At 68.0% G+C, this 53,546-nt stretch carries 61 protein-coding genes, 2 tRNA genes and 1 pseudogene (1 of these 64 only partly in view); 26 read left to right on the forward strand and 38 right to left on the reverse strand.

Going from position 1 to position 53,546, the window contains the following annotated elements; all coding sequences use genetic code 11:
* From J2X21_RS26045 to J2X21_RS26120, 16 genes are all read right to left on the reverse strand, one after another.
* Positions 1-202 carry the 5' portion of a patatin-like phospholipase family protein gene (locus tag J2X21_RS26045; RefSeq protein WP_310333061.1) on the reverse strand. The gene continues 2,024 nt to the left of window position 1, outside the view, so 202 of the gene's 2,226 nt are visible here — the first part of the coding sequence; it begins with the start codon at positions 200-202; its stop codon lies beyond the left edge, outside the window.
* 124 nt (positions 203-326) lie between these two features.
* Positions 327-402 (reverse strand) — tRNA-Lys (locus J2X21_RS26050).
* Between the two features lie 76 nt (positions 403-478).
* A tRNA-Lys gene (locus J2X21_RS26055) sits at positions 479-554 on the reverse strand.
* A gap of 76 nt (positions 555-630) precedes the next feature.
* Positions 631-1,401, reverse strand: a complete 771-nt coding sequence (locus tag J2X21_RS26060; protein ID WP_310333062.1) for a tRNA threonylcarbamoyladenosine dehydratase — start codon at positions 1,399-1,401, stop codon at positions 631-633.
* Entirely contained in the window at positions 1,401-2,180 is a 780-nt protein-coding gene (gene ybgF / locus J2X21_RS26065; protein WP_310333063.1) for a tol-pal system protein YbgF, read from the reverse strand. The genes J2X21_RS26060 and ybgF overlap by 1 nt, the downstream gene beginning before the upstream one ends.
* On the reverse strand, positions 2,180-2,713 hold the full coding sequence (locus J2X21_RS26070; protein ID WP_310333064.1) for an OmpA family protein: 534 nt from the start codon (positions 2,711-2,713) through the stop codon (positions 2,180-2,182). The genes ybgF and J2X21_RS26070 overlap by 1 nt, the downstream gene beginning before the upstream one ends.
* Positions 2,714-2,812: 99 nt before the next feature.
* A complete protein-coding gene (tolB, locus tag J2X21_RS26075; protein ID WP_310333065.1) occupies positions 2,813-4,099 on the reverse strand; it encodes a Tol-Pal system beta propeller repeat protein TolB in 1,287 nt (428 codons plus the stop codon).
* A gap of 66 nt (positions 4,100-4,165) precedes the next feature.
* On the reverse strand, positions 4,166-5,659 hold the full coding sequence (gene rng, locus J2X21_RS26080; RefSeq protein ID WP_310333066.1) for a ribonuclease G: 1,494 nt from the start codon (positions 5,657-5,659) through the stop codon (positions 4,166-4,168).
* A 48-nt stretch (positions 5,660-5,707) separates the two neighbouring features.
* Positions 5,708-6,310 (reverse strand): Maf family protein, encoded by a 603-nt coding sequence (locus J2X21_RS26085; RefSeq protein WP_310333067.1) that lies wholly within the window; start codon positions 6,308-6,310, stop codon positions 5,708-5,710.
* Positions 6,303-6,770 carry a 23S rRNA (pseudouridine(1915)-N(3))-methyltransferase RlmH gene (gene rlmH / locus J2X21_RS26090; RefSeq protein ID WP_119043176.1) on the reverse strand — a complete coding sequence of 156 codons (468 nt, stop codon included), beginning with the start codon at positions 6,768-6,770 and terminating at the stop codon, positions 6,303-6,305. Before rlmH ends, J2X21_RS26085 begins: the two co-directional genes overlap by 8 nt.
* Positions 6,770-7,486 carry a ribosome silencing factor gene (gene rsfS / locus J2X21_RS26095; protein WP_310333068.1) on the reverse strand — a complete coding sequence of 239 codons (717 nt, stop codon included), beginning with the start codon at positions 7,484-7,486 and terminating at the stop codon, positions 6,770-6,772. Before rsfS ends, rlmH begins: the two co-directional genes overlap by 1 nt.
* Entirely contained in the window at positions 7,487-8,074 is a 588-nt protein-coding gene (gene nadD, locus J2X21_RS26100) for a nicotinate-nucleotide adenylyltransferase (RefSeq protein WP_310333069.1), read from the reverse strand.
* Positions 8,071-9,006 carry an oxygen-dependent coproporphyrinogen oxidase gene (hemF, locus tag J2X21_RS26105; protein WP_310333070.1) on the reverse strand — a complete coding sequence of 312 codons (936 nt, stop codon included), beginning with the start codon at positions 9,004-9,006 and terminating at the stop codon, positions 8,071-8,073. The genes nadD and hemF overlap by 4 nt, the downstream gene beginning before the upstream one ends.
* Entirely contained in the window at positions 9,003-9,623 is a 621-nt protein-coding gene (locus tag J2X21_RS26110) for a 1-acyl-sn-glycerol-3-phosphate acyltransferase (protein WP_310333071.1), read from the reverse strand. The genes hemF and J2X21_RS26110 overlap by 4 nt, the downstream gene beginning before the upstream one ends.
* Entirely contained in the window at positions 9,620-10,906 is a 1,287-nt protein-coding gene (purD, locus tag J2X21_RS26115; RefSeq protein WP_310333072.1) for a phosphoribosylamine--glycine ligase, read from the reverse strand. The genes J2X21_RS26110 and purD overlap by 4 nt, the downstream gene beginning before the upstream one ends.
* Entirely contained in the window at positions 10,906-11,628 is a 723-nt protein-coding gene (locus J2X21_RS26120; protein ID WP_310333073.1) for a YebC/PmpR family DNA-binding transcriptional regulator, read from the reverse strand. The genes purD and J2X21_RS26120 overlap by 1 nt, the downstream gene beginning before the upstream one ends.
* Positions 11,629-11,705: 77 nt before the next feature.
* On the opposite strand from J2X21_RS26120, the gene J2X21_RS26125 reads away from it, so the two are divergent.
* From J2X21_RS26125 to J2X21_RS26150, 6 genes are all read left to right on the forward strand, one after another.
* Complete coding sequence (locus J2X21_RS26125) at positions 11,706-13,256, forward strand: helicase HerA-like domain-containing protein (protein ID WP_310333074.1); 1,551 nt, start codon at positions 11,706-11,708, stop codon at positions 13,254-13,256.
* Positions 13,257-13,353: 97 nt separating this feature from the next.
* The gene (locus J2X21_RS26130; RefSeq protein WP_310333075.1) at positions 13,354-14,421 is read left to right on the forward strand and encodes a sensor histidine kinase; all 1,068 of its coding nucleotides are present in this window, start codon (positions 13,354-13,356) and stop codon (positions 14,419-14,421) included.
* On the forward strand, positions 14,418-15,194 hold the full coding sequence (locus J2X21_RS26135; protein ID WP_310333076.1) for a LytR/AlgR family response regulator transcription factor: 777 nt from the start codon (positions 14,418-14,420) through the stop codon (positions 15,192-15,194). Before J2X21_RS26130 ends, J2X21_RS26135 begins: the two co-directional genes overlap by 4 nt.
* Positions 15,195-15,242: 48 nt before the next feature.
* Complete coding sequence (locus J2X21_RS26140; RefSeq protein WP_310333077.1) at positions 15,243-15,500, forward strand: hypothetical protein; 258 nt, start codon at positions 15,243-15,245, stop codon at positions 15,498-15,500.
* A gap of 11 nt (positions 15,501-15,511) precedes the next feature.
* Positions 15,512-16,318 carry a hypothetical protein gene (locus J2X21_RS26145; protein WP_310333078.1) on the forward strand — a complete coding sequence of 269 codons (807 nt, stop codon included), beginning with the start codon at positions 15,512-15,514 and terminating at the stop codon, positions 16,316-16,318.
* A gap of 54 nt (positions 16,319-16,372) precedes the next feature.
* The gene (locus J2X21_RS26150) at positions 16,373-18,145 is read left to right on the forward strand and encodes a glutamine--tRNA ligase/YqeY domain fusion protein (protein ID WP_310333079.1); all 1,773 of its coding nucleotides are present in this window, start codon (positions 16,373-16,375) and stop codon (positions 18,143-18,145) included.
* A 161-nt stretch (positions 18,146-18,306) separates the two neighbouring features.
* Here the strand turns inward: J2X21_RS26150 and J2X21_RS26155 are convergent, their stop codons facing one another.
* From J2X21_RS26155 to dbpA, 3 genes are all read right to left on the reverse strand, one after another.
* Entirely contained in the window at positions 18,307-18,516 is a 210-nt protein-coding gene (locus tag J2X21_RS26155) for a hypothetical protein (RefSeq protein ID WP_310333080.1), read from the reverse strand.
* 116 nt (positions 18,517-18,632) lie between these two features.
* Positions 18,633-19,514 carry a hypothetical protein gene (locus J2X21_RS26160; protein WP_310333081.1) on the reverse strand — a complete coding sequence of 294 codons (882 nt, stop codon included), beginning with the start codon at positions 19,512-19,514 and terminating at the stop codon, positions 18,633-18,635.
* A gap of 61 nt (positions 19,515-19,575) precedes the next feature.
* Complete coding sequence (gene dbpA, locus J2X21_RS26165; RefSeq protein WP_310333082.1) at positions 19,576-20,976, reverse strand: ATP-dependent RNA helicase DbpA; 1,401 nt, start codon at positions 20,974-20,976, stop codon at positions 19,576-19,578.
* 129 nt (positions 20,977-21,105) lie between these two features.
* Between dbpA and J2X21_RS26170 the strand changes: the two genes are divergently transcribed.
* Entirely contained in the window at positions 21,106-21,606 is a 501-nt protein-coding gene (locus J2X21_RS26170; RefSeq protein WP_310333083.1) for a hypothetical protein, read from the forward strand.
* Between the two features lie 9 nt (positions 21,607-21,615).
* On the opposite strand, the gene J2X21_RS26175 is transcribed toward J2X21_RS26170, so the two are convergent.
* Genes J2X21_RS26175 through J2X21_RS26185 form a run of 3 tightly spaced genes read right to left on the reverse strand, consistent with a single transcriptional unit; the run spans position 21,616 to position 24,603 of the window.
* Positions 21,616-21,960, reverse strand: a complete 345-nt coding sequence (locus J2X21_RS26175; RefSeq protein WP_310333084.1) for a translation initiation factor Sui1 — start codon at positions 21,958-21,960, stop codon at positions 21,616-21,618.
* Positions 21,957-24,164, reverse strand: coding sequence for a S9 family peptidase (locus J2X21_RS26180; RefSeq protein ID WP_310333085.1), 2,208 nt, complete (start codon positions 24,162-24,164; stop codon positions 21,957-21,959). The genes J2X21_RS26175 and J2X21_RS26180 overlap by 4 nt, the downstream gene beginning before the upstream one ends.
* A gap of 31 nt (positions 24,165-24,195) precedes the next feature.
* Positions 24,196-24,603 carry a rhodanese-like domain-containing protein gene (locus tag J2X21_RS26185; RefSeq protein ID WP_310333086.1) on the reverse strand — a complete coding sequence of 136 codons (408 nt, stop codon included), beginning with the start codon at positions 24,601-24,603 and terminating at the stop codon, positions 24,196-24,198.
* Positions 24,604-24,667: 64 nt separating this feature from the next.
* Between J2X21_RS26185 and ftrA the strand changes: the two genes are divergently transcribed.
* Both ftrA and J2X21_RS26195 read left to right on the forward strand, forming a co-directional pair.
* Complete coding sequence (ftrA, locus tag J2X21_RS26190; RefSeq protein WP_310333087.1) at positions 24,668-25,672, forward strand: transcriptional regulator FtrA; 1,005 nt, start codon at positions 24,668-24,670, stop codon at positions 25,670-25,672.
* Between the two features lie 65 nt (positions 25,673-25,737).
* Positions 25,738-26,397, forward strand: a complete 660-nt coding sequence (locus J2X21_RS26195) for a peroxiredoxin (RefSeq protein ID WP_310333088.1) — start codon at positions 25,738-25,740, stop codon at positions 26,395-26,397.
* Between the two features lies 1 nt (position 26,398).
* Here J2X21_RS26195 and J2X21_RS26200 read toward each other — a convergent pair whose 3' ends face one another.
* The gene (locus J2X21_RS26200) at positions 26,399-27,349 is read right to left on the reverse strand and encodes a LysR family transcriptional regulator (protein WP_310333089.1); all 951 of its coding nucleotides are present in this window, start codon (positions 27,347-27,349) and stop codon (positions 26,399-26,401) included.
* A gap of 121 nt (positions 27,350-27,470) precedes the next feature.
* Here J2X21_RS26200 and J2X21_RS26205 point away from each other — a divergent pair, with 121 nt between their 5' ends.
* The 3 genes from J2X21_RS26205 to J2X21_RS26215 all read left to right on the forward strand — a co-directional run bounded on the left by J2X21_RS26205 (position 27,471) and on the right by J2X21_RS26215 (position 30,211).
* Entirely contained in the window at positions 27,471-28,709 is a 1,239-nt protein-coding gene (locus J2X21_RS26205) for an MFS transporter (protein ID WP_310333090.1), read from the forward strand.
* A gap of 99 nt (positions 28,710-28,808) precedes the next feature.
* Positions 28,809-29,507: a DUF899 family protein gene (locus J2X21_RS26210; RefSeq protein WP_310333091.1), complete on the forward strand. Its 699-nt coding sequence runs from the start codon at positions 28,809-28,811 to the stop codon at positions 29,505-29,507.
* A gap of 23 nt (positions 29,508-29,530) precedes the next feature.
* Positions 29,531-30,211, forward strand: a complete 681-nt coding sequence (locus J2X21_RS26215) for a Crp/Fnr family transcriptional regulator (protein ID WP_310333092.1) — start codon at positions 29,531-29,533, stop codon at positions 30,209-30,211.
* Here J2X21_RS26215 and J2X21_RS26220 read toward each other — a convergent pair.
* Positions 30,205-31,149, reverse strand: coding sequence for a tRNA dihydrouridine synthase (locus tag J2X21_RS26220; protein WP_310333093.1), 945 nt, complete (start codon positions 31,147-31,149; stop codon positions 30,205-30,207). The two genes, J2X21_RS26215 and J2X21_RS26220, sit on opposite strands and share 7 nt — an antisense overlap.
* On the reverse strand, positions 31,146-31,661 hold the full coding sequence (locus tag J2X21_RS26225) for a M48 metallopeptidase family protein (protein ID WP_310333094.1): 516 nt from the start codon (positions 31,659-31,661) through the stop codon (positions 31,146-31,148). Before J2X21_RS26225 ends, J2X21_RS26220 begins: the two co-directional genes overlap by 4 nt.
* Here J2X21_RS26225 and J2X21_RS26230 point away from each other — a divergent pair.
* Positions 31,655-31,933: a 2Fe-2S iron-sulfur cluster-binding protein gene (locus J2X21_RS26230; RefSeq protein WP_310333095.1), complete on the forward strand. Its 279-nt coding sequence runs from the start codon at positions 31,655-31,657 to the stop codon at positions 31,931-31,933. The genes J2X21_RS26225 and J2X21_RS26230 overlap by 7 nt on opposite strands.
* A 10-nt stretch (positions 31,934-31,943) precedes the next feature.
* Here the strand turns inward: J2X21_RS26230 and J2X21_RS26235 are convergent, their stop codons facing one another.
* Positions 31,944-33,581 (reverse strand): serine hydrolase domain-containing protein, encoded by a 1,638-nt coding sequence (locus J2X21_RS26235; RefSeq protein WP_310333096.1) that lies wholly within the window; start codon positions 33,579-33,581, stop codon positions 31,944-31,946.
* 265 nt (positions 33,582-33,846) lie between these two features.
* Here J2X21_RS26235 and J2X21_RS26240 point away from each other — a divergent pair, with 265 nt between their 5' ends.
* Both J2X21_RS26240 and J2X21_RS26245 read left to right on the forward strand, forming a co-directional pair.
* Positions 33,847-34,437, forward strand: a complete 591-nt coding sequence (locus J2X21_RS26240) for a 1-acyl-sn-glycerol-3-phosphate acyltransferase (protein WP_310333097.1) — start codon at positions 33,847-33,849, stop codon at positions 34,435-34,437.
* Between the two features lie 169 nt (positions 34,438-34,606).
* Entirely contained in the window at positions 34,607-34,849 is a 243-nt protein-coding gene (locus J2X21_RS26245; protein WP_310333098.1) for a VF530 family protein, read from the forward strand.
* Here J2X21_RS26245 and minE read toward each other — a convergent pair.
* The 3 genes from minE to minC are packed head-to-tail and all read right to left on the reverse strand — an operon-like array spanning position 34,846 to position 36,795.
* Complete coding sequence (gene minE, locus J2X21_RS26250) at positions 34,846-35,112, reverse strand: cell division topological specificity factor MinE (protein WP_310333099.1); 267 nt, start codon at positions 35,110-35,112, stop codon at positions 34,846-34,848. The genes J2X21_RS26245 and minE overlap by 4 nt on opposite strands.
* Positions 35,113-35,128: 16 nt before the next feature.
* Positions 35,129-35,944: a septum site-determining protein MinD gene (minD, locus tag J2X21_RS26255; RefSeq protein ID WP_310333100.1), complete on the reverse strand. Its 816-nt coding sequence runs from the start codon at positions 35,942-35,944 to the stop codon at positions 35,129-35,131.
* 23 nt (positions 35,945-35,967) lie between these two features.
* Entirely contained in the window at positions 35,968-36,795 is an 828-nt protein-coding gene (minC, locus tag J2X21_RS26260; RefSeq protein WP_310333101.1) for a septum site-determining protein MinC, read from the reverse strand.
* Positions 36,796-37,402: 607 nt separating this feature from the next.
* Here minC and J2X21_RS26265 point away from each other — a divergent pair.
* The 5 genes from J2X21_RS26265 (at position 37,403) to J2X21_RS26285 (ending at position 41,615) form a co-directional block, all read left to right on the forward strand.
* Positions 37,403-37,588 (forward strand): hypothetical protein, encoded by a 186-nt coding sequence (locus J2X21_RS26265; protein WP_310333102.1) that lies wholly within the window; start codon positions 37,403-37,405, stop codon positions 37,586-37,588.
* Between the two features lie 41 nt (positions 37,589-37,629).
* Positions 37,630-39,675 (forward strand): methionine--tRNA ligase, encoded by a 2,046-nt coding sequence (gene metG, locus J2X21_RS26270; protein ID WP_310333103.1) that lies wholly within the window; start codon positions 37,630-37,632, stop codon positions 39,673-39,675.
* A 31-nt stretch (positions 39,676-39,706) separates the two neighbouring features.
* Positions 39,707-40,441 (forward strand): YoaK family protein, encoded by a 735-nt coding sequence (locus J2X21_RS26275; RefSeq protein WP_310333104.1) that lies wholly within the window; start codon positions 39,707-39,709, stop codon positions 40,439-40,441.
* A 29-nt stretch (positions 40,442-40,470) separates the two neighbouring features.
* Positions 40,471-40,671, forward strand: a complete 201-nt coding sequence (locus J2X21_RS26280) for a DUF3460 family protein (RefSeq protein ID WP_310333105.1) — start codon at positions 40,471-40,473, stop codon at positions 40,669-40,671.
* 101 nt (positions 40,672-40,772) lie between these two features.
* Positions 40,773-41,615: a segregation and condensation protein A gene (locus tag J2X21_RS26285; protein WP_310333106.1), complete on the forward strand. Its 843-nt coding sequence runs from the start codon at positions 40,773-40,775 to the stop codon at positions 41,613-41,615.
* 182 nt (positions 41,616-41,797) lie between these two features.
* Here J2X21_RS26285 and J2X21_RS26290 read toward each other — a convergent pair whose 3' ends face one another.
* Both J2X21_RS26290 and J2X21_RS26295 read right to left on the reverse strand, forming a co-directional pair.
* Positions 41,798-42,703 (reverse strand): DUF808 domain-containing protein, encoded by a 906-nt coding sequence (locus tag J2X21_RS26290; protein WP_310333107.1) that lies wholly within the window; start codon positions 42,701-42,703, stop codon positions 41,798-41,800.
* A gap of 56 nt (positions 42,704-42,759) precedes the next feature.
* Entirely contained in the window at positions 42,760-43,215 is a 456-nt protein-coding gene (locus tag J2X21_RS26295) for a MaoC family dehydratase (protein WP_310333108.1), read from the reverse strand.
* Between the two features lie 52 nt (positions 43,216-43,267).
* Here J2X21_RS26295 and kefF point away from each other — a divergent pair, with 52 nt between their 5' ends.
* The 3 genes and pseudogenes from kefF (at position 43,268) to J2X21_RS26310 (ending at position 46,586) form a co-directional block, all read left to right on the forward strand.
* A complete protein-coding gene (gene kefF, locus J2X21_RS26300) occupies positions 43,268-43,921 on the forward strand; it encodes a glutathione-regulated potassium-efflux system oxidoreductase KefF (RefSeq protein WP_310333109.1) in 654 nt (217 codons plus the stop codon).
* On the forward strand, positions 43,918-45,762 hold the full coding sequence (kefC, locus tag J2X21_RS26305) for a glutathione-regulated potassium-efflux system protein KefC (RefSeq protein WP_310333110.1): 1,845 nt from the start codon (positions 43,918-43,920) through the stop codon (positions 45,760-45,762). Before kefF ends, kefC begins: the two co-directional genes overlap by 4 nt.
* Positions 45,759-46,586 (forward strand): annotated as a pseudogene (locus J2X21_RS26310) (SIR2 family NAD-dependent protein deacylase). The gene kefC and the pseudogene J2X21_RS26310 overlap by 4 nt, the downstream one beginning before the upstream one ends.
* Before the next feature lie 314 nt (positions 46,587-46,900).
* Here the strand turns inward: J2X21_RS26310 and J2X21_RS26315 are convergent.
* The 6 genes from J2X21_RS26315 to J2X21_RS26340 form a co-directional block, all read right to left on the reverse strand.
* Positions 46,901-47,788: an ion transporter gene (locus J2X21_RS26315; protein WP_310333111.1), complete on the reverse strand. Its 888-nt coding sequence runs from the start codon at positions 47,786-47,788 to the stop codon at positions 46,901-46,903.
* 78 nt (positions 47,789-47,866) lie between these two features.
* Positions 47,867-49,156, reverse strand: coding sequence for a glycosyltransferase (locus J2X21_RS26320; protein WP_310333112.1), 1,290 nt, complete (start codon positions 49,154-49,156; stop codon positions 47,867-47,869).
* Positions 49,156-50,409, reverse strand: coding sequence for a putative Na+/H+ antiporter (locus J2X21_RS26325; protein ID WP_310333113.1), 1,254 nt, complete (start codon positions 50,407-50,409; stop codon positions 49,156-49,158). Before J2X21_RS26325 ends, J2X21_RS26320 begins: the two co-directional genes overlap by 1 nt.
* Positions 50,410-50,530: 121 nt before the next feature.
* Positions 50,531-50,803, reverse strand: coding sequence for a DUF5985 family protein (locus J2X21_RS26330; protein ID WP_310333114.1), 273 nt, complete (start codon positions 50,801-50,803; stop codon positions 50,531-50,533).
* On the reverse strand, positions 50,800-51,051 hold the full coding sequence (locus J2X21_RS26335) for a DUF5985 family protein (protein ID WP_310333126.1): 252 nt from the start codon (positions 51,049-51,051) through the stop codon (positions 50,800-50,802). The genes J2X21_RS26330 and J2X21_RS26335 overlap by 4 nt, the downstream gene beginning before the upstream one ends.
* A gap of 10 nt (positions 51,052-51,061) precedes the next feature.
* Positions 51,062-51,442 carry a hypothetical protein gene (locus J2X21_RS26340; protein WP_310333115.1) on the reverse strand — a complete coding sequence of 127 codons (381 nt, stop codon included), beginning with the start codon at positions 51,440-51,442 and terminating at the stop codon, positions 51,062-51,064.
* 285 nt (positions 51,443-51,727) lie between these two features.
* On the opposite strand from J2X21_RS26340, the gene J2X21_RS26345 reads away from it, so the two are divergent.
* Positions 51,728-52,276 (forward strand): MarR family winged helix-turn-helix transcriptional regulator, encoded by a 549-nt coding sequence (locus J2X21_RS26345; protein ID WP_310333116.1) that lies wholly within the window; start codon positions 51,728-51,730, stop codon positions 52,274-52,276.
* An 8-nt stretch (positions 52,277-52,284) separates the two neighbouring features.
* Here the strand turns inward: J2X21_RS26345 and J2X21_RS26350 are convergent, their stop codons facing one another.
* Positions 52,285-52,614: a YybH family protein gene (locus tag J2X21_RS26350; protein WP_310333117.1), complete on the reverse strand. Its 330-nt coding sequence runs from the start codon at positions 52,612-52,614 to the stop codon at positions 52,285-52,287.
* Positions 52,615-52,705: 91 nt separating this feature from the next.
* Between J2X21_RS26350 and J2X21_RS27180 the strand changes: the two genes are divergently transcribed.
* Together J2X21_RS27180 and J2X21_RS26355 are read left to right on the forward strand one after the other, a co-directional pair.
* A complete protein-coding gene (locus tag J2X21_RS27180; protein WP_405048811.1) occupies positions 52,706-53,047 on the forward strand; it encodes a helix-turn-helix transcriptional regulator in 342 nt (113 codons plus the stop codon).
* Between the two features lie 125 nt (positions 53,048-53,172).
* Positions 53,173-53,490: a helix-turn-helix transcriptional regulator gene (locus tag J2X21_RS26355; RefSeq protein WP_310333118.1), complete on the forward strand. Its 318-nt coding sequence runs from the start codon at positions 53,173-53,175 to the stop codon at positions 53,488-53,490.
* Positions 53,491-53,546 lie beyond the last annotated feature (56 nt).

Genomic DNA, 53,546 nt, shown 5'->3' on the forward strand with positions numbered 1-53,546 from the left:
GCACGGGAACGCGCAACTCCTCCAGCACCTTCAGCACGCCCAGGTGCGCTGCGCCCCGCGCGCCCCCACCGGACAACACCAGGCCGATTCGCGGCTGCACACCCTCAACCGGCCGCTGCGCCGCCGCGTCGACCGACAGGCCGGCAAGCAGCAAGGCCAGCACACCCACAAGCTCGATCCGAGCGGTACACCAGCTCTTCATGGCGCGCGATGCTAGCAGCGCGCTTCTTGGCGAACAGTGCAACTGCGCGCATGACTCGAATGTGAAGCGCACAAACAGCAACGGCCTGCGATCCTGGAATCGCAAGCCGTTGAACTGAAAAACTTGGTGGGCCCTGTAGGATTCGAACCTACGACCAACGGATTAAGAGTCCGCTGCTCTACCAACTGAGCTAAGAGCCCTAGCTCGATTCAGTTGAGGAGAACTTCAACTGAGCCAATGATTATAGCGCTGATTTTCAATCACCGCCAGAAAATCTGGTGGGATGTGCAGGATTCGAACCTGCGACCAACGGATTAAAAGTCCGCTGCTCTACCGACTGAGCTAACATCCCGTGTCAAGCAGAGCCTGCCATTGTAGGCACGTTTTTGAGTGCTCCGCAAGAATTTCTAGAAATTCAACGCAAAAATTCAACGAGCAAGAAAAAGCCGTTGCAGTTCAGCGGCGGCACACAGGCCAAAGGTCGCCGTGACGGTGACGCTGGAACCATAACCATGGCAGTTCAGACTGCCATCAACATCGCAGGCCTCACCCTCTCCTTGCTGCGGCAGGTGCACAGGCTCACGCGAGTACACGCAAGCGACGCCCATCTTTCCACCGCGCGGCGCGGCATGGTGTTTGCGCAAGCGCTGGCGCAGCGAGGCCAACAGCGGGTCGTGCGTCGTCGCACTGAGATCGTCCAGTTGCACACGATGCGGCTCGCGCTTGCCGCCGGCGGCACCGACGGTGACGAAAGGCAGTTGCCGCTCACGCGCCCAGGCCGCAAGCGCCGCCTTCGCACGCACCTGGTCGCAGCAGTCGATCAGTCCGTCGAACTGAGCATCACCGATCAGCGCCGGCCAGTTGTCCGGCTCAACAAACTCCTCGATGACCTGCACGTCACATCCCGGGTGGATGTCGGCGATGCGCAGGCGCAGCGCCTCGGCCTTGGCCATGCCTACCGTGGAGCCCAGCGCCTGGATCTGGCGGTTGATGTTGGATTCGGAGACCTGGTCCAGGTCGATCAGCGTCAGCGCAGCGGCACCGCTGCGCGCCAGCGCCTCGACAGCCCAGGAACCGACGCCACCCAGGCCCACGACCGCGAATCTCGCGGCACGCAGGCGCTGGTAGGCGGCATCGCCGTGCAGGCGACGCAGGCCGCCGAAGCGGCGCTCCAGATCAGCTTCGAGCTGATCCGACATCAGCGCAGCGCGGCCAGTCGTTCCTTGGCCGCCTGGGCAGCCTCGGTGCCGGGGTAGGCCTTGATGAGGTCGTCAAGGCTGCGTCGCGCCGCCTTGTTGTCCTTCAACTCGATCTGGCAATTGGCCAGCGCGAGCAGCGCCTCGGGCGTGCGCGGGTGGTCGGCATTGCCCGAGACGAAGGCCTTGAAGGTCGCGATGGCGTCCTTGTAGTCACGCTTGCCGTACTGGGCGTTGCCCAGCCAGAAGCGGACCGAATCGGTGTAGCCGCTGGCGGGGTAGCGCTTCAGGAAGCCGTTCAATGCGGCCACCGCCTCGGCGAAATCGCCGCGACGCACGAGGCCGATGGCGGCTTCGTACTGGCTGCGTTCATCCGGCCCGACCTGGAACTCACGCCCATCCAGCGTGACCTTCTGCGGCTCCAACGGCTTGAAGCGCGCTTCAACGGCCTGCGACTGGTCCGTCAGCTTGCGCTGCGTGTCAGACAGGTCGCGGGCCAGTTGTTCGTTGGCGCCACGCAGGCGGGCGACTTCGGCACGCAACGCATCGATCTGGCCGTTCAGGTCCAACATGCTGCGGCGCAGCGGTTGAAGCTGCTCCTGGACCAGCGTGTTGAGCTGCTCGGCACGCTGCTTGGCGGCGTCCTCGTTGGCCTGGACCTTCGCACGCAGATCGATGATGGCCTTGCGGGCTTCGTCATCCTCGAACAAGCCCGCGCGAGCGGGCTGGGCGAACATGACGCCGACCGCGCCGGCGACCAGCGCCAAACGCAGCGCGCGCATCACTTGTCCTTGAGCTCGACGCGGCGGTTCTTGGCCCAAGCTTCTTCGCCACCACCGGTGGCGGCCAGGCGTTCCTTGCCGAAGCTGACGGCTTCGACCTGGGCGGCACCGACGCCCAGCAGCGTCAGCGACTTGGCCACGGCTTCGGCACGGCGCTGGCCCAGAGCCAGGTTGTACTCGCGGCCACCGCGCTCGTCGGTGTGGCCTTCCAGCGTCAGCGCGGCGCGCTTGTTGGCGTTCAGGCGCTTGGCGTGCAGGTCGACCAGCGGGCGGTACTCTTCCTTGACGAGGTCGCTGTCGAAGTCGAAGTAGATGACGCGCTTGTCCTTGACTTGCTCGGAGTACTGGCTGAACAGGTCAACCGTCGGCACGGCGGTCTGTGCCGGCGCAGCAGGGGTCACGGCCGGTGCGGGGGCAGCGGCCACGGGCTGACGGGTCTCGACCGGCGCGGGCTCGTCCAGCTTGGTGGTGGAACTGCAACCAGCCAGGGCGGCGGCGGCAATCAGGGTGAGCGCATAGCGGGTCAGCTTCATTCGAGTGGTCTCCACAACAGACAGGGGGGCGGGGAAAAAGGGCCGGCCGTCAAGGGCGCGGGCGCGTGATTGTCCAACAAGGTGCGATTGATTGCGTCATCAACGCACGAACGGACCCCAAGTGGGCTCGCGAACCTCAACCAAAGTCACGAGCAGCGGGGTTTTGATCTTGCCGTCCAGCGTGCTGGTCATCAGCACTTCCTTGCCGCCAGCGCGGCTGGCGTAGACGATGAGCTTGCCGTTGGGCGCGAAGGACGGACTTTCGTCGTCGTTGGCTTCGCTGATCTGCTGCGATTGCCCCGTGCCCAGGTCCATCACGGAGAGACGGAAGGCTCCGCTGGCGCGCGTGATGTAGGCCATCGTGCGGCCGTCCGGGCTGATGGCCGGGCTGATGTTGTAGCCGCCGTTGAAGGTCACGCGCTCGGCCGTGCCGCCGCCCGCGGGCATGCGGTAGATCTGCGGGCCACCGCCGCGGTCGCTGACGAAATAGATCTTGCTGCCGTCGGGCGCGTAGCAGGCCTCGGTGTCGATGGCGCTGCTCTGCGCGATGCGGCGCAGGCCGGAGCCATCGCGGTTGATGACGAACAGCTGCGTGCCGCCGTCGCGCGACAGGCTCAGCGCCAGCTGGTTGCCGTCCGGCGACCAGGCCGGCGCGCTGTTGGTGCCCTTGAAGTCGGCCAGCACGCGGCGGCCGCCGGTCTGCACGTCCTGGATGCGCACCGTGGCCTTGCCGCTCTCGAAGCTCACATAGGCCAGCTCGCGGCCGTTGGGCGCCCAGGCCGGCGAGATGATGGGTTCGGCGCTGGTCAGCGCGACCTTGGCACCCTCGCCGTCCGCGTCCGCAACCACCAGGCTGTAGCGCCGGCCGGCCTTGGTGACATAGGCCATGCGTGTGGCGAACACGCCCTTCTCGCCCGTCACCTTTTCGTAGATCAGGTCGGCGATGCGGTGGGCCGCGAGGCGCGCGTCGTCGGGATGCACAGCCTGGGCCTGGCCCACCAGCTCGGTGCCCTTGACGACGTCCCAGAGCTTGAAGCGGATGTCCAGCCGGCCGTCGGCCAGCCGGTTGACGGAACCTGCGACCAGCCAGTCGGTCTGGCGGGCACGCCATTCAGTGAAGACCGGGCTGGCCGTCTCGCTGAGACCGGCGGGCGCGTCCACGGTGCGGAACTGGCCGCTGCGTTCCAGGTCCGCACGGATGATGGCGGCAATGGGCTGCGGCGACTTGGCCTCGTCGCGGAAGTCGACGATGGAGACCGGCACGCGGGTGCTGCCGACACCGGAGATGTCGATGCGCATCTGCGCAAGCACCGGAGCGGCGCCAAACGAGGCGCCCATGGCGGCCAGGGCCGCGAGGCTGCGGCGACGGGAGACAGGTACGAGCATGGCGCGCGATTCTGCCGCAGTCGCGCAAGTTGTAACGTCAGACAAGGCCGCGTCGGCGGCCTGGGCTCACAGCAGCACGATGTCGTAGTGCTCGGTCTGGTTGGTGGGCTCGGCCGTCAGCGAGATGGGTTTGCCGATGAAGTCGGACAGGCCGGCCAGATGAGCGCTCTCTTCGTCAAGCATCATCTCGACGACGTTGGCTGCGGCGACGACGCGGAACTCCTTGGGCGAGAACTGGCGCGCCTCGCGCAGGATCTCGCGCAGGATGTCGTAGCAGACCGAGCGCGCCGTCTTCACCTGGCCGCGACCCTCGCAGGTCGGGCAGGGTTCGCACAGCATGCGCGACAGCGATTCGCGCGTGCGCTTGCGCGTCATCTCCACCAGGCCCAGTTGCGTGAAGCCGCCCACCGTCACCTTGGTGCGGTCGCGAGCGAGCTGCTTCTTGAACTCGGACAGCACGGCGACCCGGTGCTCCTCGCGCGTCATGTCGATGAAGTCGACGATGATGATGCCGCCCAGGTTGCGCAGGCGCAGCTGCCGCGCGATGGCGCCCGCTGCTTCGAGGTTGGTCTTGAAGATGGTGTCGTCGAAGTTCCTCGCGCCGACGAAGCCGCCGGTGTTGACGTCGATGGTCGTCATCGCCTCGGTCTGGTCGAACACCAGCGAGCCGCCGGACTTCAGCTCCACCTTGCGGGCCAGCGCACGGGCGATCTCGGCGTCGACGTTGCACAGGTCGAAGATGGGCCGCTCGCCGCGATAGTGCTCCAGCTTGGCCGTCGCGGCCGGCATGAAGGTTTCGCCGAATTCGCGCAGCACGTCGTACTGCATGCGCGAGTCGATGCGGATGTGGCCCGTTCGCTCATTGGTCAGGTCGCGCAGCACGCGCTCGACCAGGCTCAGGTCCTGATGCAGCAGGCTGGCAGGGGGCGTGGTCAGCGACTTCTCGCGGATCTGCTGCCAGGTCTTGCGCAGGTAGGCGATGTCGGCGGCCAGCTCTTCGTCCGACGCATCCTCCGCGTTGGTGCGCAGGATGAAGCCGCCACCGCCGCCCTGCTCCTTGGTCCCCACCAGCGCGACCATGCGTGCGCGCAACGCCTCGCGGGCCTCGGGCGAGCCAATCTTCTGGCTGATGCCGATGTGCTCGTCCTGCGGCAGGTAGACCAGCATGCGGCCCGCAATGCTGATCTGGCTGGACAGCCGCGCGCCTTTGGTACCGATGGGGTCTTTGATGACCTGCACCGTCAGCGGCTGGCCCTCGAAGACAAGTCGCTCGATGGGCGTGGGCGGCACGTCGGCCCCATGGCCGTTCTGATGTCGGCCATGGCCGAACTGCGACGCGCTGTGCAGGTCGGCCACGTGCAGAAAGGCCGCGCGCTCCAGGCCGATGTCGATGAAGGCGCTCTGCATGCCGGGCAGCACGCGCACGACCTTGCCGAGATAGACGTTGCCGACGAGGCCCCGCTCCAACGTGCGCTCGATGTGCAGTTCCTGCACGGCGCCGTTCTCAACCACGGCCACCCGCGTCTCCTGCGGGGACCAGTTGATCAGGATGTCTTCCATCTCTAATCCTTGAATGCTGATGCTTGCCGCCGCCCGAAGCGGCATGCATCAGAACTCGAATCCGAATTTCTCCAAGACTTGCGCGGTCTCAAAGAGGGGCAACCCCATGATGCCCGAGTAGCTGCCTGCAATCTTCACGATCCACGCGGCGGCCTGGCTCTGGATCGCATAAGACCCTGCCTTGCCAAAGGGTTCACCGCTGGCCACGTAGCGTTCGATCTGCGCGGCGGACAGCGGCGCGAACTCGACCTGCGACACGTTCAGCGCCGCCGCACGCCGCGTGGTGTCGGCCACGGCCACCGCGGTGATGACGCGGTGCGTGCGGCCGCCCAGCAGCGCCAGCGTGCGCGCCGCGTCGGCCGCGTCCGCCGGCTTGCCGAGGATGAGATCGTCGACCGCCACGGTCGTGTCGGCGCACAGGATGGGCGCCGGAGGCAGTCCCCGTACGGCAAGCCGGGCCAGCGCGGCGTCGAGCTTGGCGGCCGTCACCCGGGCGCAGTAGCTCTCGGGCAGTTCGCCCGCCTGCACGGCCTCCAGACTTTCCGCGTCCTCGTCGGCACCGGGCAGCAGCAGCTCGTGCTTCACGCCCAGCTGGTCCAGCAGCTGGCGGCGCCGCGGGCTCTGCGACGCGAGGTAGATGTGCTTACTCACGGTGATACGGGTGGCCGGTGGTCACGGTCCAGGCGCGGTACAGGCCCTCGGCCAGCAGCACGCGGGCGAAGGCGTGCGGCAGCGTCAGGTCGGACAGGCGCAGCGTCTCGTCGGCCGTGGCCTTCAGGTCGGGATGCAAGCCGTCGGGCCCGCCGATGATGAGGGCCGCATCACGGCCCTCGCCCATCCACAGCTTCAGCCGCTCGGCCAGTTGCACGCTGGTGCGGCGCTCGCCGCGCTCGTCGAGGATGATGCGGCGCACGCCCTTGGGAAGGGCCGCCTCGATACGCGCCGCCTCCGCGGCCATCAACTGCTCCGCGGTCTTGCTGCCGCGCGTCTCGGCCTTGACGGCCTTCAGCTCCAGCTTCAGCTCGGGCGGGAAGCGCTTGGCGAAATCCTCGTAGGCGGTGTCGGCCCAGGCCGGCTGGCGCTGGCCCACGGCGACAAGCAGCAGACGCATCAGGCCTTCTTCGCAGCAGCCTTCTTGGCGGGCGCCTTCTTGGCGACAACCTTCTTGGCCGCCGTCTTCGCAGGCGCGGCGGCCTTCTTGGCCGGCGCCGCCTTCTTGACGGGTGCCGACTTGGCCGCGGTCTTCTTGGCCGCCGGCTTGGTCGCGCCGACCTTCACGGTCTTGGTGGCCGGCGTCTTGCTGCCCACCACACGGCTCACGCCCTTCTTGGCGGGTGCCGCCTTCTTGGCGGGCGTCTTGGCGGCGGCCTTCTTGGCCGGCGCCTTCTTCGCACCGACGGGACCCAGCTCCGACACCGCCTTCTTCTTCGCGGCGGGCTTGGCGGCCGTGTCTTCAGACGCCTTGACCAGCTTGGTCTCGCCGCTGCCCACCTTGAGCTTCACGGGCTTGTCGCCCCAGATCTCTTCGAGGTGGTAGTAGTCGCGGATGGCCGGCTGCATCACGTGCACGACGGCAGCGCCGCAGTCCACGATGATCCATTCGCCGTTGTCCTCGCCTTCGGTGCGCATGACCTGCATGCCACGGCCCTTGACCGTTTCACGCACGCTGGAGGCCAGGGCCTTGGTCTGCCGGTTGCTGGTGCCCGACGCGATGATGACGCGCTCGAACAGCGGCGACAGATGCTCGGTGTTGAACACGACGATGTTCTGGGCCTTGACGTCCTCGAGTCCATCGACGATGGCTCGTTGCAGCTTGCGAATGTCCATTCAGGGCTTCTTCTCGTAAAGGCGATGCGAGGCAATATAGCTCGCCACTTCGGGCCCCACCAAGGGGGCGATGTCGCCGCCGCGGGCGAGGGCCTCGCGAACGGCGGTGGAGGAAATGGGGGTGTCGGGCAGGTCCAGCACCTGCAGGCGGTGCGGCGGCATGCCCGGCGGCGTGACGACAGCCTCGCCCGCACGCGGCACGACCACCAGCGTCGCCAGTTCGGTGACGACCTCGGCGCTGTACCAGGTCGGCAGCCTCGCGTACTGGTCTTGCCCGATCAGGAACATCAGCTCGGCACCGGGTTGCTGCTTGGCGAACTCGCGCAGCGTGTCGGCGGTGAAGCTGGGGCCGCGGCGATGCAGCTCGCGGTCGTCGACGGCGAAGCGCTTCTCGCCGGCGATCAAGCGCTTCAGCATCTGCACGCGGTGCACACCGGCGGCCATGACCTGGTCGGGCTTCTGCCACTGGCGGCCGGCGGGCAGCCACAGCAGGCGATCGGGCGCCAAAGCGCTCAGCGCGAAATGCGCGAAGGCCAGATGGCCCAGGTGCGGCGGATCGAAGCTGCCGCCGAAAAGTGCCAGCTTCATAGCCACAGCGCCGTCGGCGTCTCGTGCGCCCAGTCGCGCGGGCGCAGGAAGTCGGTGTAGAGCCGCGCTTCGGGCGTGCCCGGCTCGGGCGCCCAGTCGTAGCGCCACTTCACCTGTGGTGGCATGGACATCAGGATGGACTCCGTGCGCCCGCCCGACTGCAGGCCGAACAGCGTGCCGCGATCCCAGACGAGGTTGAACTCTACATAGCGGCCACGGCGATAGGCCTGGAAGTCGCGCTCGCGCTCGCCATAGGCATAGCCGTGGCGGCGGTGTACGATGGGCAGGTAGGCATCCAGGAAGGCATCACCCACGGAGCGGATCAGCGCAAAGCCGGCGTCGAAGCCGCCTTCGGCAAAGTCGTCGAAGAAGATGCCGCCAACGCCGCGCGGCTCGTTGCGGTGCTTCAGGAAGAAGTAGTCGTCGCACCAGGCCTTGAACTTCGGGTGCAGTTCGGCGCCGTGGGGCTGCAGCACGTCGCGGCAGGTGCGGTGGAAGTGCTGGGCGTCGCGCTCGTAGCCGTAGTAGGGCGTCAGGTCCATGCCACCGCCAAACCAGGTCACGGCAGGCAGCCCGGCCGGCAGCGCCGCGAACATGCGCACATTCATGTGCACGGTCGGCACGAAGGGGTTGTGCGGATGCATCACCAGCGACACGCCCATGGCCTCGAACGGCGCGCCGGCCAGCTCGGGCCGGTGCTGCGTGGCCGAGGGCGGCAGCACGCGGCCCTTCACGTGCGAGAAGTTGACACCGCCGCGCTCGAAGACGGAGCCGCCCTCGATGAGCCGCGACAGGCCGTCGCCCTCGAGGCGGCCGCCGGGCTCGCGGGTCCAGCCGTCGCTGACGAAGGCGTTGCCGTCAACGCCCTCCAGCGCGCTGGCGATGCGCTGCTGCAGGTCCAGCAGATAGTCGCGTACGGCTTGGCTGTTCATGAGCGGGGTCGGATCGGGCTGGCCAATGCGGGCTTGCAGCCGACGCGATGGCCCAGGTAGTCGGCGAAGGCCTTGAAATCGGCCTCGACGTTACCCGTCAATTGAACGAAGTGGGTCAGCGAAACCACGCGCTGTTGGAAGTCGAAGTAACAAAGGCCCACGGGAACGCCGGCCTGCACGGCCACCTGGTAGGCGCCCGTGCGCCACCCGCTGGTCAGCGAGCGCGTGCCTTCGGGCGCGGCCGCCAGCCAGAAGCGCTCGCCGCGCGCGGCCGCCTCGCGCATCTGCGCGACGGTGTCGCCCACGATGCCATGCCGGCTGTTGCGATCCACGGCCACGCCGCCTATCCAGCGCGCCCAGCGGCCCAGCAGAGGCACCTTGAACAGGCTGTCCTTGCCCCAGAAGCGCAGCTGCAGGCCCAGCGCCCATTTGGCCAGCACCCCCACGACGAAATCCCAGTTGGACGTGTGCGGATAGACCAGGATGACGCCCTGCTCACCCGGCAGGCCGGGCGAGTCCACCGTCCAGCCGAACAGGCCCAGCAGCCCGCGGGCCAGTCCGCTGGGACGGCCGTGGGGACGCAGCGGCCCGGTCAGGACGGTGGGGGCAGCGGTCAACGCTTGATGGCCCGGTGGCCGATGTCCGAGCGGTATTGCCGGCCGGCGAACTGGATGCCGGCCGCCAACTCATAGGCCCGCTGCGCGGCCGTGCGGGCCGATTCGCCCAGCGCCGTCACGCACAGCACGCGGCCGCCGCTGGTCACCAGCTTGCCGTCCACTTCGGCCGTGCCGGCATGGAACACCATGGCCTCGGCCTCGTCGGCCGGCAGGTCGGTGATGGCATCGCCCTTGCGCGGCGTCAGCGGATAGCCTTCGGCCGCCAGCACCACACCCAGCGCGACGCGGCGGTCCCACTGCAGCTCGACCTGCTCCAGCGTGCCGTCGGTCGCGTGCATCAGCAGCTCGAACAGGTCGCTCTTGAGCCGCATCATGATGGGCTGGGTCTCGGGGTCGCCCATGCGGGTGTTGAACTCGACCGTGCGCGGCTGGCCGTGCTCGTCGATCATCAGGCCGGCATACAGGAAGCCGGTGAACGGATGACCGTCCTTGGCCATGCCCGCGATGGTGGGCTGGATGATCTCGTGCATGACCTTGGCATGCACATTGGGCGTGACGACCGGCGCGGGCGAGTACGCGCCCATGCCGCCCGTGTTGGGGCCTTCGTCACCGTCCAGCAGGCGCTTGTGGTCCTGGCTGGTGGCCAGCGACACGACGTGCTTGCCGTCGCAGACGACGATGAAGCTGGCCTCCTCGCCGGCGAGGAAGTCCTCGATGACGACGCGCGCACCGCCGGCGTTGTGCGTGACGCCCAGCTTGTTGTCTTCCAGGATCCACGAGATGGCCTCGTGGGCTTCTTCCAGCGTCATCGCGACGACGACGCCCTTGCCCGCCGCCAGGCCGTCGGCCTTGATGACGATGGGGGCGCCGCGGCCATCCACGTAGGCGTGGGCGGCTGCGGGATCGGAGAAGGTCTCGTAGGCCGCGGTGGGAATGCCATGGCGCTTCATGAAGTCCTTGGCGAAAGCCTTGGACGACTCCAGCTGCGCCGCCGCCTTGGTGGGGCCGAAGATGCGCAGGCCGCGGGCGCGGAACTCGTCCACGACGCCGGCCGCCAGTGCGGCCTCGGGGCCGACCACAGTCAGGTTGATCTTGTGCTCGACGGCGAAGTCGGCCAGCGCCTTCACGTCGGTGAGCGCGATGGGCACGTTCTGCAGACGCTCGTCGCGCGCAGTGCCGCCGTTGCCAGGGGCCACGAAGACCTGGCTGACCCGCTCGCCCTGCAGCAGTTTCCAGCCCAGCGCGTGCTCACGCCCGCCGTTGCCGATGACTAAGACCTTCATCAGCCCAGCTCCGCGTTGTGATAGACCGCTTGCGTGTCATCGAGGTCTTCGATGACGTCCAGCAGCTTTTGCATGCGCTCGGCGTCCTCGCCGGTCAGCGCTATCGTGTTCTCGGGTCGCATGGTCACTTCCGCCAGCTCCGGCACCAGGCCGGCGGCCTCCAGCGCGGCCTTGACCGCTTCGTAGTCCGCGGGCGAGGTCAGCACCTCGATGGCGCCGTCGTCGCCGGTGACGACATCCTCGGCACCGGCTTCCAGCGCCACTTCCATGACCTTGTCTTCCGACGTGCCCGGCGCGAACAGCAGCTGGCCCACGTGCTTGAACTGGAACGACACCGAGCCGTCCGTGCCCATGTTGCCGCCGTACTTGCTGAAGGCGTGGCGCACCTCGGCCACGGTGCGGACGCGGTTGTCCGTCATCGTGTCGATCATGATGGCCGCGCCGCCGATGCCGTAGCCTTCGTAGCGGATTTCCTCGTAGGTCAGGCCGTCGATGTTGCCGCTCGCCTTGTCGATGTTGTACTTGATGCGGTCGGCCGGCATGTTGGCGGCCTTGGCCTTGTCGACGGCCAGCCGCAGGCGCGGGTTGTCCTTGATGTCGGGCCCACCCTGGCGGGCCGCGACCGTGATTTCACGGATGATTCGCGTCCAGATCTTGCCGCGCTTCTCGTCCTGGCGGCCTTTGCGGTGTTGGATGTTGGCCCATTTGGAATGTCCGGCCATAAGGTTTGGCTCCCGGCGGCTGACAGCGCAGCGGCCTGATTTATCGTTGGCAGAACAGTGATTTTAGAGGACCGTCCATGACCGACCCCATCCTGCTGGCCCGCCATGCGGAGATCGAGTGCCTGTTGCTGCCCGCACTCGCCAACCGCCACGGCCTCATCACCGGCGCCACCGGCACCGGCAAGACCATCAGCCTGCAGAAGCTGGCCGAGAGTTTTTCCAAGCTGGGCGTACCCGTCTTCATGGCCGACGTGAAGGGCGACCTGACCGGCATCAGCCAAGCCGGCAACCCCAGCGAGAAGCTGCTGGCCGTGCTGAAGGACCGCGGGCTGGACGTGCCCGAGAAGCTGGCCTGCCCCACCACGCTGTGGGACGTGTTCGGCGAGCAAGGCCACCCAGTGCGCGCGACGGTCTCGGACATGGGCCCGCTGCTGCTGGCCCGCATGCTGGCGCTGAACGAGACCCAGGCCGGCGTGCTGCAGATGGTGTTCAAGATCGCCGACGACAACGGCCTGTTGCTGCTGGACCTGAAGGACCTGCGCGCGATGCTGCAGCATGTGGGCGACAACGCGAGTCAATTCACGACGCAGTACGGCAACGTGTCGGCCGCCAGCGTGGGCGCCATCCAGCGAGGCCTGCTGCAGATCGAGGCTCAGGGCGGCGACAAGTTCTTCGGCGAGCCCATGCTCAACATCGCCGATTTCATGCAGACGGACCAGGGCCTGGGCGTCATCAACGTGCTGGCCGCCGACAAGCTGATGAATGCGCCGCGGCTGTACGCGACCTTCCTGCTGTGGATGCTCTCTGAGCTCTTCGAGACGCTGCCCGAGGTGGGGGATCTGGACAAGCCCAAGCTGGTGTTCTTCTTTGACGAGGCCCATCTGCTGTTCAAGGATGCGCCGGACGCGCTCGTCGAGCGCATCGAACTCGTGGTTCGGCTGGTGCGCTCCAAGGGCGTGGGCGTGTACTTCGTGACGCAGAACCCGCTGGACATTCCCGACACCGTGCTGGGCCAGCTCGGCAACCGCGTGCAGCACGCGCTGCGCGCATTCACGCCGCGCGACCAGAAAGCCGTCAAAAGCGCAGCCGACACCATGCGCGCCAAGCCCGGGCTGGACATTGCCACGGCAATCACGGAACTGGGTGTCGGCGAGGCGCTGGTCAGCCTGCTGGACGAAAAGGGCAGGCCCAGCATCACCGAACGCGTGTTCGTGCTGCCGCCCGGCAGCCAGATCGGGCCCATCAACCCAGCCCAGCGCCAGCAGCTCGTGGCCAATTCGCTGGTGGCGGGCGTCTACGAGAAGCAGCTGGACCGTGAATCGGCCTACGAGAAGCTGCTGGGCAAGCCAGCCGCCAGCGCACCTCAGGGCGGCGGCATGGCGAGCGAGGCCGGGCAGGTTTTCAAGGGCGGCCAGCCCCCGCCCGCCGACGAGGGTGGCGGCATGATGGACGGGCTGAAGGACGTGTTGTTTGGCTCCACCGGCCCGCGCGGCGGCCGCCGCGAAGGCCTGGCCGAGACCGCCGCCAAATCGGCACTGCGCTCCATCGGCTCGTCCGTGGGTCGCGAGATCGTGCGCGGCGTGCTGGGCAGCCTGCTGGGCGGCGGCAGCAGCCGGCGCCGCCGCTGATGCCCCACCGGCGCCCGGCCGGCGCCGTTCGCGCCCTGCCCGCCCCACGCGTCGCGCCGCCGTGGCGGGCGGTCGCCCGCGACTGCATGCTGGCGCGATGAAATCCCCCAACATGCGTCGCGACCTGCTCGTCTACTTGGGTGGCACGGCTGGCATCTGCATCGTCGTGGGCCTGCTGAGTTTTCTCGTCAACGGCAAGGGCTTCTGGCGCGGCATGCTGTACTCGTTCTGCATCGGCGTGCAGATCTCGCTGTGCATCAGTCTGCTGCAGGCGGCGCTGGCCCGGGTGCTGGCGCGCTGGCGCGGCGACGCGACGCCCGAGCTGGCGCAGGGCTGGGTGGGCTGGGGCTGGATGATGCCCATCGTGCTGGTCGGCACGCTGACCGGCTACAGCGGCGGCCTGTGGCTGGGCGATGCACTAAGCGGCCTGGAGTCCACACCGTTGTGGCAGATGAGCCGGCCGCGCGCCGCGCTGACGCTGGGCTTCCTGCTGCTGGTGTCGATGCTGGGTGCGCTGTTCTTCGTCTCGATGTTCAAGCTGCACGGCGCCAAGCTGAGCCAGGCGCGCGCCGAACAGCTGGCCGCCGAAGCACGGCTGACGCTGCTGCAAAGCCAGCTGGAGCCGCACATGCTGTTCAACACGCTGGCCCATCTGCGCGTGTTGATCAAGCTGCGGCCCGACGAGGCGCAGCAGATGCTGGACAAGCTCATCGACTACCTGCGCGCCACGCTGCAGGCCAGCCGCGCCACCGAACACGCACTGGCCGACGAGTTCGAGCGCGTGTCCGACTACCTCGCGCTGATGCAGCTGCGCATGGGCGAGCGGCTGCGCGTGCGGCTGGAACTGCCGGTCGAGCTGGCCGCCATCCCCATCCCGCCGCTGCTGCTGCAGCCGCTGGTGGAGAACGCCATCAAGCACGGCCTGGAGCCCCATGTGGACGGCGGCGAGCTGCGCGTATCGGCGGCGCGCGATGGCACCCGCCTGCTGCTGGAAGTGGCCGACAGCGGCGCCGGCCTGACCCAGGCGACCGGATTGCCGGGCTCCGGCTTCGGCCTGGCGCAGGTGCACGAGCGCCTGGCCCAGCGCTATGGAGCCGCCGCCAGCTTCAGCCTGCAACCCCAGGCCGGCGGCGGCAGCGTCGCACGCATCGAGATCCAGACATGACGACCACCGCCCTCATCGCCGAAGACGAACCGCTGCTGGCCGACAATTTGCGTGCCGAGCTGGCTGCGGCTTGGCCCGCGCTGCAGGTCGTCGCGCAAGCGGGCAGCGGCATCGCCGCCGTCGAGCTGGCCTTGCAGCACCGGCCACGCGTGTGCTTCCTGGACATCCGCATGCCCGGCATGACCGGACTGGAAGCCGCGCAGGCCATCACCGAGGACTGGCCGGACGATGCCGGCGCCCTGCCCTTGTTCGTTTTCGTGACGGCCTACGACCAGTACGCGCTGCAGGCTTTCGACGCCGCCGCGGCCGACTACCTGCTCAAGCCCGTCACGCCCGAGCGCTTGGCGCAGTGCGCACATCGCCTGCAGGCGCGGCTGGCCCTGCCCGCGGAGGACGCCACGCTGGCCTCGCTGCGCCAGCTGCTCACGCAGGCCGTCACGCCGGTGCCACGGCTGCGCCACCTGCAGGCGGCCGTGGGCGACGCGATCGAACTGGTGCCGGTGGATGACATCGTCTACCTGGAAGCCGCCGACAAATACGTGCGCGCCGTGACCGCCCAACGCGACTACTGGGTGCGCGTGTCGCTGCGCGAGCTGCTGCCGCAGCTGGATCCCGAGCGTTTCTGGCAGGTGCACCGCTCCACCGTCGTGCACATCGATGCCGTGGCGCGGGCCCAGCGCCAGGAGAACGGCACCGTGCTGCTGACGCTGCGCCAGCGCCCCGAGGCGCTGACCGTCAGCCGCGTGCACGCCACACGTTTCAAGGCGTTGTAGCGCGGTAGATCGCGGCCGGTGAAAACCGTATAAACGGTTTTCACCGTTATGAGCCGCGACCGCAAGCCCCCGCCACCCCCCGAGCGCGCCAAGCTCGTGCGCGACGGCTTCACCATGCCCGAGGCCGACTACGCGCTGCTGAAGGCGCTGAAGCAGCGGCTGCTGGGGCAGCAGCGCGAGGCGAAGAAAAGCGAGCTGCTGCGTGCCGGCCTGCAGGCGTTGGCGTCGCTGAACGACGCTGCGCTGGCGGCGGCGCTGGAGCGGCTGGAGCCGGTCAAGACCGGCCGGCCACCCAAGGCCAAGTAAGGAGACACCCCATGTCCGATGCAACCTACTGGTGGCAGCTGCTGTGCGCGATCGCCGGGCTGAACCTGATCGCCTGGACGGCCTCCACCGCCTGGCTGCACCGCAACCGGCCGGACGGCACGACCTGGCCGCACCAGCGCCTGCAGCTCGTGCTGTCGGCGCTGTACGTGCTGGGCTGCGGCTACCGCTCGGTGCTGCCGGTCTTCGACGTGCCGCGCGTGGTCATGGTGGATTCGTGGGCGTCCAGCGTGCTGGTGGGGCGCACGGTGGCCACCATCGCCGAGTTGAGCTTCGCGGCGCAATGGGCGCTTCTGCTGCAGGGCGCGGCACTCGCCACGGGGCAGCGCTTCAGCCTGTGGGTTGCCCGGGCCGTGGTGCCGCTCATCCTCATCGCCGAGTTGAACTCCTGGTATGCCGTGCTGACGACGCGCAACATCGGCCACGTCGTGGAGGAGATCCTGTGGGGCACGACCGCGCTGCTCAGCGTCGTCGCCATGCTGGCCCTGTGGCCTCAGGCCACGTCCAAGGGCCGGCGCTGGCTGGGGCTGGCGCTGGTCGCCGGCCTGGTCTACGCCGCCTACATGTTCTTCATCGACGTGCCCATGTACTGGGCCCGCTGGGTGGCCGACGAGGCGGCCGGCCGCAGCTACGTGGCCTTGTCCGCCGGCTGGGCGGACGTGTCCAGCCGCTGGACCGTGTCGCACGACTGGGCCCACTGGCGCAGCGAGGTCGTGTGGATGACGCTGTACTTCAGCGTGGCGGTCTGGATCAGCATCGGCCTGGCCCACGTGCGCCTGCCCTCGCGGCCGCGTCCTTAGAATCGGCGCCATCGCGGGCCTGAAACACGGCCCGCTCCCATTTCAGAGCCGACGATGAGCAACACCGCCGCCCCCGCGCCCGCACCCGCGACGAACTTCCTGCGCCAGCGCATCGAGCAAGACCTCGGTGCCGGCGCCTTCGACGGCCGCCACTTTGCCGGCACGCCGGGCGACGCGGCCCACCACGCCCAGGGTCCGCTGGACGCCGCACGCATCCGCACCCGCTTCCCGCCCGAGCCCAACGGCTATCTGCACATCGGCCACGCCAAGAGCATCTGCCTGAATTTCGGCCTGGCGCGTGACTACGGCGGCGCCTGTCATCTGCGCTTCGACGACACCAACCCCGAGAAGGAGGAGCTGGAGTACGTCAACGCCATCAAGGAGATGGTGCAGTGGCTGGGCTGGAGCTGGGGCGACAACCTGTACGAGGCCAGCAGCTACTTCGACTTCATGTACGCGGCCGCCGAGGCGCTGATCGCCGCCGGCCATGCCTATGTGGACGAGCAGAGCGCCGAGGAGATGCGCGCCAACCGGGGCGACTTCGGCAAGGCTGGCGTCGACAGCCCGTTCCGCAGCCGCACGCCCACCGAGAACCTGGACCGCTTCCGCGAGATGCGCGACGGCAAGCATGCCGACGGCGCGATGGTGCTGCGCGCCAAGATCGACATGGCGTCGCCCAACATCAACCTGCGCGACCCGACGCTGTACCGCATCAAGCATGCGGAACACCACGCCACGGGCAACAAGTGGTGCATCTACCCGATGTACACCTACGCGCACCCCATCGAGGACGCGCTGGAGCGCATCACGCACAGCATCTGCACGCTGGAGTTCGAGGACCAGCGCCCGTTCTATGACTGGCTGCTGAACCACCTCGCCGACCTCAACCTGCTGGCCCGCCCGCTGCCGCAACAGATCGAGTTCGGCCGGCTGAACCTGAACTACGTCGTCACCAGCAAGCGCAAGCTGCGCCAGCTGGTGGAAGAAAAGCATGTCAGCGGCTGGGACGACCCACGCATGCCCACGCTGGTGGGTCTGCGCCGCCGCGGCTTCACGCCCGAGAGCCTGCGCGCGATGGTGGAAGCCACCGGCGCCAGCAAGCAGAACGCGTGGATTGACGACACGGTGCTGGATCAGGCGCTGCGCGCCGACCTGGAGCCGCAGGCGCCCCGCGCCTTCGCCGTGCTGCAGCCGCTGAAGCTGAAGCTGACGAACTTCGCCGACGTGTTCGGCTCCAACGACCACCGCGAGCCTTGCGAGGTGGCCGCCCACCCGCACAAGCCGGAACTGGGCCTGCGCAAGTTCTCGCTGGGTCCTGAGCTGTGGATCGAGTCCGAGGACTTCATGGAAGTGCCCGTGAAGGGTTACTTCCGGCTGTTCCCGGGCAACAAGGTGCGGCTGAAGGCCGGCTACATCATCGAGTGCACCGGCGCCGAGAAGGACGCCGAAGGCAACGTGGCCGCCGTGCTGGCCACCGTCGTTCCCGACACCAAGAGCGGCACGCCGGGCGCCGATGCGGTCAAGGTCAAGGGCGTGCTGGGCTGGGTTGGTGCTCACGAGGCGGTTGCCGCCGAGGTGCGCCTGTACGAGCGCCTGTTCGCGGAGCCGCAGCCCGATGCCGGCGGCCGCGACTTCATCGAGTTCCTGAACCCGAACTCGCTGCGCGTGGTGCAGGGCTTCGTGGAACCCTCACTGGCTGGTGCCGCCGCCGACCAGCGCTGGCAGTTCGAACGCCACGGCTATTTCGTGACGGACCGCGTGGATCACCGGGCCGACAAGCCGGTGTTCAACAAGATCACGGGGCTGAAGGACAGCTTCGCCAAGTAGTCAGCGGCGCAAACCTGGCATTTCCGGCCGAGCGCCGGGCCGCTCCCAAGCCGGCCCGTCTGGCGATGTGCTTGCGGCTCAATGCCGCAAGCATCACCGTCCGCTCGGGGGACCGACCAGGCCGGCCCGCGTGCAGCGGCGCACGACTGGGCGAGGGGTCCTCAATCGCGTCGGAGGACGATGGGGCTGGCGTAGTCGCGGCCAACCACGGCGCGGGCGAAGAGGTAGTTGCGTCGTGCCTGGTCACTCAGCGCGTCCAGCATGACGCAACCGTACTCATCGCAGGGAAAGGCCAGCGCGCGGCCGCTCTGGAACAGCGACTCGAAGCGCAACTCGTAGCCATCATCCAGGGGCATGGGGCGTGTGTTCATGGGGCACCTCGTCTTGAAACCAGACTAGGCGCCGCACCCACCCCCCGCGCGTGAAAAGGTCGCACCCACTGCCCTTCACCCCCGCGTCCGCCGGGGGCTTCGCCAAGATGTCACGCTCAGCGCGCCAGCAAGCGCTGCAAGTCGACCTGGAAGGGCTTGTCGTTCATCTCGACGACTGCCGGCGTGGGCGTCGTCAGCGTGACCAGGCGGCGCTGCGGGAGGTTCAGCAGCGCCAGCGAGGGCTGCACATAGCGCTGCAACAGCGCCAGCAGTGAGCCGTCCCCATAGGCCTGGCGCAGGCCTCGCGCCACGCGCTCCATCGCGCGCCGGTTGCTCGGGTGGGTGTAGAGGTATTGCGGCAGGTCGTAGGACAGCAGCAGGCTGTCGTCCACCGCCAGGCCAGGCGTTCCCGCCTGCGCGCGGATCTCGTCGCCGATCTCCAGCACGTTGCGGCAGAACAGGTCGGCGCGCCCCAGCCCCACCAGTTCGAACAGCGACTCATAGGCGCTCACCTCGGTCACCTTGAAGCCATTGGCGCGCATCACCGCCACGTCGGGCCAGTCGCTGCCCTGAACATGGCGCAGCCTGGCCACGGCGGCCACGCTGGTCGCCGCACGCACCGCAGCCTGCCGCGGCGCATGCACGAAGCACACGCGGAAGCGGTTCAGCCCCAGGTGGATGGGAAATGGCACCGGCGCCAACCCCGCGGCACGCCCTGCATCGACGCCCGCAACGACCAGGAAGTTGCGCACCTCGCCCCGCGAGGCCTCCACCAGCGCGCGGCTCTTGCTCATGCGCGGCGACAGTTCCAGCCGGTAGGGGCCTTCGATGACGCGGGTCTTGTCCAGCGCCAGCTGCACCGCGTCGCGGATATAGGCATTGCGCGAATCGCTGTCGCTGTCCGGCGCACGCAGCGTGACCACCAGCTCCTGCGCCAGCGCCGGGCCGGCCGCCAGCAGCGAGGGCAGGCCCGTCAGCAGGCAGTGGCGTCGCAACATGGCCGGCTCCGCTCAGACATGGCGGCAATGTAGTGCGGCCGGCTGCCGCTTGGAAGGGCCGTCAGTCGGCCAGATCAACCAATCGCCTGACCTTGACCTTGCGGCCCTTCAGCTTGCCCGCCGACAGCCGCCGCACCGCCTCGACGGCGAGGTCGCGCTGCACCGCAACATAACTGTGGAAGTCCGTGACGTTGATCTTGCCGATCTGGGTGCCTGCAAACCCGGCCTCGCCGGTCAGCGCGCCGAGGATGTCGCCGGGTCGGATCTTCTCCTTGCGGCCACCCAGGATCTGCAGCGTGTCCATGGCCGGCAGCAGCGGGCCGCCCGGGGCGTCCTTGAGGCCGTCCAGTGGCTGCCACTTGAACTCGGCGCCCTGCAACTGCTCGATACGGCCCACGCGGCCCATCTCGTCCAGGCTGGCCAGACTCAGCGCCAGCCCCTCGGCACCGGCGCGGCCCGTGCGGCCGATGCGGTGCACGTGCTGCTCCACGTCGGCACTGATGTCCACGTTGATGACGCAGGCCAGGTTGGCGATGTCCAGGCCCCGCGCGGCCACGTCGGTGGCGACCAGCACAGACGCGCTGCGGTTGGCGAACTGGATCAGCACCTGATCGCGGTCACGCTGCTCCAGGTCGCCGTGCAGCGCCAGCGCGACAAAGCCCTGGGCGGCCAGCACGGCCTCCAGGTCGCGGCACTGCTGCTTGGTGTTGCAGAACGCGATGGTCGACTCGGGCCGGAAGGCGCGCAGCAAACGCGGCACGGCGTCCAATCGCTGGGCCTCGGTCACCTCGTAGGCAATCTGGCGGATGGTGGACGCCGCAGCGCTGGTGGCGCCGGCCACCTGCACCGTCTGTGGTTCGCGCATGAATTTCGCGGCGATGTCCTTCACGCCGTCGGGGAACGTGGCCGAGAACAACAGCGTCTGCCGGTTGGCCGGCGCCCGCTTGGCGACGGCCTTGATGTCGTCGAGGAACCCCATGTCCAGCATGCGGTCGGCCTCGTCCAGCACCAGCGTGTTCAGCGCCGACAGGTCCAGCGTGCCGCGCTCCAGGTGGTCCAGCAGCCGGCCTGGCGTGCCCACGGCGATATGGGCGCCGAAGGTCAGGCTTTCGGCCTGCGGCTTGAACGGGCTGCCACCGCACAGGCTCAGCACCTTGATGTTGTCGGCCGCACGCGCCAGGCGGCGGATCTCCTGCGTAACCTGTTCGGCCAGCTCGCGCGTGGGCGTCAGCACCAGCGCCTGCACGCGTGGCAGGTCGGCCTTCAGCCGGTGCAGCAGCGCGATGGCGAAGGCGGCCGTCTTGCCGGAGCCGGTCTGCGCCTCGCCGATGACGTCGCGGCCGGCCAGCGCCAGCGGCAGGCTGGCCGCCTGGATGGGCGTCATCTGCGCATAGCCCAGCTGGTCGAGGTTGGCCAACATGGCGGGGCTGAGCGGCAGTGTGGAAAAAGCAATGGCTGTCATCGCGCGATTGTCGAGCCTGTGACTTTCTTCTCACCGCGGCGCCGGGTCGCGCCCGTGCTTTCAATTGGTCACCGACGTGGCGAAGGCCGCTCACTAGCATCCCGTTCCGGCGTCTAACGCCGCCATCGCATGCCCACCGCCACCGACACCTTCACGGCCACGCAGCCCATCGACCCGCCCACTTCGGCGCGCGCACGGGTGCTGTCTGGCCTGGACGGCGCACCGACGCGGCCGGCCGCCAGCACGGCTGCGCGGTCCGCCAACGCTGCCGCGACGTCGCCGCACACCCAGGTTCCGACGGCCAAGCCCGACGCACTGCCGCGCTGGGCCAAGGGCGTAGTCATCGGCGGCGTGCTGCTCGCGGTCGCCATGCCGGCTTCGGTGCTGCTGTCCCGCTCCATGCTGGTGCAGGCCGCGCTGGCCGAACAGGGTAAGTCCAAGGCCGCAATGATCTGCACCGCCGGCGAGGGCCGCGCCGTGGATGGCTCCAGCCTCATGGGCTGGCTGTTCGGCGGCTCCTACTTCCATTGCGGTGGCTGGGAAACCCGTGAGGCCCGCCAGCAACGCGACCGTGACCGCGACCAGGCCAGCTTCCTCGCGCGCGAGCGCGCCCGCCAGCAGAACTACTGAAGCAACGGCTCAGCCGCCGGCGCGCTTCACCGTCCAGCCCTCGGGCCGTGCCTGCAACCAGGCGACGACCTTCTCCAGGTGATCGCCCTGGATCTCGATCACCCCGTCCTTGGCAGTGCCACCGCTGCCGCAGACGGCCTTGAGCTGCTTGGCCAGTGCGGTCAACGCTGCGTCATCCAGCGGCAGGCCCAGCACGGCGGTGACCCCCTTGCCCTTGCGGCCCGCCGTCTCGCGACGCACGCGCACGATGCCGTCTCCGGCCGGCCGCGCCTTGGCCTTGCAGGCGCATTGCGCGACGGGCTGGCCGCAGCCCGGGCAGGCGCGGCCGAAGTCCGTCGAGTAGACCAGGCTCATGGCTTCAGGTGCCGCGCGAAGAACGCGTCCATCGTGCGGTACAGATGCAATCGCGCGGCGCGGCCAGCGATGCCATGCGCCTTGCCAGGGTAGATCTGCAGGTCGAAGGTCTTGCCGGCGTTCTGCAACGCCTCCACCAAGCGCAGCGTGTGGTCGAACAGCACGTTGTCGTCGGCCGTGCCGTGCACCAGCAGCAGCGGCTTGGCGAGCAGGCCCGCGCGCGACGGCAGATGAGCGCTGGCGTAGGTGGGCGCCTTGCCGCCATCGGGCATGCCGAGATAGCGCTCCGTGTAGGCGGTGTCGTAGAGCGTCCAGTCGGTGACCGGCGCGACGGCCACGGCGGCCGCGAACGGCGTGTCGGCATCCAGCATGGCGCGCGCGCCCAGGAAGCCGCCATAGCTCCAGCCGAAGAAGCCGATGCGCGCAGCATCCACGCCCGGCACGCGGGCGGGCAACTGGCGCGCCGCGGCGAACAGGTCGGCCACCTCGACATTGCCGAAGGCGCGGTGGTGGGCGCGCGTGAACTCGCGGTCGCGGTGCTGCATGCCGCGCGTGTCCAGCGTCATGACGCCATAGCCGCGCTGCTGCCAGTAGGCGATGAGCGGCATGTCACGGCCCCAGCCCCAGTTCACCGTCGATGCGCCGGGGCCGCCATAGGCCATCACGATGACCGGGTGCTTGCCCGCGCGGCCGGCCGGCGGCGCGAAGAAGAAGGCGTTCAGCGGCGTGCGGCCATCGGCCGCCGTGAGCTGCAGCGGCTGCGGCGTGTTGGCGTAGTCCTTCAGCGCCGGCGCGGGCGCGTCGCCGGCCAGAGCGATGACGGCGTCGCCATCGGTGCGGCGCAGCTCCAGCCGCGGCGGCTGGCCCCAGGCCGAACGCGTGACCAGCAGACGCGCGCAGGCCGTGTCGGCCTTGGCATCGCGCCATTGCCGCGGCGTGGCACCGCTCAGCGGCGTGGCCGCGCCGCCCGCCAGCGGCTGCAGGTACAGCTCCTGGGTCTTGCCCAGGTCGCCCGCCGCAGTGAACACGACGGCCTGCTCGCTGCTGCAGACGGCGTGGTCCACGGCCTCGGCCATCTGCGTCAACGGCGTGCGCGTGCCCTGGGCGCGGTCGACCAGCAGCAGCTGGCGCCGCCCCGAGGCCTCGCTGGACCACAGCAGGCCCCGCGGCGTCTCGAACAGGTCGTCATGCACCTCCACCCAGGCGGCATCGGTCTCGACGGTGATGTCACGCGCCGCGGCGCCCGGCTTGAACTCGGTCAGCGTCAGCTTCGTCTGGTCGCGCGTGAGCCACTGCAGCCAGGGCGTGCCGTCGGCAAACCAGCCGGCGCGGGCGATGTACTCGGCGTTCGCGGGCAGGGGCAGCTCACGGCGCTGACCGGTCGCGGCGCCGATGGCATGGGCCGTCACGCGCGCATTGGCCTCGCCGGCGGCGGGGTAGCGCTGCTGCGTCATCGTCGTGCGTTCGGCATGGATCTGCGAGCGCGTCTTCACGGCCACGCCGGATTCGTCCACGCGCAGTGCCAGCAGCGACTGCCCGTCCTTGCTCCACCAGTAGCCGCGCTGACGCGACAACTCCTCGGCCGCGATGAAGTCGGGCAGTCCCCAGCCCACCGTCTCGCTGCCGTCGGTCGTCAGCTGGCGCGGCGTGGCGCCCTCCGCCAGCTGCAGCACGAACAGGTTGCCGGCCTGCACATAGGCCAGCGCCTTGCCATCGGGCGCGCAGCGCGGCGCCTGCTTGGGCTCGCCGGAAGGCAACGCCAGCCGGCTCGCCTTCGGGCCGGCATCGGTCAAGCGCACCACGTAAAGGTCGCCCGACAGCGGGAACAGCAGTGCGCGGTCGTCGCTGCCGCACCACTGGTAGCCGGTGATGCCGCGCTGCGTGATGCGCTGGCGCTCCAGCGCCATCTTCTCGGCCTCGCTGAGCTTCTGTTCGGCACCGCCCAGCAGGTCGGCCGCCGCCACCAGCTTGCGCGGCTCGCCGCCAGCCGCGGGCTGGGCCCACAGCTCCAGCACCTCGCTGTCGGCCTGCGACGGGCGCAGGAAGCTGACCCACTGGCCGCCGGGCGAGATCTCGGCCTGGCGTGGCAAGCGGCCGGCCAGCGGCGGGTCGGCGGTGAGACGTTCGAGGGACAGGGCGGGAGGCTGGGCCAGGGCCGCGCTTGTGGCGCAGATGCCGGCCAGCAGGGTCAGCAGCGTTTTCATGCGCGCATGCTAAGCGCAGGCGCGCAGGCACTCAGGCCTCCACCGGCGCGGTCGCCAGCTCGAAGCCCTCGTCGATCCAGCCGGTCACGCCGCCGGCCATGATCTTCACCGGCCGGCCCAGCCTGGCCAGCCGCAGCGCGCCGCGCGCCGCGCCGTTGCAGTGCGGGCCGGCGCAGTAGGTGACGAACAAGGTGTCCACGGGCCACGCGGCGAGCTTGCTCTCCACCAGCTTGCCGTGCGGCAGGTGGATGGCGCCGGGCACATGGCCGCGGGCATACAGCTCGGCGGAACGCACGTCCAGCAGCACGAAGTCGACCGCGCCGCGGGAGAGCGCGTCGTGCACGTCCCAGCAGTCGGCCTCGAAACGGAACTCGGCGGCGAAATGGGCCTCGGCTTCGGCGGACGAAGCGGCGGGGACGGCGGCGACTTGGCTGGGCATGGTGGGCTCCTGTTGCGAATGACGCCATGGTGCCCAGCGCCTTCCCAGGCCACAATTGGCGCGAATGACAAGCATCAACAAGATCACGCCAAAACTCACCGGGCCGCTGGTGGTAGCGCCCGTCTACGACGGCCTGTGCACCTTCGAGTTCGCGATCGCAGCGGAGATCTTCGGCCTGCATCGGCCCGAGATGGGGCCGGGCTGGTACCGCTTCGCCAGCGCTGCCATCGAGCCCGGGCCGCTGCGGGCGCATGGCGGGCTGAACGTGACCAGCGACGGCGGCCTGGAGTTGCTGGAGCGCGCCGACCTCATCGTCATGGCCGGCTGGAAGGGTGCGGACGTGCCGGTGCCCGACGCGTTCGCGAAGCGGCTGCGCCGAGCCTGGCAGCGCGGCGCGCGGCTGGCGTCGATCTGCTCGGGCGCCTTCGTGCTGGCCGCCACCGGCCTGCTGGACGGGCGGCGCGCGGCCACGCACTGGCGCTATGCCGACAAGCTGCGCGAGCGCCATCCCGGCATCGCCGTCGACGCCGGCGTGCTGTACGTCGAGGAGGAGCGCGTGCTGACGTCGGCCGGCAGCGCCGCCGGCATCGACCTGATGCTGCACATCGTGCGCGCCGACTTCGGCGTCGAGGCCGCCAATAGCGTCGCGCGCCGCCTCGTCATGCCGGCCCACCGCAGCGGCGGCCAGGCGCAGTTCATCGAGCGACCGGTACCGGCCGACCGCGGCCATCGCCTGGCAGGCGTGCTGGAGCAGGTGCGCGCGGACCTGCGCGCGCCGTGGACGGTGGAGCGCATGGCCGAGGCCGCTTTGATGAGCCCGCGCACCTTTCTGCGCCGCTTCACGGAGGCCACGGGCCAGAGCCCGGGCGACTGGCTGATCGCCGAGCGCGTGGCCGAGGCGCGGCGCCTGCTGGAGGCGAGTTCGCTGCCCGTGGAACGCATCGCGGCCGCGGCCGGCTTCGGCAGCGTGCAGGCGCTGCGTCACCACTTCCAGGCCCGCCTGGGGCTGGCGCCGCGCGCCTATCGCGCGTCCTTCGGCACCAGCGAAGTTTCCCGATCAAGCATATGAGGCGAAGGGACTTGGCAACTTCCTATGATCCACGCCCTGCCCCCAGCCACTCCAAGGAGCCTCTCATGTCCCTGCGCATCAACGACATCGCGCCCGACTTCACCGCCCAGACCACGCAGGGCGAACTCAAGTTCCACGACTGGATTGGCGACCAGTGGGCCGTGCTGTTCTCGCATCCCAAGGACTTCACGCCCGTGTGCACGACCGAACTGGGCTACATGGCCAAGATCGAGCCCGAGTTCACCAAGCGCAACGCCAAGCTGATCGGCCTGTCGGTGGACCCGGTGGACAACCACCACCGCTGGGCTGCCGACATCGAGGAGACGCAGGGCCACCTGCCCAAGTACCCCATGATCGGTGACCACGACCTCAACGTCGCCAAGCTCTACAACATGCTGCCAGCCGACATCGAGGGCACGTCCGAAGGCCGCACGGCCGCGACGAACGCCACCGTGCGCTCGGTGTTCATCGTCGGGCCGGACAAGCGCATCAAGCTGATGCTGACCTACCCGATGACCACGGGCCGCAACTTCGACGAGATCCTGCGTGTGCTGGACTCCATGCAGCTGACCGCCAAACACAAGGTCGCCACGCCGGTGAACTGGAAGCAGGGCGACGACGTCATCATCGCCGGCTCGGTATCCGACGAAGACGCGAAGACGCTGTTCCCGGCCGGCTGGAAGGCGCCCAAGCCCTACCTGCGCATCACCAAGCAACCCAGCTGATTCAGCTCGCGCGCCGCCGAGCGCGCGTGGCGGGCGCCACGTCGCGCTCCCAGGGCGGCACGCCGCCCAGCTTCTCGGCCATGAAGTCGACGAAGGCCGTCACCCGGGCCGGCACCAGCCGGCGCTGCGGCATCACTGCGTGGATGCCGGTCTCGGCCAGTCGGCAGTCGGGCAGCACCATCACCAGGCGGCCGGCACGCAGGTCGTCGGCCACATGCCAGGTCGAGTGCATGGCGATGCCCAGGCCCGCCACCGCCGCGTCGCGCAGCACCTCGCCCTGGCTGCTTTCCAGCGGACCGTCCACGCGCACGGCCACCTCGCGGCCACGCCGGTCCTTCATTCGCCACACATCCGCCCGCCCCTGGCTGCCGACCAGCGCCAGACAGTCGTGCTGCGCAAGCTCTTCCGGCCGCGCCGGGTGGCCGCGTCGGCGCAGGTAGTCGGGCGACGCGCACAACACGCGCCGGTTCACCGCCAGTTGCCGCGCGACAAGGCTGGAGTCCTCCAGCGCGCCGATGCGCAGCGCCAGATCGAAGCCGGCCGTCACGAGGTCGTGCACCTGGTCCGACAGGTCCAGGCTGAGCCGCAGCTGCGGATGCCGCTGCATGAACTCGGGCAGCAGCGGCGACACGTAATAGCGCGCGAACGTGGCCGAGGTCGTCATGCGCAGCGTGCCGCTGACGCCCGTGCCTGACTGGCGCAGGCCGGCCATCAGCGCCTGCAGGTCGTCCACCAGCGGGCGGCCCTGCTCGGCCAGCGCCAGGCCCTCGTCGGTCGGTGTCAGGCTGCGTGTGGTGCGCTGGAACAGCCGCACGCCCAGCGACGTCTCCAGCGCCCGCAGCCGCTGGCTGGCCACCGCCACCGACAGGTCCAGGCTGCGTGCCGCGGCGCTGATGGAGCCGGCGTCGAACACGCGCAGGAAGAGATTCAGGTCGTCGACGCGGCTGCTCATGCCCGGCCTCTTTCAATGAGACGTTGAAACTGATTCGGTGGCTTGGTGGTTTTTACATCGAATGCAAATCCTTAACCTGCCGGCCATCACCTCGCCCATCGCGGTATCCGGAAGCCCGACCATGCAATCCCCCTCCTCCGCTGCGCCCGCCGCAGCCACACCCACCAAGCGCCCCTGGGCGCTGTACGCGCTGACCGTCGGCGCCTTCGGCATCGGCACGACCGAGTTCGTCATCATGGGCCTGCTGCTGCAGCTGGCCGGCGACCTGCAGGTCAGCGTCGCCTCGGCCGGGCTGCTGATCTCGGGCTATGCGCTGGGTGTGTTCGTCGGCGCGCCGGTGCTGACCGCCGCGCTGAGCCGCATGCCGCGCAAGACCGCGCTGCTGGCGCTGATGGCCATCTTCACGCTGGGCAACATCGCCTGCGCGCTGGCCCCCAGCTACGGGCTGCTGATGCTCGCTCGCGTCGTCACGTCACTGGCCCACGGCACCTTCTTTGGTGTCGGCGCCGTGGTGGCCACCAGCGTGGTGCCGCCCGACCGCAAGGCCTCCGCCATCTCGACGATGTTCACCGGCCTGACCGTGGCGACGCTGCTGGGCGTGCCGGCCGGCGCGTGGCTGGGCCTGCACTACGGCTGGCGCTCGACCTTCTGGGCCGTCAGCGCCATCGGCCTGCTGGCGATGGCCGTCATCGCGTTGTTCGTGTCGGCCCGCGAGGCCGGTGCCGGCAGCGCGATGTCCATGCGCGACGAGTTCAAGGTGCTCAAGCGCGGCCACGTGCTGCTGGGCCTGGGCGCCACGGTACTGGGCTTCGGCGGCGTGTTCACGGTGTTCACCTTCGTGCAGCCGCTGCTGACGCAGGTCAGCGGCTTCAGCGATGCCGGCGTGTCGGCCGTGCTGCTGGTGTTCGGCGTCGGCATGATCATCGGCAACGTCATCGGTGGTCGGCTGGCGGATCGCGCACCGGTGCGCACGCTGCTGGGCTCGCTGGCCGTGCTGGCCGGCGTGCTGGCGCTGATGGGCTTCGCGATGCACAACCCGGTGCTGGCCGTGCTGTTCATCGGCTTACTGGGTGCAGCCGGCTTCGCCACTGTCGCGCCGCTGCAGCTGCGCGTGCTGGACAAGGCGCAAGGCGGCGGCCAGAGCATGGCGTCCAGCCTCAACATCGCCGCCTTCAACCTGGGCAACGCGCTGGGTGCCTGGCTGGGCGGCGTCGTCATCACGCAGGGCGCGGGCCTGGCCCAGCTGCCCTGGGTGGCCGCGCTGCTGCCGCTGGGTGGGCTGGCCGTGGCCTGGATCAGCGTGCGCAAGGACAGCGCCGCCACGCCGCCGTCAGCCACACCGCATGCGCAGGCCTGCTGAGATGTAGGCCCTGGCCTGCACAAGCGCGTGGCGACAGCCTATGTCGCCATGAACCCGGGATGGGCACCATCGTCCGCAGCAGAGTTGCAGGAGATGCCCATGTCCGCGCTGACCGACGCCACCGAACTGGCCCGCCAGGCCCGGATCCCGTTCCCCGGTGCAACAGCTGAGTACGAACAGGCGCGACGCGCATTGCTGGCAGAGGAGATCGAGTTCCGCCGCCACATGACGAGGCTGTGCGAGCAGCGCCGCGCGCTGCCGCCCGGCCCAGTCATCGACAAGGACTACCGCTTCAAGGACGAGCAAGGCTTCGACGTGGGGCTGCGCGAGCTGTTCGGTGACAAGAACACGCTGGTCACCTACTTCTGGATGTACGGCCCGCAGCGCGAGCGCCCCTGCCCCATGTGCACCAACTGGCTCGGTTCGGTGGAGGGCAACGCCGCCGACATCAAGCAGCGCGTCGCGCTGAAGATCCTCGGTCGCTCGCCGGTGGAGCGTCAGTACGCGTTCGCATGGGAGCGCGGCTGGAGCGAGCTGAACTTCATCCAGACCGTGGGCGACGACTACGCGAACGACCTGGGCCTGATCCGGCCCGACGGCAGCGAGAACCCGGCGCTGGTCGTCTACCAGCGCGACGGCGACGAGATCCGGCTGTTCTGGGCCAGCGCGATGACCGCGGCCATGGCCGACCCGGGACAGGACCCGCGCGACGCGCCCGACATCGCGTCGCTGTGGTCCATCCTGGATCTGACGCCCGAAGGGCGGCCGGCGGACTGGTATCCGCGGCTGCAGTACTAGGGCCCGTCCTAAACTGCGCGCCCATGCTGGATGCGCGCGCCCATCTCGAGACCACCGCCCTGGCCCGGCTGCTGGCCCCCGACGAACTGCGCGATCTGCAGGCATCGGCGCTGGAGCGCAGCTTCTCGCGGGGTGCGCCGCTCGCGGCCGTCGGGGCGCTGCTGCCGTTCTGGATCGGCGTCATCGAGGGTCTGGTGTCGCTGTCCGTGACCCATGCCGATGGCGACCAGACCATGCTGGACATCGTCGGCGACGGAGGCTGGCTCGGTGAAGGCACCTTGATGAAGGCCCGGCCCTGCCAGTTCGACGCCGTGGCGCTGCGCAAGACACGCGCGGTGCTGATCCCGGCCGCGCAGTTCCACCGGCTGCGCGGCAGCAGCCTGGGCTTCAACCACTTCCTGCAGGACCTGCTGAACGCCCGACTGGGCACCATGATCAGCGCGGCGCTCAGCACCCGACTCGACTCGCTGGAATCGCGAGTGGCCAGGGCCGTGGGCGAGCTGGCGCACCGCTCACCGGCCGGCGACAGCCTGCTGCGCGTCTCGCAAGCCGAGGTCGCGATGCTGGCAGGCACATCGCGGCAGCGCGCCAACCTGGCGCTCAAGCGCCTGAGCGAACTGGGCCTTGTGGACGTGGTGCGCGGCGGCCTGAAGGTGCATGACCTGCGCCGCCTGATGGCGGCGAGCAGCGCGCAGCTTCAGTAGCTGGCCGCCGGCGCGGCGAACAGCCGGCGCGCCAGCTCATCCGCGTCGTTGACCGTGCGCAGCTCGGCATAGGCCGCCTCCGCTTCCGGATAGGCGCGCTTCAGGTAGTGCAGCCACTGCTTGAGCCGCCCGCCCTGGTGCCTGGCCGCAACGGTGGCGCGCACCTGCGCGAAGAAGACCTGCATCAGCGGCAGCAGTTCGGCCCAGGGCACGGGCGTCGCGCGCGCACCGGCGACGCGCAGCGCCAGACCGGGGTCGGCCACCATGCCGCGGCCCAGCATCAGGTGCTCGCAGCCGCTGCGCTCGCGGGCCAGTGCGGCGTGCTCCACGGTCCAGATCTCGCCATTGGCAATGATGGTCAGCGGCACCGCCTCGCGCACGGCGGCGATGCGTTCCCAGTACGCGGGCGGCTTGTAGCCATCGGCCTTGGTGCGCGCATGCACGACGATCTCTTCGGCACCGGCCGCATGGATGGCACGGGCCACGTCCAGCGTGCGGCTGTCGTCCATGTAGCCCAGGCGCATCTTGGCGCTGACCATCACGTCGGCCGGCACCGCGCGGCGCACGGCGGCGACGATGGCGTGGATCAGCTCCGGCTCGTCCAGCAGCACGGCGCCGCCGCGGTGGCGGTTCACGCACTTGGCGGGGCAGCCGAAGTTCAGGTCTATGCCCTCGGGCTTCAGCTCGGCAAGGCGCGCGGCGTTCTCGGCCAGGCAGGTCACGTCCGATCCCAGCAGCTGCGGGTGCACCGGCACGCCGGCCGCGGTGCGGCCGCCGTTTTTCAGCTCCGGCACGATGCGCGTGAACACACGGCTGGGCAGCAGTTGGTCGGTCACGCGGATGAACTCGGACACGCAGCGGTCCACGCCGCCCACACGGGTCAGCACGTCGCGCAGGATGTGGTCCAGCAGGCCCTCCATAGGCGCCAACAAGATCATGCGGCGTCCTCTAGGCTCATCAGGTACAGCCGCAGGTCGAACTCCAGCTGGAAGTAATCCGGCTCCATGTGCTGGCACAGCGCATAGAAAGCCTTGTTGTGGTCCAGCTCCCGCAGATGCGCCAGCTCATGCACGACGATCATGCGCAGCAGCGCGGCCGGCGCGTCCCTGAACAGCGTGGCGACGCGGATCTCACGGCGCATCTTCAGCTTCGCGCCCTGCACCTGCGTGCGGCGCGTGTGGGTGCCCAGCGCGTGTTGCAGCACGCGCAGCTTGGCGTCGTAGTTGACCGAGTTCAGCGGCGCGGCGTTGCGCAGGTGACGAGTCTTCAGGTCTTGCACATAGGCAAACAGCGCGGAATCGCTGCGCACCTCGTGGCGCTCGGGGTAGCGGCGCTGCAGGTAGTCGGCGAGCCGGCCGTCGGCGTGCAGCGACTCGGCCTGGGCAATCAGTTCGGGCGGATAGCCAGCCAGGTAACGGGCGGCGGGGCTGGCAAGATGGGGCGATGTCATCGGAGAAATTCAGCGTGCGGATCGAGCCGCAAGGCGCCATTTTCGACTGTGCGCCGGATCAGCCCCTGCTGCTGGCCGGATTGGCCGCCGGGCTCGCCCTGCCCTGGTCCTGCCGCAATGGCACTTGCCGCACCTGCATCTGCCGCGTCGTCGACGGCCGGGTGGAGCACCGCATCCCCTGGCCCGGCCTGTCCGCCGAGGAAAAGGCCGAGGGCTGGATCCTGCCCTGCGTGGCCGAGCCGCGCAGCGACGTGACGCTGCAGCGGCCCTGACCCCTTCACGCTACTTGCGCGGCATCACCAGCGTCTGGCCGTTCTGCGTCAGCGACACGGATGCGGCCGGCCCCTCCCCCGGCGTGAAGTCCAGCTGCGCACCGACCTCCGGCACATGCGCTTGCCGCGGCGCGCTGGCCAGCAGCTCGAACGAACGCTGGCCCGGCGCCTGGCCCATCAGGCGACCCTTGTCGTCGATGAAGACCTTGAGGCCAAACTGCGGCGAGCTGTATTCGCCCACCAGCGACTGCATCTGCGCCGGGCTCAGCGTGATATAGCTGCGCTCGGGCGGCAACTCGCCGCTGAGCGTCCAGCGCTCGCCGGTGCTCTCGCCGTTGTTGAAGACCTTCAACGCGACCACCTTGCCGTCCGTGCCGCGCTCCAGCTGCAACTCGTTCAGCGAGTCGGGGAAGGCGAATCGATCCTGCCCCAGCGGCACCAGCTTGGCGATGCCGCCGCCACTGCGCTGGCTCTGCAGCTGGCCGTCCTTCAGGCGCAGCGTGCGCGTCTGCTTCTCACCGTCGCGGGCGTACAGGCCCTCGGCCGCTTTCAGCTGGTCCGCAGGCACGGCCACCGCCTTGTGCTCGGCGAACGGCTCGCCGATGGCAAAGGCCGCCAGCTTGCGCGCGACGGTGTCCATGGCAAGGCCGGGGCCCGTGCTGTTGCGCAGGATGACGACCGTGGTCTGGCTCGCGGGCAGGTAGTTCAGCGTCGACACGAAGCCGTGGATGCCGCCACCGTGGGACAACATCGCGTGGTCGCGCACCTTGCCCGTAGCGATGCCGAAGCCGTAGTGGTTGGCCTTGGCCGGGCCTTCCGGCGCGATCATGCGTTCGTAGCTCGCCTTGCTGATCAGCTTGCCGCCGTGCAGCGCCTGGTTCCAGCGCCACAGCCCCTCGGTGTTGGCGATCAGCGCGCCGGCCGCATGCGGCTGGGTCATGCTCAGCAGGCCGGCCGGCGTCACCTCGCGCTGGCCGTTCACCGAATAGCCGCGGGCCATGCCCTTGAAGATCTTGTCGGCGGCCTCGAATTGCACGCTGGTGATCTGCGCCGGCCTGAGCAGCAGTTCGTCGATGGACTGGTGCCAGCTTTTGCCGGAGATGGTCTCGACCACGGCGCCGAGCAGCACGTAGCCCGAGTTGTTGTAGGCCCACTTCTCGCCGGGCTGGAAGTCCACCGGCTGGTCCTTGAACTCCTTGACCAGTTCCGCGGTGCTCAGGTCGCGGCGGATGGGGTTGGCCATGTAGCCGGGGATGCCGGTGTAGCTCTTGACGCCCGAGGTGTGGTTGAGCAGTTGCAGCAGCGTGATCTTGGCGCCGTTGGGATAGTCGGGCAGGTACTTGGACAGCGGATCGTCCAGCTTCGCCTTGCCGTCGTCGATCTGCTTGAGCAGCGCCGCGGCCGCGAACTGCTTGGTGACCGAGCCGATGCGCATGATCTGGTCGGGTTGCATGGGCACGCCCAGCTCGATGCTGGCCGCGCCGCGCGCGCCCTTGTAGAGCAGTTGGTCGCCGCGCGCGACCAGCACGGTGAAGCCCGGGCCGTCGGTGGCGATCTTCTGCTCGTCCAGCAGCTTGTCGGCATAGGCCGCCATCGCGGCGGGTGTGGCTGGCGTGCCGGCATGGGCCGCCACAGCGAGCAGGGACAACAGGACGGCAACAGGAAGCTGTGTTGGGCGCATGGTGCAAACGGATGAGTTGAACGGCGCGCAGCATCACGGCCCCTTCTGCTGCGGCCAAACGGCATGCGACAGACTGCACAAATGGGCGGATGAGCCGCAGCCGCCATCCACAGCGCCTGTGGACAAAGCCGTGAACAGCCTGCGGGCCGATGACCTAAGTGCTTGGTCGTTCAGGACTTTTCTTAAGCTGCCTCAGTTTCGGGCAGTGGCGCCAACCGGGACAATCCCGGCCATGCATCGCACCATTTTCACGACGCCCGTCATCAGCACCGTGCTGCGCGGCGTCTCCATGGCCTGGCTCAAGCTCGCCGGCTGGACCGTTCAGGGCCAGCTGCCGCCCGAGGCGCGCAAGAGCGTCTTCATCGCCGCGCCACACACCAGCAACTGGGACCTGCCATACACGCTGTTTGCGTCGTTCGCGCTGCGGCTGACGCCCTACTGGATGGGCAAGTCATCGATCTTCAAGTTCCCGTTTGGCGGACTGATGCGCTGGCTGGGCGGCATCCCGGTGGACCGCAGCAAGGCCAACAACCTCGTGGCTGCATCGGCCGAGGCGCTGGTGGCCGCCGATGGCCCGGTGCAGTTGATCGTGCCGCCCGAGGGCACGCGCAGCAAGACCATCTACTGGAAGACCGGCTTCTACTGGATCGCCGTCACGGCCAAGCTGCCCATCGTCATGGCGCACATGGACTACCCGCGCAAGCTGGTGGGCTTGGGGCCGCTGTTCACGCCCACGGGCGACGTTGAAGCCGACATGGCCCTGATCAAGCGCTACTACTCGCAGTTCAAGGGCAAGAACTCGGACCAGTTCACCCATGAATGATGTACCCCTCGTCCGGTCTCACCACGCTGCACGCGGGCGAGCCCAGCCGGTCCCCCGAGGGGACGGCGATTGACCTGGCATTGAGCCCGGTCAACATCGCCAGACGGGCCGGCTTGGGGCGGCCCGGCGCTCGGCCCGAACACCGCCAGAACCAACGATTCCGCTAAAGATGTCGACCATCCCGTCCAAAGACCCGCTGCACGGCATGACGCTGGAGGCCATCGTCACGGCGCTGGTCGAGCATTTCGGCTGGCGCGAGCTGGGCGAGCGCATCGAGATCAAGTGCTTTCGCATCGATCCCAGCGTGTCGTCCAGCCTGAAGTTCCTGCGCAAGACGCCGTGGGCGCGCGCGAAGGTGGAGAGCCTGTACCTGTTCATGCGGCGCGAGCAGGCCCGCGCCGCCAAGGCTTAGCGGCCCGCAGCTGCCTCCGGCAGCTCGATCTTCACTTCGAGCACTTCAAGGTCGCCCTGGCGCTCCATGTGCACCTTGATGTCGTCCGGGTTGATGGACACGTACTTGCTGATGACGGCCACCAGCTCGCGCTGCAGCTGCGGCAGGTAGTCGGGGCTGCTGCTGCGGCCGTTGCGCTCGTGCGCGAGGATGAGCTGCAGCCGCTCCTTGGCGACGCTGGCCGAGCTCTTCTTTTCACCGAGGAAGAAGTTCAGGAATCCCATTGCGAGGCTCCTTGCTTCACTTGGCGCCGAAGACGCGCTTGAACCAACTCTGCTTCACCGCTTCGGTGAAGCGCATGGGCTTCTCTTCACCCAGGAAGCGCGCGACGACGTCCTTGTAGGCCTCGGCCACGTCGGTGCCCTGCAGGTGAATCGCCGGCGTGCCCTGGTTGGACGCCTGCAGCACGCTCTCGCTCTCGGGGATGACGCCGATCAGCGGCGTACGCAGGATTTCGTGGATGTCGTCCAGGCTCAGCATCTGGCCGCCTTCGACGCGATTCGGGTTGTAGCGCGTGATGAGCAGGTGTTCCTTCACCGGCTCGCCGCCCTCGATGGCTCGCTTGGTCTTGCTGCTCAGCATGCCCAGGATGCGGTCGCTGTCGCGCACCGACGAGACCTCGGGGTTGGTCACGACCAGCGCCTCGTCGGCGTAGTGCATGGCCATCAGCGCGCCGGTCTCGATGCCGGCCGGCGAGTCGCAGACGATGTAGTCGAACTCCATCTCCTTCAACTCGTCCAGCACGCGCTCCACACCCGCCTGCTTCAGCGCATCCTTGTCGCGCGTCTGCGAGGCGGCCAGGATGTAGAGCTTGTCCAGCTGCTTGTCCTTGATCAGCGCCTGCGTCAGCTTGATCTCTTCGTTGACGACGTTGATGAGGTCGTACACGACGCGGCGCTCGACACCCATGATGAGGTCGAGGTTGCGCAGGCCCACGTCGAAGTCGATGACGCAGGTCTTGAAGCCGCGCATCGCGAGGCCGGTGGCGAAGCTCGCGCTGGTGGTGGTCTTGCCGACCCCGCCCTTGCCGGAGGTGACGACGACGATCTTGGTCATCTGGGTGTTTCCTTGCGTTGAATTCAGGTGGGCAGCGGTTGGAGCACCAGCTTCTCGCCCTGCAGCGAGACCTGGGCCGGCTTGCCCGCGACATCGGCGGGCAGCGCGTTCTCGGCCGTGCGGTAGATGCCCGCGATGGCCAGCAGTTCGGGCTCCAGGCTCTGCGTGTAGATGCGCGCCGACGTGTCGCCGACGGCGCCGGCAATGGCCTTGCCACGCAGCGGCGCGTAGATGTGGATGCTGCCGTCGGCAATGACCTCGGCGCCGTGGCTGACCACCGCCAGCACCACCAGGTCACCGCCTTTGGCGTAGACCCGCTGGCCGGAGCGCAGCGGTTTGTCGACGATCAGCGTGGGCGCCGGCACGGCAGGCTTCTCGATGATCTTCTCGACGGTGATCTCGCGCACCACTTCGCGCACGGTCTCGACGGGCGCTGACTGCACGGCGGCGGCGGGCTCTTCGGCCGCATCGGCCAGACCCAGCTCATGGGCCAAGGCCAGTTCTTCGGCGGTGGCGCCTGCAACCGCCACCGGCTGCAGTTGGCTGTCACGCAGCAGTTGCACGATGGCGCGCAGGTCGACGGGCGCGGGGCCGTCTAGTGCGAGCGCGGCCTGACTCTCGCCGCCGACGTTGGCCGGCGCGCGCGGCACCTGGCTCAGGTCGATGACGACGGGCTCGTGCTCGAAGCCACCCTGGCCCGCGCGCTGCGCCCAGTCGGCAGACAACTCGGCCATGTCGGCGCTGTGCAGCACCAGGCCCAGCAGGCTGAAGCGGCGCGACTTCAATTCGAAGGTGCCGGCGCGAGAAGCGCTCTTGTTGCGCCCGCCGCTCTCCCTAGTCGTTTCCGCCATGCCCCGTTGCCGCCCCGTTCAAAAGGCCGCGAGTTTAGCCGCCGGCATCGGGCAGGCTCTTGGGGACAGCCCCCAAAGCGCGCCGCGAACCCGCCTCAAAAACGGGCAGTGCAAGGCCGCCAGTGGCCGATCAAGGACTTAGCGCGCCTGTCGTCATTCGGCCCACAGACTTGTCCACAGTTGGCGGGGACAAGCATCACGGACTTGTCATCCAGACCCGTGACATGCGGCCGCCGCGGCTTGACTTATCCCCAAACTCCGACCCCGTCAAGCCCTGCCAGGGCACATCCTGCATCAGCCCATCACCTCAAGTCATATCCCGCTAAGTTGTTGATTCATATAGGGCGCGCCAAGCTGCCTAGAAATTGAGCAACCTAAGCGGACCCGCATTGCATAAGGGCTTGGCGGCCGCCAGGGGCAGTTCTCCACAAAGTTTTCCACAGACTCGGTGGATAGCTTCAAGAAGTATTACGAATCAGTGACTTAACCATGTTCCTTGATGCACTCTGGAGGTTTCGGCGCCAAGTGCAGGGCATGGGGGCGCGAGGCGAACGGGTACATTGGGTCCCCTGCCCGCAGCCCGCGGACGCTCCCAGGAGAAACGCCCTTGGCCACGCCCAACTACAGCTATGAGAAACGCCAGCGCGAACTGGCCAAGAAGCGCAAGGCCGAAGAGAAGCGCCAGCGCAAGCTGAGCGGCAAGCCGGCCGATGACGCCGCGCCCGAATCGGGCGACGCCCCCGAGCAGTCCTCCCCCGACGGCAGCGCCGAACCCGGCGAGCCGCAAACCTAAAATCCCCGGTTCTCCGTCCAGTCCCAGCCGCACCAGCGCCCATGTCCCGCCAGCTCTTCGTCACCACTGCCCTGCCCTATGCCAACGCCGGTTTCCACATCGGCCACATCATGGAGTACACCCAGGCCGACATCTGGGTGAGGTTCCAGCGCATGGCGGGCTCGCAGGTGCATTTCGTCTGCGCGGATGACGCCCACGGTGCACCCATCATGATCGCGGCCGAGAAGGCGCAGAAGACACCGCAGGAGTTCGTCGCCGGCATCGCCGCCGGCCGCAAGCAATACCTCGACGGCTTCCACATCAGCTTCGACAACTGGCATTCGACCGACGGCCCCGAGAACCACGAGCTGTCCAAGGCCGTGTACCTCTCGCTGCGCCACAACGAGCTGATCTCGACCAAGACCATCGAGCAGTTCTTCGACCCGGCCAAGTCCATGTTCCTGCCGGACCGCTTCATCAAGGGCGAGTGCCCCAAGTGCGGCGCGAAGGACCAGTACGGCGATTCCTGCGAGGTCTGCGGTGCCGTCTACGCGCCCACCGAGCTGAAGAACCCGTACTCGGTGCTGTCCGGCGCCACGCCGGTGCTGAAGACCAGCGAGCACTACTTCTTCAAGTTGAGCGACCCGCGCTGCATCGACTTCCTGACCAAGTGGACGCAGGAACCCGGCCGCCTGCAGCCCGAGGTGCTGAACAAGATCCGCGAGTGGTTCGAGCCCGACGAGGAAGGCAACAACCGCCTCAGCGACTGGGACATCAGCCGCGACGCGCCCTACTTCGGCATCGAGATCCCCGATGCGCCGGGCAAGTACTTCTACGTCTGGCTGGACGCGCCCGTCGGCTACCTGGCCTCGCTGAAGAACTACTTCGGCAAGATCGGCCGTGACTTCGACGCCTTCATGGCCGACGAGTCGGTGGAGCAGATCCACTTCATCGGCAAGGACATCACCTACTTCCACACGCTGTTCTGGCCGGCCATGCTGCACTTCAGCGGCCGCAAGACGCCCAACCACGTCTACGTGCATGGCTTCATGACCGTCAACGGCGGCGAGAAGATGAGCAAGAGCCGCGGCACGGGCCTCGATCCCCTCAAGTACCTCAGCCTGGGCCTGAACGCCGAGTGGCTGCGCTACTACATCGCCGCCAAGCTGAACAACCGCGTCGAGGACATCGACTTCAACCCCGAGGACTTCGCGGCCCGCGTCAACAGCGACCTGGTCGGCAAGTTCATCAACATCGCGTCGCGCGCGGCCGGCTTCCTGACCAAGCGCTTCGACGGCCGCCTGAGCGCCGACCTGGGCGTGGAAGGCCGCGCACTGCTGGATGCGCTGCGCGCGCAGAGCGGCGCGATCGCCGAGCTGTACGAGACCCGAGAGTTCGGCAAGGCGCTGCGCGAGATCATGGCGCTGGCCGACAAGGTCAACGAGTTCGTCGACACGCACAAGCCCTGGGAGCTGGCCAAGCAGCAGGGCATGGATGCCGCGCTGCACGACGTCTGCAGCGTCTGCATCGAGGCCTTCCGCCTGCTGACCGTCTACCTGAAGCCCGTGCTGCCCGCGCTTAGCCGCCAGGTCGAGGCCTTCCTGAAGATCGAGCCGCTGCAGTGGAGCGACAGCGCCCGCGCGCTGGGCGCTCACCAGATCGGCGCCTACCAGCACCTGATGCAGCGCGTGGACTTGGCCAAGGTCGAGCAGCTGTTCGAAGCGCCGCCGGCGCCCAAGGTCGTGCCCGGCGGCGAAGACATCGCCCCCGAGATCAAGATCGACGACTTCGCCAAGGTCGACCTGCGCATCGCCAAGATCGTCAAGGCCGAACTGGTGGAGGGCTCGGACAAGCTGCTGCGCCTGACGCTGGATGCCGGCGAAGGCCGCATGCGCAACGTGTTCAGCGGCATCCGGGCCGCCTACCAGCCCGCCGACCTCGAGGGCAAGCTGACCGTGCTGGTCGCCAACCTCGCGCCGCGCAAGATGAAGTTCGGCATCAGCGAGGGCATGGTCCTTGCTGCCAGCCATGCCGATGAGAAATCCACCCCCGGCATCTTCGTCCTCGAGCCCCACGACGGTGCCCAGCCGGGCATGCGAGTGCGCTGAAGCACAACCGGCTTGGGCATCCCCGCTGTCCATGGCCATCTCCTACGCCCGCAGCCTGCTCGCGGTGGAGCGCACGGCCGAGGGCAACGCTCATCTGGGCTGGCTGCTGGCGTTCGTGGCCGGAGCCACCAATGCTGGCGGCTTTCTGGCCGTGCACCACTACACCTCGCACATGACGGGCCTGGTGTCCGCGGCGGCGGACGGCCTGGTGCTGGGTCAGCATCGTGTCTGGATGATGGCCGTCGGCGCGCTGCTGTTCTTCCTCGCCGGCGCGGCGACGACTGCGGTGCTCGTCAACTTCGGCCGTCAGCGACTGGCGCACAGCATCTACGCGCTGCCGCTGCTGCTCGAGGCCGCTTGCCTGCTGGCGTTCGGCTTGATGGGCGCCTGGCTGGCCGGCCTGCAAGGCCTGCTGGTGCCCGCCACGGTGGCCATGCTGTGCTTCACGATGGGGTTGCAGAACGCGCTGATCACCAAGGTCTCGCGCGCCGAGATCCGCACCACGCACGTCACCGGCATCGTCACCGACCTGGGCATCGAACTGGGACGCGCGCTTTACGGCATGGGCGGCGCGGCGGTGCAGACGAATGCCGCCAAGCTGCGCCTGCTGGTGGGACTGCTGCTGGCCTTCGCCATTGGCGGCGTGGCGGGCGCCTGGGCCTTCAAAGTCATAGGCTATGCGGCGACGCTGCCGCTGGCCGGGGCGTTGGCCTTCCTGGGCCTGGTACCGGCGCTGGACGACCTGGCGCGCGTTCGCAGCCGATAAAATCCCGCAATTCGATTGAAAGCCCTGCCATGCCGTTGTTCTGGAAGCCCTACAAGTCCGAAGTCACCTCCTTCATCGAGCAGCTGAAGGCACAGCGCCCGACGCTGGAGGCCGAACAACGCGCCGGCCGGGCGCTGCTGTGGGACAAGGAGCAGGACCGCACCGCCCAGGCCGGCTTCAATGAAGCCCGCGTGCCGCAGCAACCTTACGTCTACCAAACCAAGGGCTAGCCCACCCCCTACGCGCTTCGCGCGCCCCATCAAGGGGGCACTGCCGGCGGCCTGGCAAAGTCAGTTCCGCGGCAGTCCTCGGTCACTGAAACGACCTGCCCATGGCCTCCGTCACCACGGACGAGAACACCGAGATTTCGGCGGATCTACCGGACGCCGTAGATACCGTCGCCGTCGCTCGCCTGTACGGCGAGCCGCTGTTCCAGATGCCGCTGGACCTCTACATCCCGCCGGATGCCTTGGAGGTCTTCCTGGAAGCCTTCCAGGGGCCGCTGGACCTGCTGCTGTACCTGATCCGCAAGCAGAACTTCAACATCCTCGACATCCCGCTGGCCGACGTGACGCGCCAGTACCTGAGCTACGTCGAGCAGATCCGCAAGCACAACCTGGAGTTGGCCAGCGAGTACCTGTTGATGGCGGCCATGCTCATCGAGATCAAGTCGCGCATGCTGCTGCCGCCCAAGAAGAGCGAGGACGGCAAGGAAGTCGAGGACCCGCGCGCCGAACTGGTGCGGCGCCTGCTGGAGTACGAGCAGATGAAGCTGGCCGCCCAGCGGCTGGACCGCCTGCCCGTGCTGGGCCGCGACTTCCTGCGCGCGCAGATCCACATCGAGCAGTCGCTGACGCCGACCTTCCCCGACGTCGACACCAACGATCTGCGTGACGCCTGGCTGGACATCCTGAAACGCGCCAAGCTCAACCAGCACCACAAGATCAGCCGCGAGCAGCTGTCGGTTCGCGAGCACATGAGCATCGTGCTGCGCCGGCTGCAGGGCCAGCGCTTCGTCGAGTTCGAGCACCTGTTCGACGTGACCCGAGGCCAGGCCGTGCTGGTGGTCACCTTCATCGCGATGCTGGAGCTGGCGCGCGAGCGCCTGCTGGAGATCACGCAGGCCGAGGCGTTTGCGCCGATCTACGTCAGGCTGGCGTACACACCCACCTGAGCCAGGGCCTGTTGACACTACGGCAATGGGTCGCGAAGACCCGTCGCCAGGGGCCAATCAAGGCGCGGCAGGCAGCCCGCACTTGCGTGCGGGCAAGGGGCGCAACGCCGAGTGGCCCCTGGCGACGGGCCTTCCCTTCGGGTTGTGGCCAGAAAGGCCGCGCGCGGCGGTGTCAACAGGCCCTACTTGCCGCGCAGCTTCTGCACGGCCATCACGACACCAAGCACCACGGCGCCGGCGATGACGCCGGTCAGGCCGTTGCTGCCGTTCTCGATCAGCGCGGCCACGCCCCAGGACTGGCCGGCCACCCAGTGCTCCACGACATGGTGCAGCGCCGGGATGCCGTGCACCAGGATGCCGCCGCCGACCAGGAACATCGCGGCCGTGCCGACCACCGACAGCGTCTTCATCAGCCACGGCGCCATGGCCAGAAGGCCGCGGCCCAGAGCGCGCGATGCGGCACTGGCGCGCTGCGACAGCCACAGGCCCGCGTCGTCCAGCTTCACGATGCCGGCCACCAGGCCGTAGACACCCACCGTCATCGCCAGCGAGATGGCCACCAGCACGGCCAGCTGCGACGTGAACGGCTTGTCGGCCACCGTGCCCAGCGAGATGACGATGATCTCGGCCGACAGGATGAAGTCGGTGCGGATCGCGCCCTTGATCTTGTCCTTCTCGAACTGGACCATGTCGACCTGCGGGTCGGCCACGGCCTGCTTCAATTCTTCGTGGTGGGCCTCGTCCTCGGCCTTGCTGTGCAGGAACTTGTGCGCCAGCTTCTCGAAGCCCTCGAAGCACAGGAAGGCGCCCCCGATCATCAGCAGCGGCGTGATCGCCCAAGAGGCGAACGTCGCAATCGCCAACGCCGCCGGCACCAGGATGGCCTTGTTGAGCAGGGAGCCCAGCGCCACCGCCCAGACCACCGGCAACTCGCGATCGGCGTTGACGCCGGTGACCTGCTGCGCATTCAGCGCCAGGTCGTCGCCCAGCACGCCGGCCGTCTTCTTGGCGGCCACCTTGGTCATCACGGCCACGTCATCGAGGATGGTGGCGATGTCGTCGAGCAGAACGAAAAGGCTGGAGGCCATGGCGCGGAAAGAGCGGTCGTTGGATGGGCCGCGATGCTATCCGGTTGGCATGACCTTCAGCGGTAATGGCGGGCCAGGCTTTCCGCAATGCACACCGGCTTGGCGGCCCCCTCGGCCTCGATGGCCACTTCGACGGTCAGCTGCACCGCGCCGCCCGCCGCTTCGTCCATGGCCAACAACTTGAAGGCCCCGCGCAGCCGGCTGCCCACCGGCACCGGCGCCGTGAAGCGCACCTTGTTGAGGCCGTAGTTCAGCACCATGCGGCTCTCGCGCACCGAAAAGCCGGTCTCGAAGAAGTACGGAATCAGCGACAGCGTCAGGAAGCCGTGCGCGATGGGGCCGCCAAACGGCCCCGCCTTGGCGCGCTCCGGGTCCACGTGTATCCACTGCCGGTCCTCGGTGGCTTCTGCAAAGGCGGTGACGCGGGCCTGGTCCACGGTGATCCAGTCGCTGTGGCCCAGCGGCTGGCCCACCAGGGTCTGCAGGTCGGCAAGGGTTTCGAAGATACGCATGAGGGTCGAGGAAGGGGCTGGCTGACGTGCGGCCACGGTAACCTAGCCGGCCATGCCTGACAGACCCTTGCGCGACATCCTGGTCCTCGCCGCCCATCCCGACCTGGCCCGCTCCAACGCCACCCGCAGCGTCATTTCGGCGCTGCGCGCGTCGCCCATCGCGGAACGCGTCGAATTGCGCGACCTCTACCGCCTCTATCCCGATTTCCACGTGCACGTCGATGCCGAACAGCGGGCCCTGGAAGCCGCGAAGCTGGTCGTCATGCTGCACCCCATCTACTGGTACAGCATGCCGGCGCTGCAGAAGCTGTGGCTGGACGAAGTGCCACGCCTGGGCTGGGCCTACGGCCCCGGCGGCACCGCGCTGCACGGCAAGGACTTCTGGCTGGTGGCCTCCACCGGTGGTGGCGCCGAGGCCTATTCGCCCGGCGGCCACAACCACCATGCCATCGACCAGTTCCTGCTGCCCTACCGCCAGTCTGCCCTCACCTGCGGCATGAACTGGCTGCCGCCGCAGATCCTGCATGCCGCCCACCGCGCGACCGATGCGCAGCTCCAGGCCCATGCTGAACTGTTCGTGAAGCGGCTGACGCACTACCCGGAATGGTGCGACCACGTCATCGAGCTTCCAGTGGGCGATGAGGACGATGTGGCGCTGGACGAGCGGCCAGCCCTGTTCTCCACGTTGAGCGGGGGCGCGCAATGAGCCACCACGGTGCCTGGCTGCAGTTGCCGCTGGTCTTCCTCGCCGCCGCCGTGCTGGCGGTGCCGCTGGCGCGCTATCTGCGACTGGGGTCCATCCTGGGTTATCTGGTCGCGGGCCTGGCAGTCGGTCCCGCGGTACTGGGGCTGATCCCCGACACCGCCGCCATCGCCGAAGTGGCGGAGCTGGGCGTCGTGCTGATGCTGTTCCTCGTCGGCCTGGAGCTGGAGCCCAGGCGGCTGTGGGCCATGCGCCGGCCAATCTTCGGCTGGGGCAGCGTGCAGTTGCTGGGCTGCGCGGCGGTGCTGACGGCGGTAGGCCTCGCGCTGGGCTATCCGTGGCGACTGACGGTCGTCGTCAGCCTGGGCCTGGCGATGTCATCCACCGCCGTCGCGCTGGCCGTCATGGCCGAGCGCAACCTGGGCCGCACAACGGCGGGCGAGAGCATCCTGTCCGTCGCGCTGCTGCAGGACATCGCGGCCATCCCGGTGCTGGCGCTGGTGCCCATCCTCGCGGCCAGCGGCGCGGCCGACGATGGCGACGGCAAGACCTGGGTCGCCGCCGCCAAGGCGGTCGGCGCCATCGTCATCATCATCTTCGGCGGCCGCCTGCTGCTGCGCCCGGCGCTGCGCTGGATCGCGCACAGCAAAACTCCCGAGATCTTCACCGCCGCGGCATTGCTGCTGGTCATGGGCACGGCGGCGCTGATGCTGGCCGTTGGGTTGTCGATGGCGCTGGGCGCGTTTCTCGCCGGCGTGCTGCTGGCCGAAAGCGAGTACCGCCGCGAGCTGGAAACCGACCTGGAGCCCTTCAAGGGCCTGCTGCTGGGACTGTTCTTCATCGCCGTGGGCATGGGGCTGGATCTGAAGGCCGTGGCCGCGCAGCCGGGTTTCGTCGCGTCGCTGGTGCTGGCGCTGCTGGCCTGCAAGATCCTCGTGCTGGGCCTGATGGCCAAGGTGATGAAGATTCCGCTGGTCGAGCGGCCCGCCTTCATCATCCTGCTGGCGCAGGGCGGCGAGTTCGGCTTCGTCGTGTTCCAGCTGGCGCAGAGCGAGGGCATGATCAACGCGGCACAGAACTCGGCGCTGGTCGCCGCGGTCGCGCTGTCGCTGGCGCTGACGCCGCTGCTGCTGACCGGTGGCGACCGCCTGATGTCGCAGAAGCTGGCCCGCCGCGGCCTCAGCAAGCAGCGCAGCGAAGCCCCGCCGCCACCCGCGCCCATCATCATTGCCGGCAGCGGTCGCTACGGCCAGGTGGTGGGCCGCATGCTCCGCGCCAACGGCCTGGAAGCCACGCTGCTGGACCACGACGCCGAGGCCATCGAGGGCCTGCGCCGCTTCGGCTGGACCGTGCACTACGGCGACGCCACGCGGCTGGACATGCTGAAGACCGCCGGTGCCGCCAGCGCACGCATCCTCGTCATCGCCATCGACGACATCGCCCACAGCGTGGAGATCGCCGAGCTGGCCAAGGAGCACTTCCCGCAGCTGACCGTCGTCGCCCGCGCGCGCAACGTGCAGCACTACTACCGGCTGCGCGAACTGGGCGTGCAGCACATCGAGCGTGAGACCTTCGACTCCGCGCTGATGAGCGCGCGCAGCGTGCTGGAGCTGACCGGCCAGGAACCGCATGCCGCGCGCCGCCAGGCCATGCGTTTTCGCCGCCACAACATCGAGGTGCTGGACCGCATGGCCCCGCTGCAGGGTGACGAGAACGCGCTGATCGCGGCCGCCAAGCTGGGCCGCCAGCAGTTCGAGCAGCAGATGGCCGCCGAGCGTGACGCGGAGGAAGATCACCGCCGCGCGCAACGTCACGGCTGGGGGGCTCAGGACGACGCGTCATGAACGCCGCGGCGCTGGATGAAGCCGCCGCGCTGATCGCGCAGGCCGACGCGCTCGTCGTCACCGCGGGCGCCGGCATGGGCGTGGACTCCGGCCTGCCCGACTTCCGCGGCCGCGACGGCTTCTGGCGCGCCTACCCGGCGCTGGGCCGCGCGGGCTTGCAGTTCACCGAGGTCGCCTCACCCGACACTTTCGAGCGCGACCCGCGCCTGGCCTGGGGCTTCTACGGTCACCGCCTCGGGCTCTACCGCCGCACCGTGCCGCATGCCGGCTTTGCGCTGCTGCGGCGGTAGGGTGCGCAGATGCTGCATGGCCTGGCCGTGTTCACCAGCAATGTGGATGGCCAGTTCCAGCGCGCCGGCCTTGACGACGCGCTGATCCACGAATGCCATGGCTCGCTGCACTGGCTGCAATGCCTTCGCGGCTGCGGCCAAGCGCCGTGGCCGGCCGACGACGTCCAGCCCGACATCGACGAGGCCGAGTGCCGCTGGCGCGGCGAGCTGCCGGCCTGCCCCGGCTGCGGCGGCCTGGCGCGACCCAACCTGCTGATGTTCGGCGACTGGGGCTGGATCTCCGGCCGCTACGACGCGCAAGCGCATCGTCTCAACCGCTGGCTGGAGCGTGTCGAACGCCCCGTCGTCATCGAGGTCGGCGCGGGCACCGCCATCCCGTCCGTGCGCATGTTCGGCCAGCAGGTCGTGGCGGGCTACGGCGGGCACATCGTGCGCATCAACCCGCGCGAACCGGACGTGGCCACGGCGTTCGGCGTGGGGCTGGCCTGCGGAGCTGTCGAGGCGCTGACGGCGCTGGAGAGCAAGCTGGGGTAGGAGTTCGCAGAGTTGTGCCGCCGCAGCGGGCCGCTTGAGGCTGCTTGCTGCCGTTCGCGCTAGAGCCGACCGACGGCAGCTAATGATCCGGAGCGGGCTTCCATTTGGCCAAACACAACATCCTGGAAATCGCACCCAGCTCTAATCTCCCCACACCGACTGTCTTGTTTCGAGTCCAATGCGCACGTGAATGGCGCTCTTACTTGCGCGTTGGCCGCATCCTGTTGCCCCGGCACATCTTCTGGGCGGCGGCTTAGACTTGACCGGGATTCCGGCGCGCGAGTGGGCGATCCAGAACCGTATCTCGGCACCCCCTATGAGGGTTCTGCGCGATCCTCGCCTTCTGGCTTCCAAAGACCTTCGTCGCTTTGCCATGCTGGCAGGCGAGCACCACAGTTCCGGCAGAAGCGCGCGCTTGGTAGATGGCCTTCACTCAGGCACTCGTGGCAAGTGCGCGTTGTCGGTGCCCGGCCCATGCGTTGCGCCGTGAACTCCGCGCTGACGATGCCCGTCGGCACGGCCAGGGTTCCCCAGCCGAGCAACATCATGGCGGACGCGATCACCCGGCCGAGGTCGGTTTTGGGGGTGATGTCCCCGAAGCCGACGGTCGTCATCGTGGTGATGGCCCAGTACACGCTTACCGGGATGCTCGTGAAGCCGTTGTCCGGCCCTTCAACGACGTACATCAGGGTGCCCATGATGGTCACGACCATCATCACGAAGAACATAAACACCAGAATTTTGCGCCGCGACGCTGCGAGGGCGCGCCCTAGCATGCCGAACTCAGCGACGTACGCGCCCAGCTTGAGGATGCGGAACAGCCGCAGCAGGCGTAGCACCCGCACGTCAATCAACGCCTGTAGTCCTGGCACCAGGAAGGCCAGGTAGGTGGGCAGCACGGCGATCAGATCAATGATGCCGTAGGGGCTGCGGGCATAGCGCAGCGGATGCCGTACACAGGACAGCCGCGCGATGTACTCCGCGGTGAAAAGCAGCGTGAACATCCACTCGAGCGTCGTCAGAACCGTGCCGTGACGCGCACGCACGGAGGCGATGCTGTCCAGCATGACTACGATGACGCTGGCAACGATCAGCCCTACCAGAGCCAGATCGAACGCACGGCCGGCGCGCGTGTCCGCCTCGAAGATGATGGTGTACAGACGGAGCCGCCAACTCTCTGGCGGGCCTTCTTGCAACTTCATCGTCATCTGAGAAGGGATCGCTTGTCCATCAGCAACATCCTATGACGGAGACGCAAAGAACATTTGGCAGGTCATGATTCAGCGCTCTCCTATCCAATGCCTCAGAAGTCGCTGCACCGCCGCATCACCGCCGTCCTCTGCTTTCAGCTTGCTTCCAATGTTCCGAGCATTGACGTCCAACTTCTGATCAAGCAGTTCCCTCAGCGAAGCAGCGAGACTGGCTGAATTCAGTCGCGATTGCGGCAGCGGCCTCGGCCCCAAACCTCTTTCATGAACAAGGTCACCCCAGAAGGGTTGGTCGCCGAAGAACGGGCACACCAGCGTCGGCTTCCCCGCTGTCAGACCGGCAGCGGTGGTGCCCGCGCCGCCGTGGTGAACAACCGCCGCCATCCTTGGGAACAGCCAGTCGTGCGGGACATCGTCAACTGCAAAGACATGCGACGGAAGATCAGACGGTTGTAGACCGCCCCAGCCTCGCCCGATGACGCCACGCACCCCGGCCAGCCGCAGGCCTTCCAGAACTTCTCTTGCTTTGCGCCTGGGATCGCGCCCCGCCATGCTGCCAAAACCGACGTAGACAGGCGGCGGACCCGCATCGAGGAACGACCGCAGGGCATCGGGCGGGGCCCAGCTCGGCTGACCCGGTAGCCGCAAGAAGCCCGTGACATGTGCATGGTCTGGCCAGTCAGTCGGCCTGGCCAGCAGCGTTGGACTGTGCGCATGCAGGATCGGCCACGGCCGGCCTTTCGCGTCATGGAACAAGTCCAGCTGAGATGGTCCTGCCCCCATCCCTTCCTGACGACGCCAGGTCAACGCAGGACGAGCGCCAAATCGACGGGCAAGTGCTCGAACCGTGGCATAGCCGGCGCGCCGCGCGCCCGCGCCGCCTAGCCTGCGCATCCACTGCGGGAACACGGGACAGGCAAACTCCCCTGTGGGTACCAGTGCCGGAACAAGCAGCAGCAAGGCCGCAGGAATGTTGAGCGCCGCGGCGATGTCCGGCGCGCCCGCCAGCTTGGCGTGGAACACGATGGCGTCGGGACTGCACGCTCTTGCCGCGCGCCAAAGGTCGCGCTGAACTTCGACCTGCAGAGGCTTGATCTGCGGGGCCAACCGCCACACGGTGCGCAGCATGCCCAGGGGTGTCGCCGATTCCTCCAGCCCGGTGCGTCCTTCCAGCGACTCCATCATCTCGACGAAGCCGTTGCTCATTGGCTCACAGACAACGCCCCGGCCTTCGATCCACGGTTGGAATCGTTGGCTAGCGCACAGCACCGCCTTGTGGCCTGCGCGCTGCAGCGCCAGGGCCAGCGCAAGGAAGGGCTCGACGTCCCCGCGTGAACCGAGGGTCGCGAGCAGTACGCGCATCAGAGCAACCGGAAGGCCAGCACGGCGACCAGCGTTGGCGGCAGCGCGCCCAACAGCAGTCCCAGCGGCGAAATCGCTCCCTCGTCGAAACGCCCACGCAGGATGGACACCCCGGCGGGGTTGGGCGCATTGGCGATGACGGTCAACCCGCCGCCCGTCACGGCGCCCGCTACGAGTGCCTGCTTGAACTCCTCGCTCAGCCCTTCGACGAGGGAACCCAGGTACGTCAACGCCGCGTTGTCGGTGATGGCGGTCAGTGCCGTTGCGCCGAAGAAGACGGCGTCGGCGTCCATCTTGAGCAGCAGCTCCTGCAGCCACCACTGCTGCTGCCCACCCAGCACCACCAGCCCGCCGAGGAAGAACGCCACGAGCAGCGCTTCGCGCAGGATCAGCGGGTCCTGATGGCGTTGGTAGGCCGTCGTGAAGCCAAGGAAGAACAGCAGCAGCCCGACGAACACGGCCGGGTGGTGGGCAAACACCACGACGCCCACCAGGAAAAGCAGGTGCACGGCAATCACCATCACCGGGACCCTTGCGGCATCGGCTGCGGCGGGCGGCGCGAGCTGCAGCAGTTCCTTGCGGAACAGCACCGTGGCCAGACTGGCGTTGATGACGACGGCCAATGCTGCCTTCCAGCCGAAGTGGGTCACCATGTACATCAGATCCCAGTTCCACTTCGCAGCGACCATCAGCACGGGCGGTGCCGCGAACGGCGTCATCGTGCCGCCGATGGAGATGTTGACGAACAGGATGCCGAGCGTCGCGTACTTGAGTCGGTTGGACACCGCCTGGCTGAACAGCCGGTCCCGCAGCATCATGGCCGCGAGCGTCATGGCCGCGGGCTCGGTGATGAAGCTGCCGAGCAGCGGAACGAAGGCGAGGAGCAGGAAGTAGTTCGCCATGCCACGCGGCAGCGGCATGAATCGAGTTGCGCCGTCCACCAGACCGCCGGCCATCTGCAGCACCGGCCGTGTGCCAGCCACCACCATGATGGCGAAGACGAACAACGGTTCGGTGAAGTTGCGCGAGTCGAGATAGGCCGTGGCTTGTGCCTTGCCGTCCAGCGCGAACATGCAGACCATCAACACCAGCGCCCAGAAACCGAACACCACTTCGACTTCCCCCAGCAGATGCCACAGGCCCGCATGGCGTGGCTGCGTGTGAGCCAGATGCTCGAAGAACTTGGTCGAGAAGGTGTGGATCAGCGCGAGACCGAAGAGAACGGTCGCGACGATTTGCAGCGTGGTGGGCATGAGGCAGGCGAACTCAAACCGCGTGGCGGCCCGACCTGCGCAAATCCTGCTGCCGGCCCTGCGCCGGTAGCACCCAGGGGCGGCAGTGTAGCCAGTCGAGGCGCGACGAACGTGCCGCCTGCTATCGCTTCGGCCGGTTCTTCTCCCAGATGGCCACGAGGATCAGTACGTAGGTCAACAGCCGGATGCCATAGTTGATGGGCCCGTCCTCGCCGGACTGCGCTGTGAAGCCCATGTGCAGCCGGTTCAAAGCCTCGATGCCGAACGAGGCGGCGAAGAAGACAAAGAAGCGATCCCGCGTGCTGCGCCAGAAGCTCAGGAAGAACAGACATGCGACAGATGCCAGCGCCGCGACGCAGCCCTGCAGCACGGGGGTGATGGCCGAGGCACTCATCGACCGCGCTCCATCACCAGGCCGATCACCAGCAAGGCCATGGCCACCACACCGACAGCGGCGCGCCACGCCGAGAGATCAATATGGGCCAGCAGCGTCTTGTCGAGCATCAGCAAAGCGTTGTTGGCGGTCAGCCCGACGAAGCACAGGCCGCTCCACAGCAGCAGCCGAAAGCGCGTCTTCGCGTAGCTGCGAAGCAGCAGCAGCGCGCACAGCGCCGCGGTTCCGACGCACAGGGCGTAGATCATCAGCACCACGTCAAGGCCTCCTTCTGAGCTGGAACGCGTCGGCGAACAACTGCGCCTGCTTCTGCGTGGCATCGTGGATGAGTTCGGTCACCCCGATCAAGTTTTTCGCGTAGACGACGGCCAGCGCGCCAAGGGCTTCGTCCAGCGCTTGCGACGCTGCATAGCGAAAGTGGTCCGCCGTCGCCTCGACAATGCCGGTGCCTTGCATCTGATTCAACAGTTCGCCCGCGGCGACTTCGCTGACGTATAGAGAACGCGCGACATCGCCCGTTGTGCGCTGCGCAAGCGGCTGCCGTCGGAACAGCAGCGCCGCTTCAAGGAATGGCACCGACGGGATGCTCGTCAGGATGAATCGCCTGACGTCATCAGGAATGCTTTGGTGATCCCTCACGGGGATGGTTCCGACAGGAGCTGGGGAAGTGCATGCCGGGTCATGTGGCTCTCGCGGGCCGTTCAAAGAACATTTGACCAAATGCACATGCTACGCTCCCAGAGTCCCGCCTGTCGCCCTCAATGCGCGACTGGCGCCGCGTGCAGCTCGAGCGGGCTCGCGGCAGTGGAGCCAACTTCGGGCGCCTCAGGCGCCCATCTTTTTGTTGGCGCGGCGTGGTGTCTCTGACGTTCGTACTCAACGAGTTGGCATGTCCTTGCGATGCGTCGCTGAAGTGCTTCCGGGATGATCGGCGTTCGACAGCCCCCGCGTGATCCTGAGATGCCAGGTACAAAACCAAAACAAAGGAAGCCACTCACCTCCGAGGACAACGATCTCGACGAGGCTGCGCTGGTGCTGCGCCAGTTCAGGCAGATCCTGAACACCGTCAGGGTTCATTTCCAGCAAGTCGAGAAGAAGGCCGGCATCGGTGGCGGGCAGGTCTGGGCGTTGAGCGTCGTTGGGGAGCGCCCCGGCATTGGCGTGAGTGAACTGGCTCGCGCGATGGACGTCCACCAGTCCACTGCGAGCAACCTGGTGAAGACGCTCGTCGAAAAAGCCTTCATCGAGACTCGTCGCGAGGGCGCTGACCGGCGCGCGGTGCAACTTCACCTGCGACCGCAAGGTTTGAAGGTGCTGCGGCGCGCACCGGGGCCGTTCGCCGGCGTGCTGCCGCAAGCGCTGCGAACACTCGACGGGCCGAGTGTCCGCAGACTCCGCAAGGACCTGGCCAAGCTGATCGCCATCCTGCATGCCGATGAGAAGGCCGGGCAGATCCCGCTCAGCGAGATGTAGGGATTGGCTCAGGCCGATTGCGCATCGACCTGTAGCAGCCGGTCGCCGAACGGGTTGTCCAGCACCTGCTGCCAGGCGCCCGTTGGCGTACGGCGCAGCACCGCCACCGACAGGCCTCGCTGCGAGATGGCCTGGCCGCCGGGCGTCGTGCCGGTCATCCCCCACGAAGCAATGTGCAGCGCCAGATCGCCAGCGACGAGCACGTCGTGCACTGCATAGCTGAACCTGGGGCTGACGCTGAAGAACTGCTGGAATCCCGCGCTGAGCGCGGCTTCGCCACTGGCGGGCTGGCCCGGTTCGAAGGCAACGGCGGCTTCCGGCGCGTAAGCGTTCAACACGCTTGAAGGTTTCCGTCCTGGAACGCTGCGGTCATCGCGTCGACGGCTCGAACGACTTGCGCCGTTTGGATGGAATGGCTCGATGTCATGGATGCTCCTGGTTGATGGCGTCCACAGGAGGTGGACAGCCTCACAATCTAGGATCGAACTTGCCAGTCGTCTTCGTGCGCAGCCGGATGCGACGGTCGCCCAGCTGGCCGGAGAGTTCGGCAAGAGTGAGCGGACCGTCTTGCGGGATCTAGCGTCCTTGCGGGACATGGGCATGCCGATCAGCGGGCAAGCCGGGCCGGGCGGCGGAGTTCGGCTGGAGGGGACGCGCGGCCTCACGGCGGTACACCTGAGCCTGGCCGAAGTGATGGCCTGTGGCTGGCCTCGCGTCTTGCAAGGGAATCCAGCGCCCTTCCGTGGGGCGACGCCGCGACATCCGCCCTGAACAAGCTGCTGAACAGCCTGCCGCCAGCGCGCGCCGAAGCATTGCGCGCGGTGCTCCGGCGCGTTTTCGTGGGGCAACCCGCGAGCGCCGCCCTCGCAGCATCAGTCGCCAGCGCGACTGCGGAGTTGCTGACGCTCTTCGAAGAGGCGTTCAGCAGCGGAAGCGGTCTGACGTTCGACTACACGGATGCGCAAGGCCGCCGCAGCACACGTGAGATTGAGCCTCATGGATTGCTCGTGGAGCCGCCGGTCTGGTATCTGCTGGCCAGAGACATCGGCAAGGGCGCCGCGCGAACGTTTCGCATGGATCGCATCACCAAGCCGGCGATTCTCAGCACCTGGCGCTTCCGTCCCGATCTGAAGCTGGCACTGAGCCAGTTGCCACCGACCGGACGTTACGTTCGGGCCGATTCGGGGCGGGCAGCGGACCGAGGCGAAAAATAGACCGTGGCAGCCGTAGGTCAACGGTGATCTGTTCGCTCTGCGGATGGCTAGACCGA

The sequence above is a fragment of the Roseateles asaccharophilus genome (genome assembly GCF_031458115.1).
Classification (GTDB): domain Bacteria; phylum Pseudomonadota; class Gammaproteobacteria; order Burkholderiales; family Burkholderiaceae_C; genus Pelomonas; species Pelomonas asaccharophilus_A.

Excerpts from the sequence above, each read along its gene's own strand:
- J2X21_RS26180 (WP_310333085.1), bottom strand. The coding sequence starts at position 24,164 with ATGAAAACGCTGCTGACCCTGCTGGCCGGCATCTGCGCCACAAGCGCG.
- J2X21_RS26205 (WP_310333090.1), top strand. The coding sequence starts at position 27,471 with ATGCAATCCCCCTCCTCCGCTGCGCCCGCCGCAGCCACACCCACCAAG.
- J2X21_RS26295 (WP_310333108.1), bottom strand. The coding sequence starts at position 43,215 with ATGCGTATCTTCGAAACCCTTGCCGACCTGCAGACCCTGGTGGGCCAG.
- J2X21_RS26210 (WP_310333091.1), top strand. The coding sequence starts at position 28,809 with ATGTCCGCGCTGACCGACGCCACCGAACTGGCCCGCCAGGCCCGGATC.
- J2X21_RS26140 (WP_310333077.1), top strand. The coding sequence starts at position 15,243 with ATGAGCCGCGACCGCAAGCCCCCGCCACCCCCCGAGCGCGCCAAGCTC.
- J2X21_RS26200 (WP_310333089.1), bottom strand. The coding sequence starts at position 27,349 with ATGAGCAGCCGCGTCGACGACCTGAATCTCTTCCTGCGCGTGTTCGAC.
- J2X21_RS26145 (WP_310333078.1), top strand. The coding sequence starts at position 15,512 with ATGTCCGATGCAACCTACTGGTGGCAGCTGCTGTGCGCGATCGCCGGG.
- J2X21_RS26225 (WP_310333094.1), bottom strand. The coding sequence starts at position 31,661 with ATGACATCGCCCCATCTTGCCAGCCCCGCCGCCCGTTACCTGGCTGGC.
- hemF (WP_310333070.1), bottom strand. The coding sequence starts at position 9,006 with ATGAACAGCCAAGCCGTACGCGACTATCTGCTGGACCTGCAGCAGCGC.
- J2X21_RS26170 (WP_310333083.1), top strand. The coding sequence starts at position 21,106 with ATGCCCACCGCCACCGACACCTTCACGGCCACGCAGCCCATCGACCCG.
- rng (WP_310333066.1), bottom strand. The coding sequence starts at position 5,659 with ATGGAAGACATCCTGATCAACTGGTCCCCGCAGGAGACGCGGGTGGCC.
- J2X21_RS26315 (WP_310333111.1), bottom strand. The coding sequence starts at position 47,788 with ATGAAGTTGCAAGAAGGCCCGCCAGAGAGTTGGCGGCTCCGTCTGTAC.
- rlmH (WP_119043176.1), bottom strand. The coding sequence starts at position 6,770 with ATGCGTCTGCTGCTTGTCGCCGTGGGCCAGCGCCAGCCGGCCTGGGCC.
- J2X21_RS26320 (WP_310333112.1), bottom strand. The coding sequence starts at position 49,156 with ATGCGCGTACTGCTCGCGACCCTCGGTTCACGCGGGGACGTCGAGCCC.
- J2X21_RS26160 (WP_310333081.1), bottom strand. The coding sequence starts at position 19,514 with ATGTTGCGACGCCACTGCCTGCTGACGGGCCTGCCCTCGCTGCTGGCG.
- J2X21_RS26275 (WP_310333104.1), top strand. The coding sequence starts at position 39,707 with ATGGCCATCTCCTACGCCCGCAGCCTGCTCGCGGTGGAGCGCACGGCC.
- minC (WP_310333101.1), bottom strand. The coding sequence starts at position 36,795 with ATGGCGGAAACGACTAGGGAGAGCGGCGGGCGCAACAAGAGCGCTTCT.
- J2X21_RS26285 (WP_310333106.1), top strand. The coding sequence starts at position 40,773 with ATGGCCTCCGTCACCACGGACGAGAACACCGAGATTTCGGCGGATCTA.
- J2X21_RS26070 (WP_310333064.1), bottom strand. The coding sequence starts at position 2,713 with ATGAAGCTGACCCGCTATGCGCTCACCCTGATTGCCGCCGCCGCCCTG.
- J2X21_RS26290 (WP_310333107.1), bottom strand. The coding sequence starts at position 42,703 with ATGGCCTCCAGCCTTTTCGTTCTGCTCGACGACATCGCCACCATCCTC.
- J2X21_RS26155 (WP_310333080.1), bottom strand. The coding sequence starts at position 18,516 with ATGAACACACGCCCCATGCCCCTGGATGATGGCTACGAGTTGCGCTTC.
- J2X21_RS26345 (WP_310333116.1), top strand. The coding sequence starts at position 51,728 with ATGATCGGCGTTCGACAGCCCCCGCGTGATCCTGAGATGCCAGGTACA.
- J2X21_RS26125 (WP_310333074.1), top strand. The coding sequence starts at position 11,706 with ATGACCGACCCCATCCTGCTGGCCCGCCATGCGGAGATCGAGTGCCTG.
- purD (WP_310333072.1), bottom strand. The coding sequence starts at position 10,906 with ATGAAGGTCTTAGTCATCGGCAACGGCGGGCGTGAGCACGCGCTGGGC.
- J2X21_RS26060 (WP_310333062.1), bottom strand. The coding sequence starts at position 1,401 with ATGTCGGATCAGCTCGAAGCTGATCTGGAGCGCCGCTTCGGCGGCCTG.
- J2X21_RS26150 (WP_310333079.1), top strand. The coding sequence starts at position 16,373 with ATGAGCAACACCGCCGCCCCCGCGCCCGCACCCGCGACGAACTTCCTG.
- J2X21_RS26195 (WP_310333088.1), top strand. The coding sequence starts at position 25,738 with ATGTCCCTGCGCATCAACGACATCGCGCCCGACTTCACCGCCCAGACC.
- dbpA (WP_310333082.1), bottom strand. The coding sequence starts at position 20,976 with ATGACAGCCATTGCTTTTTCCACACTGCCGCTCAGCCCCGCCATGTTG.
- metG (WP_310333103.1), top strand. The coding sequence starts at position 37,630 with ATGTCCCGCCAGCTCTTCGTCACCACTGCCCTGCCCTATGCCAACGCC.
- J2X21_RS26215 (WP_310333092.1), top strand. The coding sequence starts at position 29,531 with ATGCTGGATGCGCGCGCCCATCTCGAGACCACCGCCCTGGCCCGGCTG.
- J2X21_RS26325 (WP_310333113.1), bottom strand. The coding sequence starts at position 50,409 with ATGCCCACCACGCTGCAAATCGTCGCGACCGTTCTCTTCGGTCTCGCG.
- J2X21_RS26245 (WP_310333098.1), top strand. The coding sequence starts at position 34,607 with ATGTCGACCATCCCGTCCAAAGACCCGCTGCACGGCATGACGCTGGAG.
- J2X21_RS26335 (WP_310333126.1), bottom strand. The coding sequence starts at position 51,051 with ATGATCTACGCCCTGTGCGTCGGAACCGCGGCGCTGTGCGCGCTGCTG.
- J2X21_RS26240 (WP_310333097.1), top strand. The coding sequence starts at position 33,847 with ATGCATCGCACCATTTTCACGACGCCCGTCATCAGCACCGTGCTGCGC.
- J2X21_RS26220 (WP_310333093.1), bottom strand. The coding sequence starts at position 31,149 with ATGATCTTGTTGGCGCCTATGGAGGGCCTGCTGGACCACATCCTGCGC.
- J2X21_RS27180 (WP_405048811.1), top strand. The coding sequence starts at position 52,706 with ATGCTCCTGGTTGATGGCGTCCACAGGAGGTGGACAGCCTCACAATCT.
- nadD (WP_310333069.1), bottom strand. The coding sequence starts at position 8,074 with ATGAAGCTGGCACTTTTCGGCGGCAGCTTCGATCCGCCGCACCTGGGC.
- J2X21_RS26185 (WP_310333086.1), bottom strand. The coding sequence starts at position 24,603 with ATGCCCAGCCAAGTCGCCGCCGTCCCCGCCGCTTCGTCCGCCGAAGCC.
- kefF (WP_310333109.1), top strand. The coding sequence starts at position 43,268 with ATGCCTGACAGACCCTTGCGCGACATCCTGGTCCTCGCCGCCCATCCC.
- kefC (WP_310333110.1), top strand. The coding sequence starts at position 43,918 with ATGAGCCACCACGGTGCCTGGCTGCAGTTGCCGCTGGTCTTCCTCGCC.
- minD (WP_310333100.1), bottom strand. The coding sequence starts at position 35,944 with ATGACCAAGATCGTCGTCGTCACCTCCGGCAAGGGCGGGGTCGGCAAG.
- J2X21_RS26120 (WP_310333073.1), bottom strand. The coding sequence starts at position 11,628 with ATGGCCGGACATTCCAAATGGGCCAACATCCAACACCGCAAAGGCCGC.
- J2X21_RS26130 (WP_310333075.1), top strand. The coding sequence starts at position 13,354 with ATGAAATCCCCCAACATGCGTCGCGACCTGCTCGTCTACTTGGGTGGC.
- J2X21_RS26330 (WP_310333114.1), bottom strand. The coding sequence starts at position 50,803 with ATGAGTGCCTCGGCCATCACCCCCGTGCTGCAGGGCTGCGTCGCGGCG.
- J2X21_RS26175 (WP_310333084.1), bottom strand. The coding sequence starts at position 21,960 with ATGAGCCTGGTCTACTCGACGGACTTCGGCCGCGCCTGCCCGGGCTGC.
- minE (WP_310333099.1), bottom strand. The coding sequence starts at position 35,112 with ATGGGATTCCTGAACTTCTTCCTCGGTGAAAAGAAGAGCTCGGCCAGC.
- rsfS (WP_310333068.1), bottom strand. The coding sequence starts at position 7,486 with ATGGACATTCGCAAGCTGCAACGAGCCATCGTCGATGGACTCGAGGAC.
- J2X21_RS26230 (WP_310333095.1), top strand. The coding sequence starts at position 31,655 with ATGTCATCGGAGAAATTCAGCGTGCGGATCGAGCCGCAAGGCGCCATT.
- tolB (WP_310333065.1), bottom strand. The coding sequence starts at position 4,099 with ATGCTCGTACCTGTCTCCCGTCGCCGCAGCCTCGCGGCCCTGGCCGCC.
- J2X21_RS26135 (WP_310333076.1), top strand. The coding sequence starts at position 14,418 with ATGACGACCACCGCCCTCATCGCCGAAGACGAACCGCTGCTGGCCGAC.
- ybgF (WP_310333063.1), bottom strand. The coding sequence starts at position 2,180 with ATGCGCGCGCTGCGTTTGGCGCTGGTCGCCGGCGCGGTCGGCGTCATG.
- ftrA (WP_310333087.1), top strand. The coding sequence starts at position 24,668 with ATGACAAGCATCAACAAGATCACGCCAAAACTCACCGGGCCGCTGGTG.
- J2X21_RS26280 (WP_310333105.1), top strand. The coding sequence starts at position 40,471 with ATGCCGTTGTTCTGGAAGCCCTACAAGTCCGAAGTCACCTCCTTCATC.